At 71.9% G+C, this 55,452-nt stretch carries 51 protein-coding genes and 2 pseudogenes; 23 read left to right on the top strand and 30 right to left on the bottom strand.

All coding sequences use genetic code 11. The features are described from left to right. The first annotated feature begins 52 nt into the window (after positions 1-52). Complete coding sequence (locus LZ604_RS24565; RefSeq protein WP_234517622.1) at positions 53-853, top strand: PP2C family protein-serine/threonine phosphatase; 801 nt, start codon at positions 53-55, stop codon at positions 851-853. Positions 854-894: 41 nt separating this feature from the next. Here the strand turns inward: LZ604_RS24565 and LZ604_RS24560 are convergent, their stop codons facing one another. Then, on the bottom strand, positions 895-2,358 hold the full coding sequence (locus tag LZ604_RS24560; RefSeq protein WP_234517621.1) for a serine hydrolase domain-containing protein: 1,464 nt from the start codon (positions 2,356-2,358) through the stop codon (positions 895-897). 179 nt (positions 2,359-2,537) lie between these two features. Here LZ604_RS24560 and LZ604_RS24555 point away from each other — a divergent pair, with 179 nt between their 5' ends. From LZ604_RS24555 to LZ604_RS24545, 3 genes are all read left to right on the top strand, one after another. Beyond that, the gene (locus LZ604_RS24555) at positions 2,538-3,509 is read left to right on the top strand and encodes an LLM class F420-dependent oxidoreductase (RefSeq protein ID WP_234517620.1); all 972 of its coding nucleotides are present in this window, start codon (positions 2,538-2,540) and stop codon (positions 3,507-3,509) included. Between the two features lie 57 nt (positions 3,510-3,566). Continuing rightward, positions 3,567-4,799, top strand: coding sequence for a 4-hydroxybenzoate 3-monooxygenase (locus LZ604_RS24550; RefSeq protein WP_234517619.1), 1,233 nt, complete (start codon positions 3,567-3,569; stop codon positions 4,797-4,799). A gap of 175 nt (positions 4,800-4,974) precedes the next feature. After that, a complete protein-coding gene (locus tag LZ604_RS24545; protein ID WP_234517618.1) occupies positions 4,975-6,576 on the top strand; it encodes a serine/threonine protein kinase in 1,602 nt (533 codons plus the stop codon). 63 nt (positions 6,577-6,639) lie between these two features. Here LZ604_RS24545 and tgmB read toward each other — a convergent pair whose 3' ends face one another. After that, positions 6,640-7,596, bottom strand: a complete 957-nt coding sequence (gene tgmB / locus LZ604_RS24540) for an ATP-grasp ribosomal peptide maturase (protein WP_234517617.1) — start codon at positions 7,594-7,596, stop codon at positions 6,640-6,642. Between the two features lie 13 nt (positions 7,597-7,609). Further along, a complete protein-coding gene (tgmA, locus tag LZ604_RS24535) occupies positions 7,610-7,801 on the bottom strand; it encodes a putative ATP-grasp-modified RiPP (RefSeq protein ID WP_234517616.1) in 192 nt (63 codons plus the stop codon). A gap of 248 nt (positions 7,802-8,049) precedes the next feature. Between tgmA and LZ604_RS24530 the strand changes: the two genes are divergently transcribed. Next, positions 8,050-8,337: a hypothetical protein gene (locus LZ604_RS24530; RefSeq protein WP_234517615.1), complete on the top strand. Its 288-nt coding sequence runs from the start codon at positions 8,050-8,052 to the stop codon at positions 8,335-8,337. 88 nt (positions 8,338-8,425) lie between these two features. On the opposite strand, the gene LZ604_RS24525 is transcribed toward LZ604_RS24530, so the two are convergent. Further along, on the bottom strand, positions 8,426-9,409 hold the full coding sequence (locus LZ604_RS24525; protein ID WP_234517614.1) for an aldo/keto reductase: 984 nt from the start codon (positions 9,407-9,409) through the stop codon (positions 8,426-8,428). A gap of 95 nt (positions 9,410-9,504) precedes the next feature. On the opposite strand from LZ604_RS24525, the gene LZ604_RS24520 reads away from it, so the two are divergent. After that, positions 9,505-10,365 (top strand): ATP-grasp domain-containing protein, encoded by an 861-nt coding sequence (locus LZ604_RS24520; protein WP_234517613.1) that lies wholly within the window; start codon positions 9,505-9,507, stop codon positions 10,363-10,365. Between the two features lie 20 nt (positions 10,366-10,385). Here the strand turns inward: LZ604_RS24520 and LZ604_RS24515 are convergent, their stop codons facing one another. After that, the gene (locus LZ604_RS24515; RefSeq protein WP_234517612.1) at positions 10,386-11,399 is read right to left on the bottom strand and encodes an alpha/beta hydrolase; all 1,014 of its coding nucleotides are present in this window, start codon (positions 11,397-11,399) and stop codon (positions 10,386-10,388) included. Between the two features lie 97 nt (positions 11,400-11,496). Continuing rightward, positions 11,497-11,886: a hypothetical protein gene (locus LZ604_RS24510; protein ID WP_234517611.1), complete on the bottom strand. Its 390-nt coding sequence runs from the start codon at positions 11,884-11,886 to the stop codon at positions 11,497-11,499. 203 nt (positions 11,887-12,089) lie between these two features. Here LZ604_RS24510 and LZ604_RS24505 point away from each other — a divergent pair, with 203 nt between their 5' ends. The 5 genes and pseudogenes from LZ604_RS24505 (at position 12,090) to LZ604_RS24485 (ending at position 16,385) form a co-directional block, all read left to right on the top strand. Continuing rightward, positions 12,090-13,010, top strand: coding sequence for a MurR/RpiR family transcriptional regulator (locus tag LZ604_RS24505; RefSeq protein ID WP_234517610.1), 921 nt, complete (start codon positions 12,090-12,092; stop codon positions 13,008-13,010). A 347-nt stretch (positions 13,011-13,357) separates the two neighbouring features. Continuing rightward, positions 13,358-13,741 carry a hypothetical protein gene (locus LZ604_RS24500; RefSeq protein ID WP_234517609.1) on the top strand — a complete coding sequence of 128 codons (384 nt, stop codon included), beginning with the start codon at positions 13,358-13,360 and terminating at the stop codon, positions 13,739-13,741. A gap of 123 nt (positions 13,742-13,864) precedes the next feature. Further along, positions 13,865-14,170: a YkvA family protein gene (locus tag LZ604_RS24495; protein WP_234517608.1), complete on the top strand. Its 306-nt coding sequence runs from the start codon at positions 13,865-13,867 to the stop codon at positions 14,168-14,170. A 116-nt stretch (positions 14,171-14,286) separates the two neighbouring features. Continuing rightward, positions 14,287-14,987, top strand: a pseudogene (locus tag LZ604_RS36575) (CAP domain-containing protein); the annotation flags it as partial. A gap of 153 nt (positions 14,988-15,140) precedes the next feature. Next, entirely contained in the window at positions 15,141-16,385 is a 1,245-nt protein-coding gene (locus LZ604_RS24485; protein ID WP_234517607.1) for a serine hydrolase domain-containing protein, read from the top strand. A 120-nt stretch (positions 16,386-16,505) separates the two neighbouring features. On the opposite strand, the gene LZ604_RS24480 is transcribed toward LZ604_RS24485, so the two are convergent. Together LZ604_RS24480 and LZ604_RS24475 are read right to left on the bottom strand one after the other, a co-directional pair. Next, complete coding sequence (locus LZ604_RS24480; protein WP_234517606.1) at positions 16,506-18,863, bottom strand: glycoside hydrolase family 65 protein; 2,358 nt, start codon at positions 18,861-18,863, stop codon at positions 16,506-16,508. Beyond that, on the bottom strand, positions 18,860-19,600 hold the full coding sequence (locus LZ604_RS24475) for an HAD family hydrolase (protein ID WP_234517605.1): 741 nt from the start codon (positions 19,598-19,600) through the stop codon (positions 18,860-18,862). The genes LZ604_RS24480 and LZ604_RS24475 overlap by 4 nt, the downstream gene beginning before the upstream one ends. A 247-nt stretch (positions 19,601-19,847) precedes the next feature. On the opposite strand from LZ604_RS24475, the gene LZ604_RS24470 reads away from it, so the two are divergent. After that, positions 19,848-20,528 carry a nucleoside/nucleotide kinase family protein gene (locus LZ604_RS24470; protein WP_234517604.1) on the top strand — a complete coding sequence of 227 codons (681 nt, stop codon included), beginning with the start codon at positions 19,848-19,850 and terminating at the stop codon, positions 20,526-20,528. A 240-nt stretch (positions 20,529-20,768) separates the two neighbouring features. Here the strand turns inward: LZ604_RS24470 and LZ604_RS24465 are convergent, their stop codons facing one another. After that, the gene (locus LZ604_RS24465) at positions 20,769-21,479 is read right to left on the bottom strand and encodes a peptidoglycan-binding domain-containing protein (RefSeq protein WP_234517603.1); all 711 of its coding nucleotides are present in this window, start codon (positions 21,477-21,479) and stop codon (positions 20,769-20,771) included. Between the two features lie 206 nt (positions 21,480-21,685). On the opposite strand from LZ604_RS24465, the gene LZ604_RS24460 reads away from it, so the two are divergent. The 3 genes from LZ604_RS24460 (at position 21,686) to LZ604_RS24450 (ending at position 23,835) form a co-directional block, all read left to right on the top strand. Then, complete coding sequence (locus tag LZ604_RS24460) at positions 21,686-22,867, top strand: permease (RefSeq protein ID WP_234517602.1); 1,182 nt, start codon at positions 21,686-21,688, stop codon at positions 22,865-22,867. 20 nt (positions 22,868-22,887) lie between these two features. Then, positions 22,888-23,355 (top strand): DUF4231 domain-containing protein, encoded by a 468-nt coding sequence (locus tag LZ604_RS24455; RefSeq protein ID WP_234517601.1) that lies wholly within the window; start codon positions 22,888-22,890, stop codon positions 23,353-23,355. 132 nt (positions 23,356-23,487) lie between these two features. Next, positions 23,488-23,835 carry a VOC family protein gene (locus tag LZ604_RS24450; RefSeq protein ID WP_234517600.1) on the top strand — a complete coding sequence of 116 codons (348 nt, stop codon included), beginning with the start codon at positions 23,488-23,490 and terminating at the stop codon, positions 23,833-23,835. Here LZ604_RS24450 and LZ604_RS24445 read toward each other — a convergent pair. Together LZ604_RS24445 and LZ604_RS24440 are read right to left on the bottom strand one after the other, a co-directional pair. Beyond that, positions 23,813-24,223, bottom strand: a complete 411-nt coding sequence (locus LZ604_RS24445) for a PPOX class F420-dependent oxidoreductase (protein WP_234517599.1) — start codon at positions 24,221-24,223, stop codon at positions 23,813-23,815. The two genes, LZ604_RS24450 and LZ604_RS24445, sit on opposite strands and share 23 nt — an antisense overlap. Positions 24,224-24,304: 81 nt before the next feature. Then, positions 24,305-24,946, bottom strand: coding sequence for an HAD family acid phosphatase (locus tag LZ604_RS24440; RefSeq protein WP_234517598.1), 642 nt, complete (start codon positions 24,944-24,946; stop codon positions 24,305-24,307). A 250-nt stretch (positions 24,947-25,196) separates the two neighbouring features. Between LZ604_RS24440 and LZ604_RS24435 the strand changes: the two genes are divergently transcribed. From LZ604_RS24435 to LZ604_RS24425, 3 genes are all read left to right on the top strand, one after another. Further along, on the top strand, positions 25,197-26,156 hold the full coding sequence (locus tag LZ604_RS24435; RefSeq protein WP_234517597.1) for a helix-turn-helix domain-containing protein: 960 nt from the start codon (positions 25,197-25,199) through the stop codon (positions 26,154-26,156). A gap of 88 nt (positions 26,157-26,244) precedes the next feature. Continuing rightward, positions 26,245-27,258: a DUF3800 domain-containing protein gene (locus tag LZ604_RS24430; protein WP_234517596.1), complete on the top strand. Its 1,014-nt coding sequence runs from the start codon at positions 26,245-26,247 to the stop codon at positions 27,256-27,258. A 96-nt stretch (positions 27,259-27,354) separates the two neighbouring features. Further along, on the top strand, positions 27,355-28,755 hold the full coding sequence (locus LZ604_RS24425; RefSeq protein WP_234517595.1) for a S1 family peptidase: 1,401 nt from the start codon (positions 27,355-27,357) through the stop codon (positions 28,753-28,755). Positions 28,756-28,780: 25 nt separating this feature from the next. On the opposite strand, the gene LZ604_RS24420 is transcribed toward LZ604_RS24425, so the two are convergent. The 4 genes from LZ604_RS24420 to LZ604_RS24405 form a co-directional block, all read right to left on the bottom strand. Then, a complete protein-coding gene (locus tag LZ604_RS24420; protein WP_234517594.1) occupies positions 28,781-28,969 on the bottom strand; it encodes a hypothetical protein in 189 nt (62 codons plus the stop codon). A 74-nt stretch (positions 28,970-29,043) separates the two neighbouring features. Continuing rightward, a complete protein-coding gene (locus LZ604_RS24415) occupies positions 29,044-29,739 on the bottom strand; it encodes a L,D-transpeptidase (RefSeq protein WP_234517593.1) in 696 nt (231 codons plus the stop codon). A 186-nt stretch (positions 29,740-29,925) separates the two neighbouring features. Then, complete coding sequence (locus tag LZ604_RS24410; protein WP_234517592.1) at positions 29,926-31,302, bottom strand: sensor histidine kinase; 1,377 nt, start codon at positions 31,300-31,302, stop codon at positions 29,926-29,928. A gap of 4 nt (positions 31,303-31,306) precedes the next feature. After that, the gene (locus LZ604_RS24405) at positions 31,307-31,984 is read right to left on the bottom strand and encodes a response regulator transcription factor (RefSeq protein WP_234517591.1); all 678 of its coding nucleotides are present in this window, start codon (positions 31,982-31,984) and stop codon (positions 31,307-31,309) included. Between the two features lie 178 nt (positions 31,985-32,162). Here LZ604_RS24405 and LZ604_RS24400 point away from each other — a divergent pair, with 178 nt between their 5' ends. Further along, positions 32,163-32,396 (top strand): hypothetical protein, encoded by a 234-nt coding sequence (locus LZ604_RS24400; RefSeq protein WP_234517590.1) that lies wholly within the window; start codon positions 32,163-32,165, stop codon positions 32,394-32,396. 123 nt (positions 32,397-32,519) lie between these two features. Here LZ604_RS24400 and LZ604_RS24395 read toward each other — a convergent pair whose 3' ends face one another. The 6 genes from LZ604_RS24395 to LZ604_RS24370 all read right to left on the bottom strand — a co-directional run bounded on the left by LZ604_RS24395 (position 32,520) and on the right by LZ604_RS24370 (position 41,310). Next, on the bottom strand, positions 32,520-33,884 hold the full coding sequence (locus tag LZ604_RS24395; protein WP_234517589.1) for a GH1 family beta-glucosidase: 1,365 nt from the start codon (positions 33,882-33,884) through the stop codon (positions 32,520-32,522). Positions 33,885-33,913: 29 nt separating this feature from the next. Next, entirely contained in the window at positions 33,914-34,768 is an 855-nt protein-coding gene (locus tag LZ604_RS24390; protein WP_234517588.1) for a carbohydrate ABC transporter permease, read from the bottom strand. Then, complete coding sequence (locus LZ604_RS24385; protein ID WP_234517587.1) at positions 34,761-35,756, bottom strand: carbohydrate ABC transporter permease; 996 nt, start codon at positions 35,754-35,756, stop codon at positions 34,761-34,763. Before LZ604_RS24385 ends, LZ604_RS24390 begins: the two co-directional genes overlap by 8 nt. Before the next feature lie 14 nt (positions 35,757-35,770). Further along, positions 35,771-37,087, bottom strand: a complete 1,317-nt coding sequence (locus LZ604_RS24380) for an ABC transporter substrate-binding protein (protein WP_234517586.1) — start codon at positions 37,085-37,087, stop codon at positions 35,771-35,773. A gap of 192 nt (positions 37,088-37,279) precedes the next feature. Beyond that, positions 37,280-38,413, bottom strand: coding sequence for a glycosyltransferase family 4 protein (locus LZ604_RS24375; RefSeq protein ID WP_234517585.1), 1,134 nt, complete (start codon positions 38,411-38,413; stop codon positions 37,280-37,282). Next, entirely contained in the window at positions 38,410-41,310 is a 2,901-nt protein-coding gene (locus tag LZ604_RS24370) for a bifunctional glycosyltransferase/CDP-glycerol:glycerophosphate glycerophosphotransferase (protein WP_372482194.1), read from the bottom strand. Before LZ604_RS24370 ends, LZ604_RS24375 begins: the two co-directional genes overlap by 4 nt. A 351-nt stretch (positions 41,311-41,661) precedes the next feature. Here LZ604_RS24370 and LZ604_RS24365 point away from each other — a divergent pair, with 351 nt between their 5' ends. Beyond that, the gene (locus LZ604_RS24365) at positions 41,662-42,333 is read left to right on the top strand and encodes a maltokinase N-terminal cap-like domain-containing protein (RefSeq protein ID WP_234517583.1); all 672 of its coding nucleotides are present in this window, start codon (positions 41,662-41,664) and stop codon (positions 42,331-42,333) included. Between the two features lie 142 nt (positions 42,334-42,475). Here the strand turns inward: LZ604_RS24365 and LZ604_RS24360 are convergent, their stop codons facing one another. The 3 genes from LZ604_RS24360 to LZ604_RS24350 form a co-directional block, all read right to left on the bottom strand. Then, positions 42,476-43,720 (bottom strand): polysaccharide deacetylase family protein, encoded by a 1,245-nt coding sequence (locus tag LZ604_RS24360; protein ID WP_234517582.1) that lies wholly within the window; start codon positions 43,718-43,720, stop codon positions 42,476-42,478. A 191-nt stretch (positions 43,721-43,911) separates the two neighbouring features. Next, on the bottom strand, positions 43,912-44,634 hold the full coding sequence (locus LZ604_RS24355) for a DUF4232 domain-containing protein (protein ID WP_234517581.1): 723 nt from the start codon (positions 44,632-44,634) through the stop codon (positions 43,912-43,914). Between the two features lie 150 nt (positions 44,635-44,784). Next, the gene (locus LZ604_RS24350; protein WP_234517580.1) at positions 44,785-46,188 is read right to left on the bottom strand and encodes a serine/threonine-protein kinase; all 1,404 of its coding nucleotides are present in this window, start codon (positions 46,186-46,188) and stop codon (positions 44,785-44,787) included. A gap of 46 nt (positions 46,189-46,234) precedes the next feature. Here LZ604_RS24350 and LZ604_RS24345 point away from each other — a divergent pair, with 46 nt between their 5' ends. Further along, positions 46,235-46,786, top strand: a complete 552-nt coding sequence (locus LZ604_RS24345; protein ID WP_234517579.1) for an RNA polymerase sigma factor — start codon at positions 46,235-46,237, stop codon at positions 46,784-46,786. Positions 46,787-46,842: 56 nt separating this feature from the next. Here the strand turns inward: LZ604_RS24345 and LZ604_RS24340 are convergent, their stop codons facing one another. The 3 genes from LZ604_RS24340 to LZ604_RS24330 form a co-directional block, all read right to left on the bottom strand. After that, positions 46,843-47,811 (bottom strand): aldo/keto reductase, encoded by a 969-nt coding sequence (locus tag LZ604_RS24340; protein ID WP_234517578.1) that lies wholly within the window; start codon positions 47,809-47,811, stop codon positions 46,843-46,845. Positions 47,812-48,049: 238 nt separating this feature from the next. Beyond that, positions 48,050-48,679: an MBL fold metallo-hydrolase gene (locus LZ604_RS24335; protein WP_234517577.1), complete on the bottom strand. Its 630-nt coding sequence runs from the start codon at positions 48,677-48,679 to the stop codon at positions 48,050-48,052. Continuing rightward, on the bottom strand, positions 48,679-49,767 hold the full coding sequence (locus LZ604_RS24330; protein WP_234517576.1) for an S-(hydroxymethyl)mycothiol dehydrogenase: 1,089 nt from the start codon (positions 49,765-49,767) through the stop codon (positions 48,679-48,681). The genes LZ604_RS24335 and LZ604_RS24330 overlap by 1 nt, the downstream gene beginning before the upstream one ends. Positions 49,768-50,010: 243 nt before the next feature. Here LZ604_RS24330 and LZ604_RS24325 point away from each other — a divergent pair, with 243 nt between their 5' ends. Further along, positions 50,011-51,798, top strand: a complete 1,788-nt coding sequence (locus tag LZ604_RS24325) for an ABC transporter ATP-binding protein (RefSeq protein WP_372482196.1) — start codon at positions 50,011-50,013, stop codon at positions 51,796-51,798. A 78-nt stretch (positions 51,799-51,876) separates the two neighbouring features. On the opposite strand, the gene LZ604_RS24320 is transcribed toward LZ604_RS24325, so the two are convergent. From LZ604_RS24320 to LZ604_RS24310, 3 genes and pseudogenes are all read right to left on the bottom strand, one after another. After that, positions 51,877-52,620 (bottom strand): polysaccharide deacetylase family protein, encoded by a 744-nt coding sequence (locus LZ604_RS24320; protein WP_234517575.1) that lies wholly within the window; start codon positions 52,618-52,620, stop codon positions 51,877-51,879. 282 nt (positions 52,621-52,902) lie between these two features. Further along, positions 52,903-53,889, bottom strand: coding sequence for a CU044_5270 family protein (locus tag LZ604_RS24315; RefSeq protein ID WP_234517667.1), 987 nt, complete (start codon positions 53,887-53,889; stop codon positions 52,903-52,905). Positions 53,890-54,175: 286 nt separating this feature from the next. Next, positions 54,176-54,676 (bottom strand): annotated as a pseudogene (locus LZ604_RS24310) (RNA polymerase sigma factor); the annotation flags it as partial. Positions 54,677-54,781: 105 nt separating this feature from the next. On the opposite strand from LZ604_RS24310, the gene LZ604_RS24305 reads away from it, so the two are divergent. Continuing rightward, positions 54,782-55,452 (top strand): cytochrome c oxidase subunit I (locus LZ604_RS24305; RefSeq protein WP_372482193.1); only part of this gene is annotated, 671 nt, incomplete at its 3' end.

Below are 55,452 nucleotides of genomic sequence, written 5' to 3'. Positions count from 1 at the left end.
CGGGTCCGGGGCTGCGGCGGTACGGATGTGACGGGTTTCCCGGCTGATGACCATGAACACGGAATGTGTCCGGTGCGGCGGCACGGTGGCGCCCGACGGTGTCTGTCGGCACTGCGGCGCGCCACAGCCGGCGTTCCGCGGGCATGTGGAGATCACGGTGGGCGGCGACGCGGCGGGCGTCAGCGACCGGGGCCACCGGCGGGAGGTCAACGCGGACGCGCTGACGCTGGCCGCCACCGGGGTGTGGACGGTCGGGGTGGTCTGTGACGGGGTGTCCCCGGCACCGCGCCCGGAGCGTGCGGCCCGGGTCGCCGCCAAAGCCGGGGCGGCGGCCCTGATCGCACGGTTGCGGGAAGGGGAGGTGCCGGAGGTGGCGCTCGCCGAGGCTGCCGGACGTGCGGGCCGGGCGGTGAGCGCGCTGGCCGCCGCGCGGGACGGCGCGCCCGCCTGCACGTTCGTCGCGGGTGTCGCCGGTCCGGAGGGGATCTGGAGCGCCTGGGTGGGCGACAGCAGGGCCTACTGGCTGCCCGGCGAGGGGCCGGGCCTGCTGATGTCCGAGGACGACACGGGTGAACGCGACGCCCTCACCGCCTGGCTGGGCGCCGACGCGGGGCCGGTGAGCGCACGGGTGCGGGGGCACCGGCCCCGGGTGCCCGGCCGACTGCTGCTGTGCACGGACGGCCTGTGGCGGCATCTCCCGGACGCCGACGGGCTGCTGACGGTGCTCGGGCGGCAGAAGCCGGATGTGCTGGCCGATGCGCGCGCACTGGTGAGCCGGGCCCTGGACGCGGGCGGTGAGGACAATGTCACCGCCGCGGTCATCCGCGTGCCGCCTGCCTCTCTCGGCTGCTGACAGCCGCTGTCCGGGAGGCGGACGGGCAAGGGTGTGCGGGTTCAGCGGCGGATGCCGCGGGGCGCCCGGTTGCGGCGCAGCGGGCCGCCGTGCAGGGGTGTCGTGTGCCAGCGGACCGTGAAGGTGCCGGCGTCGGGGGTGTCCGCGTCGAGGGTGGCGGTCACGGTCAGGCGGTGCGGTGTCTCCAGGAACAGGACGTCGAGACGCAGGGTGTCCGGGCTGGTCCAGCCGCCGCTCACGGCCGTGGGGACCGGTCCGTCGTCGACGCTCCAGCCGGAGCGGGGAAGACGGAGGACCAGGCGGTCGTCGCCCTCCACGAGGGTCACCGTCCAGCCGTCGTCCGGGCGGCAGACCTCGACCGCCGTCAGGCCCGGCTGGGCGGCACAGCGCCCGCCCCGGGGGGTGAGGCGGGCCCCTGACCAGTGCCCGGATTCCGCCGGGGGCGCCGGGTCGGCGGCGACCGGGGGCAGGGCGAGCCGGTCGAGCCGGTGCTGGAGGGCCTTGTCCTCGTCGTCGCGGCCCGTCAGCGGGGCGGGCCCGAACGCGGGCAGCAGATGGCGCCACATCGCGTCCAGCAGCTTCTGCATCTGCTCGGTCGCCGCGGTGGTGGCGATCACGGCGTCGTGCCGCGGCAGGACGACGCAGAACTGGCCGTACGCCCCGTCGCCGCGGTATCCGTACCGCGACGTCCAGAACTGGAAGCCGTAGCCCTGCTGCCAGTCGGACCGGGCGCCCTCGGGCGTGCCGTCGGCGGTGGAGATGTGCGGGCGCGTCGCCTCGGCGACCCAGGAGGAGGGCAGCAGGCGCCTGCCCTCCCAGACGCCGTCCCGAAGGTACAGCAGGCCCAGCCGGGCGATGGCGTCCGTGGTGGCGTGCAGTCCGCTGAAGCCGAGGTCACGGCCGCGCGGATGCTGGAGCCAGGCGACCTCCCCGATGCCGAGTGGATCGAGGATCCTCGGGCGCAGATACTCGGTGAGCGACTGGCCCGAACGGCGCTGGACGATCGCGGCCAGCGTGTAGGTCGCGGGCTGGTTGTACGCGAAGACGGTGCCGGGATCCCGGTCCGGCGGGATCAGCAGGAAGCCGCGCACGGGTTCGGCCCGGTCGATTCCGAACGCCCTGTCGTTGGTCTCCGCGAGGTGCCCGCTCGCCATGGAGGCGAGGTGCCGGACCAGCATGGCGCGGCTGCGCGGATCGGTGATCTCGGGCGCGAACTCCGGGAAGTACGAGATCACGGGTGCGTCGAGGTCGATGAGCCCCTCGGCGAGGGCCACTCCGGCGGCCGTCGAGGTGAAGCTCTTGCTGAGCGAGTACAGCAGGTGGAGGCGGTCGGCGGCGTACGGCGCCCACCAGCCGGAGGCCACCAGGCGGCCGTGACGGAGGATCATGAGGCTGTGCGGCTCGATGTCGGGTGCCGCCTCGACCACGTCGAGGAACGCCTGGACCCCGCGGGCGTCGACTCCTTGCTCGGCGGGTGTGCTGACGGGCAACGGACGGGCGCTCATCCGGCGGGCCTCCTGGCGGTCGCGGGTGGTGGGGCACGGCTGAGGTTCGCGGTTGGCTGTATCCGCCATCCTTCCGGTCCGGGGCCGGGCATGTCCATGATCCCGTCGGAAAGGGATCCCCAGGGAAGGTGGTCCCGCTGTCCGGTTTTCGTGTGCGCCGACCGGGAACTCGCGCACATATGGTGCACATCGGATACACGATGATGACGGAACAGGCGGGCCCGCGTGAGCTGGTCGACCATGTGGTGCGGGCCGAGGAGGCCGGCTTCGACTTCTCCGTGACCTCGGACCACTACTTCCCGTGGCTGCGGGAGCAGGGGCACTCGCCGTACGCATGGTGTGTGCTGGGCGCCGCCGCGCAGGCCACCTCGAGGATCCCGCTGATGACGTATGTGACCTGCCCCAGCGTGCGCTACCACCCGGCGGTGGTGGCCCAGAAGGCCGCCACCATGCAACTGCTGTCGCAGGGCAGGTTCCGGCTGGGCCTCGGTTCCGGCGAGAACCTCAACGAGCATGTGGTCGGCCGTGGTTGGCCGTCGGCCGAGGTGCGTCACGAGATGCTGGAAGAGGCGGTCGGCATCATCCGCGACCTGTTCGGCGGCGGCCATGTAAGCCACCGCGGCAGGCACTTCGGCGTGGACTCGGCCCGGCTGTGGGACCTGCCGGACGAGCCGCCGCCGATCGGCATCGCCGTGTCCGGCGAGCGGTCCTGCGCCCTGGCAGGCCGCCTCGCCGACCTCGTCATCGCCACCGAGCCGAAGCGGGATCTGCTCGACTCCTTCGACCGGCACGGCGGCAAGGGCAAGCCCCGGGTGGGGCAGCTGCCGGTCTGCTACGACCGGGACCGGCACGCCGCCGTACGGCGGGCGCACGAGCAGTTCCGCTGGTTCGGCGGCGGCTGGAAGGTCAACTCCGAGCTGCCGCACCCGGATTCCTTCGCCTCGGCCACGCAGTACGTCCGGCCCGAGGACGTCGCCTCCTCGATCCCGTGCGGCGACGATCCGGCGGACTTCGCCGAGGCAGTACGCCCCTACGCCGAGGCCGGGTTCACGGAGATCGCGCTGGTGCAGGTCGGCGGTGACAGCCAGAGCGAGTTCATCGACTGGTCGGCCAAGGAGCTGCTGCCCGCGCTGCGGGAGGCCCTGCACTGATCCGGGCAACGGGGGCGCGCCCGGGCCGGGTTGACGGTACGCCGCCATAATGAGCGGATGATCGACTCCTCCCCCACCGCCCTGCCCTCCTCCGAGCCGCGCGCGCCCGTCGTCATCGTCGGCGCGGGCCCGGCCGGGCTGACTCTTGCGAACGTCCTGCGGGACGCCTCCGTCGGCTGTGTCGTCCTGGAGGCCGAGAGCCGGGACTTCATCGAGCAGCGGCCCCGGGCCGGCTTCCTGGAGGAGTGGGCGGTGCGGGCACTGGAGCGGCACGGGCTCGCCGAGGGCCTGCTGGAGCGGGCGCCGACACACAGCACCTGCGAGTTCCGTGTCGACGGCGAACGCCACCGGTTCCCCTACACGGAGATCTCCGGCCACCACCACTTCGTGTACCCCCAGCCGCTGCTCGTCACCGACCTGGTGCGGGAGTACGCGGACGTCAAAGGCGGTGACATCCGCTTCGAGGTGCGCGACGTGGAGCTGCACGACATCGGCACCGAGCGGCCGTCGGTGTCGTACACCGATCCGGACTCGGGCGTACGCCGCCGGATCGACTGCGATGTCGTCGCAGGCTGCGACGGCGCCCGCGGGGTGAGCCGGGCCGCGCTGCCGCCGGGGCGCACCCACCTCTCGCGGCTCGACTACGGGGTCGGCTGGCTGGCGCTGCTCGCCGAGGCGCCACCGTCGTCCGACTGCGTCGTCTTCGGGGTCCATCCCCGTGGTTTCGCCGCGCACATGGCCCGCGGTCCGCAGGTCACCCGCTACTACCTCCAGTGCCCGCCCGGCGACGACCCGCAGAACTGGCCGGACGAACGCGTCTGGTCCGAGCTGCACACGCGGCTGTCCGCGGCGGGGGCGGCGCCGCTGACCGAGGGCCGGCTGATCGAGAAGCGGGTCCTCGACATGCACAACTACGTGGTGCAGCCGATGGCGTACGGGAGGCTGTTCCTCGCGGGCGACGCCGCCCACCTCGTCGCCCCGATCGCGGCGAAGGGCATGAACCTCGCCCTGCACGACGCGCTGCTGCTCGCCGATGCACTGGTCGCCTACCACCGCACGGGCGAGACCGGCGGACTGCGCGGCTACTCGGCGGCCTGTCTGCGACGGGTATGGGAGTACCAGGAGTTCTCGGAGTGGTTCGCCGAGCTGCTGCACGGTCCCTCGTCCGGCGATCCGTTCCGCGCGGGCAACGCGTCGGCCCGGCTGCGGCGGCTGTTCCACTCGCCCGCCGCGGCGGCCGCGTTCGCGGAGTCGTACATCGGCTCGACCGCGGTTGGTAACCCTCGGTAACTTACCGACCGGTAGTCCCCGGGACGCATTTTCGCACGTGTGAGCGTATGCGCGGGCTGCGCACACACGCCGGACGAAATCCTGTGCGGAGAAATCGCCTTCCTTTGAACACCCACCGTCACGTCCGCCGTACATCCGGGAAACGGGAGAGTCCGGTGCGCAGCGAGGGATGACGATGGACCAGGGGCAGGTCTCCACCAGGGAGTTGATCGCCGGACGGTACCGGACGCTCGAGGTCGTCCACCAGGAGGAGGGACGTACCGTCGCTCTGGCCGAGGACCTGGAGTTCGGGCGGCCGGTCACGCTCGTCGGGTCGCGGCTCGCTCTGTTGCGTCCCGAGGCCGGCGCGCGCCGCACGGTGACCCGGATCCTGCGCGAGTCGGAGGCCATGCAACTGCTGTGCCCGGCCGGGGTCGCCACCGTCCTCGACGCGGTCGAGGACAACGGTGTCCTGTGGACCGTGACGGAACGGATAGAGGGCACACCGCTGGGCGAGCTGCTGGCCCGCGGCCCCCTCAACTACGTCCGGGCGGCCCGGATCGGCCTCGGCATTCTGGACGTGCTGGAGGCCGCCCACCGCAGGGGCGTGACCCACGGCGACCTCAGCCCCGGTCAGGTGTTCGTGCGGGAGGACGGCAGCGTCGTGGTGACCGGGTTCGGACTGATCGGCGCGTCCGTGACCCAGCGGATCAGCGCACCGTCGTACGCCGCCCCGGAACAGGCCCGCGGGTCCACCGCCGGTCCGGAGGCCGACCAGTGGGCGCTGGGCGCGCTTCTGTACGCGATGACGGAGGGCCGTCCGCCGTTCAAGGACCGGGGGCCCGCCGAGGCGACGCTGCGGGCGGTCGACCGGTTGCCGCTGCGCTCACCGGTGAACGCCGGCCCGCTCGCCCCGGCCGTGACGGGGCTGCTGCGCCGGGACGCCCTGGAGCGGGTTCCGGAGCCGGTGGTGCGTGCCTCCCTGATGCGCATCCTGAACGACGACGTGGAAACCCCCGCTCCCCAGACGCTGACACCACGCTTCGGCAGTGCGTGGCTGGTGGCGCACCGGGCGGGACGGGTCTGGAGCAGTCCGGCCGTGCGCCGGTCGGTACTGGCGGGGGCGGTTCTGGTGGTCGCCGCCTCGTCGGTCGCCGTCCTCGTCACGGCGGGCCGGCCCGGCGGCACGCCTTCGGCCGGTGCGCAGCCGTCCCGTTCCGGCGCGCCCTCCGCGTCGGCGGCCCCGACCGGCGACAGCGCCGACCGCGGAACCAGCCCTCCGGCGACGGGCGGGACGGCGACCCCCTCCCCGTCGGGCGCTTCCGGCGATGCGAATGGCGGCTTCAACCGCCTGGTCGCCCCCGAGGGCTTCTCCGTCGACCTGCCGCGGGGGTGGAAGCGCCTGCGCACGTACCAGGCGGCCCAGGACACCTACAGAGTGACCTTCGGTGCGAGCGGGGATCCGCGCACGCTGACGGTCACCGAAGGCGTACGTCTCGGCCAGGACCCGGTCGCGGTCTGGCGGGACCTGGAGCCGTCCCTCCGGAGCGCCTACGGCGACTACGCCCGCGTGGGCACCATCCGAGCCGTGACATACCAGGGTTACCAGGGCGCCGACATGGTGTGGCTGTCCACGGTGGACGGCGTCCGGGTGCGCACCTTCGGCCGCGGCTTCCTCACCGGAGGCGGCCGCGGCTTCTCCCTGCGCTGGACGACTCCGGCCGCCGACGCGGACAGCGCCGCCGACCGGCAGGCCCTGGACGTGATCCTGCGATCCTTCCGCCCGACGGAGCGGTGACGGCGCGCCCGGTCCGTCGTCCCGGGGCTTGGTGTGCCCACTCCTGCGCCCCGGCGGCGCGGATCACCGGCGGCTCTCCGGAAGGCGGCGGTCCGGCGTCCGCCGAGCCAGCCACAGGGCGACCGCCTCGGCGATCGGCTGCCCCGTCTCCAGTTCGATGAAGCCGAACTGCCCGCCCTGGTTGCACTCCAGGAACCACCACAGCCCCTCCTCGTCCTCGGCGAAGTCGAAGGCCGCGTAGGCGAGTCCGGACAGCGTGAGGTACTCGTGCACCGACTTCACGACGCGCTCCGGCACCGCCGTGGCCTCCCAGTGGTACCCGGTGTCGCCGTACCGGCCGTCGATCTGTCCCGGCGCGGCCCTCTTGCGCGCGCCGAACAGCCGGGTGCCGACACAGGTCAGCCGGATGTCGGCGCGCTTGGGGACATAGCGCTGGAGCAGGGCGGGACCCGCCGCCACGGCCGAGAAGTCGGTGTCGGGTCCGATGAGCGTGGTGGGCAGCGCGAGCCCGGGATCGTCCGGCGGCGGCCCAGAGGCCGACTTCACGACCACGTCCCGGTACTCCTCGGCGAACTGCTGGGCGACGCGCGGGGCGGTGGTGATGACGGTGGGCGGCACGGCGAAGCCGCTGAGATGGGCGATCCGCAACTGCCACGGCTTGTAGCGGGCCTGGTCGGCGTTGCGGGGGTGGTTCATCCAACGGGTCGAGGCCGAGTAGAGCATGCCGTACAGGGCCTGCCGGGTCTCGGCGGTCAGCCACGCGGAGGCCTCCGCGGCGTGCGCCGCGGGCTCACCCGGCCTGCGCACCCACACCGAGCGCAGACCGGCCATGCTCAGGACGTGCCCGTTGACCGAGAGATGGCCGTCGAAGTCGCCGTGGGCGTAGTCGGCGGACAGCACCGCCTTGCCGGGGAGATCGGCGGGATCCAGGCGCATCACGGGAACGCCCCGCTCCTGTAGCTGGGCCACCACCATGTCGGCGGTCACGTCCTGCTCGGACGTGAGGATGAGGACCGTCATCCGGGTAGGGCCGTCAGTCGTCGAAGTGCGTCTGGGAGCCGGCGGTGGACGTCGTCGTACCGGCCGCGTGGAGCAGCGCCCGGTCACTCACGGCGAGACGGCCGTCGGGCAGCACGTTCAACTGCCGGGACGCGTCGTAGTGGTAAGGCGTCACCACAGCCGGAACCCGTTGGGGGACGGCGTAGTTGAGGGTGAACGGTCGCACGGAAAACCTCCACGGTACAAAGTTGCCTCTTCACAACTTTTAACGTCCCTCGCCCGTAAGGAATTCATCACTTTCCGCCACATCAGGGTGAAGGTCATCACATTGTCGGGACCGGGACGTTGACTCCAGGGGCAGTCCCCGGCACGCCGGATGCGCGCTGTCAGTGCACTCGGCAACAATGCGGGTAAAGATCATCGCGACCGGGGCGGGAGGACCGCCCGCCCGTGCCCCCGAAAGGCTGACCCACCATGACGCGCCCTCGGCTCAGTGTCCGTGCTGCCGAAGTGCTGCGCCTGATCATGGACCAGCGCCTGCCGGTCTTCCTCACCGTGCATGCCGACGGGCGCCGCCGGTACGGCTGTTGGCAGTCCGGCGGCCGTCATACGGCACTGCCCACCGACGAGTGCGACGCGCTGCTCGTGGCCGGGCGGATCGTGCTCGGCGATCCCGTGGTGGACCGGGCCAAGACCACCTACCGGGTACGGGCCGCGGCGCGGGGCACGATCCGCGCCGGCCGCTCCGCCTTGACCGCCTGACGACCGCCCGGCGAGGACGGCCCGGCGGCTGCTCCGGCCTCGAGGGCCCGGCCGCTCGCCGGCTGACGACCGGTCCGCCGGGCGGCCCCTACCAGCGGTGCTCCACCTGAGCCTTGATCCGCCGGTCGTACAGGTCCCCGATCGCGTCGAGTGTCTCCCGGGACAGCGGGGGCAGCTTGGCGACCGCCGCGTTGGCGCGGGCCTGATCCACCGAACGGGCGCCGGGGATCACCGTGGTCACGCCGGGCTGCTGAATGATCCAGGCGAGCGCCGTCTGGGCCGGGGTGAAGCCCTCGGGGGCGAGCGCGGCGAACTCCGCCGCCGCCTCCACGCCCGTGTCGTAGTCCACGCCGGAGAAGGTCTCGCCCTGGTCGAAGGCCTCCCCGTGGCGGTTGAAGGAGCGGTGGTCGTTCGCGGCGAAGACCGTGTCCTTGGTGTACTTCCCCGACAGCAGGCCGGAGGCGAGCGGCACCCGGGCGATGATGCCGACACCCGCCTCCAGCGCGGCCGGGAGCACCTCGCCCAGCGGCTTCATCCGGAACGGGTTGAGGATGATCTGCACGCTCGCCACATTCGGGCGGGCGATCGCGGTGAGCGCCTCGGCGCACGTCTCGACGCTCACGCCGTACGCGGCGACCCGGCCCTCCTCGACCAGCGTGTCGAGGGCGTCGTACACCTCGTCGGAGGAGTAGACGGGTGTCGGCGGGCAGTGAAGCTGCACCAGGTCGATACAGTCGACGCCCAGGTTGCGCCGGGAACGGTCGTTCCAGACACGGAAGTTGTCCAGGACGTAGTTCTGCGGGATCTGCTCGACGCGGCGCCCCATCTTGGTCGCCACCAGCACGTGCAGGTCGGGCCTGCCCAGCAGGCAGGCGGCGATGGCCTGCTCGCTGCGCCCGTCGCCGTACACGTCGGCGGTGTCGAAGAACGTCACGCCCGACTCGGCGGCCGCCTCCAGCACGTCGTGGGCGTCCTTGTCGTCGACGTCGCCCCAGTCCGCTCCCAGTTGCCAGGTGCCGAGGCCGATGACCGACGCATGCTGCCCCGACCTGCGGAATTCTCGCTCTTCCATGCGGCCAGTGTGTCATCCGGGCCCGCCGGAGCACGGCACGCCCGTCCTGCGCGCCGCGCACACTAGATTGTGGGGCGACGACCGAGGAGACGCCCATGCCCGCACGCCCCCGCCTGCTGTACGTGACCGACCTGGCCTACCCGGCGCGGGGGCGGCGCTACTGCGACGAGGACATCGAGCTGTCGTCCCGGTTGCGCGCGGACTTCGACATCGCCCTGTGCCATCCGCTGGACGCGGCCGCGCTCATGGACGGCTTCGACGCCGTCGTCGTGCGCAACAGCGGACCGGTGCTCCACTACCAGGAGGCCTACGACGCCTTCCGCGCCCGGGCCGCCGCGCACGGCACCCGGGTGTACAACCCGCTGACCGGGCGGGCCGACATGGCCGGCAAGCGGTATCTGCTCGAGCTGACCGCGGCCGGATTCCCGGTGATCCCCACCGTGGACCGCCCCGAGGACCTCGGCCGGCTGCCAGAGGCGGCCCGGTACGCCGTCAAGCCGAAGGCGGGGGCTGACTCCATAGGCCTGGACTTCGTGCCCCGCCCCCGGCTGGCGGAGGTCACCTGGGGCGACCTCCTGGTCCAGCCGCGCATCGACTTCCGCTACGAGGTCTCGTTCTACTACGTCGACGACGCCTTCCAGTACGCGCTGCACGCCCCGGACCCCGAGCGGCGCTGGGTCCTCGAACCCTACGAGCCCACGGACGCCGATCTGGCCTTCGCCCGGCGCTTCATCGACTGGAACACCCTCGACCACGGCATCCAGCGCGTGGACGCCTGCCGCACCCGGGACGGGGACCTGCTGCTGGTCGAGCTGGAGGACCTCAACCCCTATCTGTCCCTCGACCTGGTACCCGGCCGGACCCGCGACGCCTTCGTCGCCGCGCTGAAGGCCTCCCTCCACCGGTACCTGGAGAGCGCGGGAGCGGTGCGTCCCGGCGCGGCTTCCCTGCGCTGAGCACGGCTCGCCCTCCCGGCTCAGCAGCCCAGCAGCCGCCGGAGCCAGCGGATCCGGGCCGCCCGGGCCTCCCGGGAGAGCGCGGCCTGCGGCGCGAGCCCGTCGAACCCGTGGAACCCTCCCGGCCAGACATGGAGTTCGGCGCGGCCGCCCGCCTGCCAGATCCGGGTGGCGTAGGCGACGTCCTCGTCCCGGAAGGTCTCCGCGGAGCCGACGTCGATGAAGGCGGGCGGGAGCCCGGACAGTTCGGTGGCCCGCGCCGGTGCGGCATACGGCGGCACGTCCGGACCGCCGCGCGCGTCGCCGAGCAGCGCGCCCCAGCCGGTCTCGTTCGCGGTACGGTCCCACATGCCGCGTCCGGCCATCTGCCGGGCGGAGACCGAGTCGTTGCGGTCGTCCAGCATCGGGCACAGCAGCATCTGCCCGAACAGGGCCGGGCCGCCGCGGTCCCTGGCGAGCAGGGCGAGTGCCGCGGTCAGGCCCCCGCCGGCGCTGCTGCCGGCGATGACGATCCGCTGCGGGTCGATACCGAGTTCCTCCGCGTTCCCGGCGATCCACCTCAGGCCCGCGTAGCAGTCCTCGACCGGGGCCGGGTGCGGGTGCTCGGGGGCCAGCCGGTAGTCCACCGAGACCACCGCCAGCCCCAGTTCCCCGGCCCAGTCGAGTGCTTCGTCCACGCCCGCCCGGTTGTTGCCGAGGATCATCCCGCCGCCGTGGATGCAGTAGACGGCCGGCAGCGGGCGGCTCGCGCCCGTCGGCCGGCAGACGAGCAGGGACACGTCCGGGGCTCCGGCCGGCCCCGGTACCGCGCGCTCCTCGACCTCGAAGGTGCCGTCACGGCTCAGGTCCTCGTCCGAGGGCGGTTCCACGAGGGCGCCCGCCCGCATCTCCGGGATCGCCTCGGGCAGGAACCCCGGCGACAGCCGCCCGGCGATCGGTTCCAGAGCGGCCGCCAGCTCCGGGTCGAAGGGCGGCGGCGGGGGGACCGTCCCGTCGTCCTCGGTTGCCGGGGAGGTCGTGGGCTCGGTGCTCATGGCTGCTCCTCGGTCACAAGAACGAGAGGGCGCGCAGGGCCGCGCCCTCTCCGTGTCGTCGGTGCGACGGTTCCGCAAACGCCGGTCAGGCGGTGACTCAGGCCGGCCTGCGGCTCTCCAGCTGGAGCTCGACCTCCACCTCCTGGTCGCCGGCCACCGTGCCCAGCTGCTGCACGACGAACGTTTCGTCCAGGGCGCGGCGCAGGCGTTCCACCGCCCGGGGTTCGCCCTGGACCTCGGCCTTCACCGGGCCGGACAGGGACGGTGGCGACGGCGTCGCCGGGGACTCGGCGGGAGACGCCGAGGTGTCGAACCGGCCGGTCCACATCGTGGGCCGGGACCCGGAGGTCTCGTGCGGTATGTCCTCGGCGCAGCGGTCGGATCCGAAATGCCGGCACAGTTCGGCGAACAGGCTCCCGGCGTCCCTCGCCGAGCAGTCGCTGACCACCACCTCGACCTCGGGTGTGTGCGCTTGGGGCGAGTTCACTGCCGCTCCTCTCCTTGGTGGGCCGACGCGTCCTTCGTGGCCGGACGCGGGTACCCCCTCCCCCGGCTCCCCATGCACGACGGTACGGCCGAAGCGACGCGTGCGCCTGTCGGGAGCCGGCCCTGATTGTGCGCCGTAAGGGCCCTGGTCAGCGCCGTCGGTGAGCTATGTTGAAGGCCTACGGACATGAAGGAGGCGGTCCGGTGTCATCGCCGCAGCAGACACGCGCACAGGCGTCTGCGATCACTGCGGGCAAGACGGCCCCGGAAGTGGGAGCCAGCCCGACGTCCCAGCTCAGAGAGTTGTTCGACGGTCCGCGACTGTCCCCTGGACATCGCCGGATCGCCCAGTACCTGATCGAGCACATCACCGAGGCCGCGTTCCTGTCCATCACGGACCTGGCCGAGCGGGTGGGCGTCAGCCAGCCCTCGGTGACGCGTTTCGCCGCGGCCGTCGGTTTCAGCGGCTATCCGGCACTGCGGGAGAAGCTGCAGGCCATCGCGCTGAGCAGCCTGGGCAGTCCGGGCACCCTGGCGGAGCAGCGCAGCAACGAGCTGCAGGCCGCCGTGGACGCGGAGATCGAGAACCTGGAGAACCTGCGCCGGGACTTCGCGGACCCGGACCAGGTCATCCGCGTGGGGCGGGCACTGTCGGAGTCGACGCCGCTGACCGTGATGGGCCTGCGCATCTCCGGTTCCCTCGCCGAGTACTTCGCGTACGGGGCGCGCCGGGTCCACCCCGATGTACGGCTGGTGACCCGGGGCGGCACCGTCGCCTATGACGCGCTGCTCCAGTCACGGGAGGCCGGCGGTACCTGGGTGCTGGCGTTCGGGATGCCCCGGCACGCCCAGGAGAGCCTGACCGCGGTACGGGTGGCGCGCAGTGCGGGGCTCAAGGTCGCCCTGATCACCGATCTGGTCCTGGGACCGCTGGCCGACGAGGCCGATGTCGTATTCGCCACCGGCACCGGCTCGCGCCTGGTCTTCGACTCGTACGCCGCCCCCGGCCTGATGGCCGCCGCCCTTCTACAGGCCATGACCGACGCCGATCCGGAGCGGACGCAGGCCCGCCTCGAGGAGTACGAGCAGATCGCCGACCAGCATCAGTTCTTCCTCAAGGACTGAGGCGACGGCGCCGCCGGTCCCGGTACGTTGCAAGTCGGTCGTACGGAAACCGTCCCTCCACCCGTACAAGATGGGACTTTTCGCATCAAACCGCGAATGAATTTTTCCATGTCCTTGCGTACCTGCCGGTATATATAAATACTGCTCGCGGATCGTGCCCCGGGCTTCCCCTCCCGGGCACGCCGTACGGACAACCAGTGCCGTCCGCTCCTACCCACGGGCGCCGGATGTCCGGCCGGGACCCGCTTGCGCGGGCGTCCATGGTGGCGGCTCCGGCCCTCCCCTAGACCGGAGCCGCCCCCAAGTTGCCGCACACCCTGAGCCGACGTGACCCGGAAGCGAAGACCATGGCCTTGACGACGTACTCGCCGATCAGCTCGGACTGGCCGTGCCAGGTCAAAACACCCGGCAGCTACGACTGGGAGCGATCGGCCGTCAAATGGCTGCGCGAACTGGTCCCTGCCCGCTATGCCAGCTACCCGGCCCTGATCCGCCACCCGGTCCTGCTCGCCCGGCATGCGCAGATCCAGGTGCAGCAGGAGGTGCGGGTAGCCCGGACCGCGCTGCAGACGGCCCGGTCCGAGCTGCCGCGGCTGGGCCTGCCCGAGTCGGTCATCGAGCACACCATCAGGCTGTACGCCGCCGAGGTGATGCAGCTCCAGCACATCGCGCGCAGTGTGCGCGCGGTCACCCAGGCCCTGGTCGGGAACAGCGCCTCGCGCACCCACTGACCGCGGCGCACACGCCCCGCCCGCCGCGGCCGTCCGGGTCAGGCGGCCCGCCACGGGCACTGTGCGCCGCGAAGCCGGGCATCCGTAGGAGAGGACGACTCCTACGGATGCCAGGAGCTGTGCATGGACTCCACGAGCTGGACCGTGATCGCCGTCGTCGCGGTTCTCGCGGCGGCGCTGCTCGGCGTGGCGCTCGCGCTGCTGCTGCGGCTGGTCCGCGCGCGCCGCGACCTGCGCCGTGCCGGGCTTCCGACGGGACCACGCTGGGTGTTCTGGGGCGCGGTCCTGTATCTGGTGCTGCCGACCGACCTGCTCCCCGATCCCGTCTATCTCGACGACATCGCCGTCCTGCTGCTGGCCCTGAGGTCGGTGCGGGCCGCCGTGCCGGTGCGGGAACCCCAGCGCGGTGACAGCGCGTTGTCCGACTGACGGGCGGCGGTCCACTCGACCGCCCGCGGCGGCGGCAGCGGCAGCGGCACGGGCGCACGGGCGGGATGAGCGAGCTGGTTCCCGGGCAATCCGCCTCTGCCGGACGGCACCCTGTCCGGGACTTCGGGGTGGAGGTGACCCGGGAAGCACCCTCGACGCCTCCACCGGAGCCGGAGCCGGAGCCTGCCCACGCCCCCGCCTCCGACGGTTTCCTCGCCTTCCTCAACGCCGTCCGTACCGAGGCCGGTTGCCCGGCCGTGACGCTCGGCCCACGCCTCTCCGCGGCGGCGCGGGCCCACTCCTCCGGTATGGCCGCCCGGGACGCGCCGGCTTCGGCGGGCGCGGACGGCACCTCCGTGCACCAGCGGATCACCGCATGCGGGTACGCGTTGAACCGGCGTTCACCGAGGCCGGATGGGCCTGCGTCGCGGACCGGCGCTCGGGCGACCCGTACCGGACGGCGCTGTGGGCCCGGCCCTTCACCCCGGCCGGGCCGGCGCGGACGGTGACGGAGGTGCTCGCCCTGACCAACGCCGAGCGGGCCGGGGCCGGTCTGCCCGCGCTCGCCGCCGACCCTCCGCTCGCGGCGGCGGCCCAGGCGCACAGCGCCGGCATGGTGGCGCGCGCCCTCCACCCCCACACCTCGCCCGACGGTCGTGAGCCCTGGGACCGTGTGGCGGCCGCGGGCTCCCGCCGCCGGGGGCGGGAGAGAACATCGCCTGCGGACAGCTGGGGCCCGCCTTCTCCCACCTGGGGGTCGGTTTCGCGGGCGGCGGCCGGGCCCGGCTCCTACTGGACACACTTGTTCGGCGGCTGACGCCCCGAGTTCCTCACACTCCCCGGCGACTTTTCCCGCGTGGGTGCAACCCGCCCGCCGGTACGGCGCGTAGAGATGGTGCCGGCGCCTTTTCCGGGCGCGGTCCGTGCCGCAAACCGGCACCGGGAGAAGAAAACTGGGAGAGAAGAGCTGATGGTCTCAGCAACGGTGGGCAAGGGCACGGCGCTCGGCGCGGTCCTGCTGTCCCTCCTGGCGGTCCCCGCGCAGGCCGCCACCACGACGGCCACCCCCGGCCACACCACCAGGGCGGCCACGGCCGGGAAACTGCCGGCGCCCGACATGGCCCGGCTGGACAGCGTGTTGCGCACGGCGCTGGCACAGGGCGCCCCGGGCGCGATGGCGCGCGTCGACGACAACGGCACGGTGCGCACGGCGGCCGAGGGTGTCGCCGACCGGTCCACGGGCCGAGGCATCAGCACCGTCGACCGCTTCCGGATCGGCAGCGTCACCAAGAGCTTCTCCACGGTCGTCCTGCTGCAACTCGTCGACCAGGGCAAGCTGAACCTCGACGCCTCGGTGAACTCGTACCTGCCGGGGCTGCTGCCCGACGACCGGATCACGGTGCGTCATGTGCTCAGCCACCGGAGCGGCCTGTACGACTACACCAACGACATGTTCGCGCAGACCGTGCCGGGCTTCGAGGCGGTGCGCAACAAGGTGTTCTCCTACCGGGAACTGGTGAAGCTGTCGCTGGCGAAGCCGCTCACCAATGCGCCGGGGGCGGCGTACTCGTACTCGAACACCAACTTCGTCGTCGCCGGCATGCTCATCGAGAAGCTGACGGGGCACTCCGTGCGGACGGAGTACCTCGCGCGGATCATCAAGCCGCTGGGGCTGCTGGACACGTTCTACGTCCACCCGGACACCGCGATCCCAGGGCGGCACACGAACGGCTACCTCACGCCCGACCAGGCCGGTGCGGCTCTCGTGGACTCCACCGAGCAGACCGTGTCCTGGGCGCAGAGCGCGGGGGCGATGATCTCCAGCACCCGCGATCTGAACACCTTCTTCTCGGCGCTGATGCGGGGCAAGCTGCTCTCCCCGGCGCGGTTGGCGCAGATGAAGCAGTGGCAGCCGGTCAACAGCACCCAGGGCTACGGTCTCGGGCTGCGCCGCAGAGACCTGTCGTGCGGCATCTCGGTGGTGGGTCACACCGGCACCGTCCAGGGGTACTACACCTACGCGTTCACCTCGCAGGACGGCAGGCGCAGCGTCACGGCGCTCGCGAACACCTCGAACAACGCATCGGTCCTCGGCACGATGGCCCGCACGCTGGAAGCCGCCTTCTGCGGCGCGCAGTCGACCACGCCCGGCACCCGTGGGCCGGCTCCGGCCGAGCGGCACGAGGACATCGCCCCGTCCGTCACCCGCGACTGAAGCACTCCGGCGCGGCCGGGGTCCGTCCCCGGCCGCGTCCTTGGGACGGCGCCCGGCCGGGCGGGGGCCCCGGACGTGCACCGGCGACAGCTGTCATCCCCGGTGACCCCGGTGCCGCCGTCATCCGTCCTTTCCGGGTCGGTGGTTCGGCCGCCGGTGCAAGGGCTGGTCCGGGGCCGGGCGGGGCTTGACGGGCGGGATGTCGCGGGTGTGCGCCTTCTCCGCGTCGAGGGTCAGCGGTTCACCGTGGTGATGGATCGTCAGCGGCCCGCCTCCCAGCAGGGTGTACGTGGCCGCCGTACGGCCGATCTCCACCCGCAGTCGGCAGCCCCGCAGTTCGAGGGTGAAGGCCAGCCGGCCGAACTGCTCCGGCAGGCGTGGCGCGAACGCGATCCGCTCCCCGTGGTGGCGCATGCCGCCGAAGCCCGCCACCAGCGCCATCCAGGTTCCGGCCAGGGACGCGATGTGCAGGCCGTCGCGGGTGTTGTGCTCCAGGTCCTGCAGATCCATCAGCGCGGCCTCGTGCAGATAGTCGTAGGCGAGGCGCAGATGGCCCGTCTCCGCCGCGATGACCGCCTGGCAGCACGCGGACAGGGACGAGTCCCGCACGGTGAGCGGCTCGTAGTAGGCGAAGTTGCGCGCCTTGTGCTCCGCATCGAAGTGGGGGCTGCACGTGTACATCGCAAGGACCAGGTCCGCCTGCTTGACCACCTGCTTGCGGTACAGGTCGAAGTACGGGAAGTGCAGCAGCAGCGGATACTGGTCGGGGCGCGTCGAGGCGAAGTCCCAGCGCTGGTAGCGGGTGAACCCGGCGTGCTGCTCGTGGACGCCCAGTTCGTCGTTGTACGGGAGGTGCATCGCCTCCGCGGCGTCCCGCCAGGCCGCGCTCTCCTCCTCGTCGACGCCCAGCTCGGCGGCCCGGCGCGGATGACGCTCGACGGCGTCGACCGCTGCCAGCAGGTTCGCACGGGCCATCAGGTTGGTGTAGGTGTTGTCGTCGGCGACCGCGCTGTACTCGTCCGGGCCGGTCACCCCGTCGATGTGGAACGTGCCGTGGTGATCGTGGTGACCGAGCGACCTCCACAACCGGGCCGTCTCCACCAGCAGTTCCACGCCGGTGTCGCGTTCGAAGTGCTCGTCGCCGGTGGCGGAGGTGTACCGGACCACCGCATCGGCGATGTCGGCGTTCACATGGAACGCGGCGGTGCCCGCCGGCCAGTACGCCGAGCCCTCCGACCCGTCGATGGTCCGCCAGGGGAACGCGGCGCCGCGCAGGCCGAGTTGCACGGCCCGCTCCCTGGCCGCGGGCAGGGTGTTCTGCCGCCACCGCAGCGCTTCGGCGACCGCGCCGGGCGAGGTGTAGGTGAGCAGGGGCAGAACGAACATCTCGGTGTCCCAGAAGGCGTGACCGTCGTACCCGGAGCCGGTCAGCCCCTTGGCGGGGATCGCCCGCTGTTCGGCGCGGGCACCGGCCTGGAGCACGTGGAAGAGCGCGAAGCGGACGGCCTGCTGGATCTGCTCGTCGCCGTCGATCTCGACGTCGGAACGCGCCCAGAAATCATCCAGGTGGCCGCGCTGTTCGGCGAGGAGTCCGGACCAGCCCACGCTGGTGGCGGCGGCCAGCGCCGCGTCCACCTGGTCGCTGATCGCGGGCAGCGAGCGGGTGCCCGACCAGCCGTACGAGACGAACTTCTCCACGCGCAGCCGTTCCCCCGGCTCCAGCGCGGAGGCGATGGTGAGACGGGCGAGGTGCTCGGTCGCCTCGCTCTCGGTGGTGGTCGGGTCGGGTCCGCTGACGAGGTGGTCGGCGGCGGCGCCGACCCTGAGGCCGCTCCTGCGGGTTCGGTGCACCAGTCGCAGCCGGCCGTCCTTCGCGAACTGCTCCTCCGCCTCCAGCGGCGACTCCAGGACCACGGCGGCCCGCGGATCGCCGTTGCGGCCCGGCAGTTGCTCGTTGGCGACCAGCTCCGACTGCACCACGACCCGGGCCGGTCCGTCGACGGCCTCCACCTCGTAGGCGACCGCGGCGATCGCGCGCTGGGTGAAGGAGACGAGCCGTGTGGAGCGCACCCGGACCGTGATGCCGGCGGGCGATGTCCACTCGCAGGTCCGGGTGAGCGTGCCGGCCCGGAGGTCGAGGACGCGTTCGTGGGAGCGCAGCCGGCCGTAGCGCAGGTCGAAGGGCTCGTCGTCCACGAGCAGACGGATGATCTTTCCGTTGGTGATGTTGATAACGGTCTGCCCCGATTCCGGGTAGCCGTACCCCGCCTCCGCGTAGGGCAGCGGGTGCAGTTCGTGGACGCCGTTGAGGTAGGAGCCCGGCAGTCCGTGCGGCTCCCCCTCGTCGAGGTTGCCGCGCCAGCCGATGTGCCCGTTGGACAGTGCGAACACCGATTCGCTCTGTGGCAGGACGTCCGGATGGAGCCCGCGCTCGCGCAGCACCCAGGGTTCGACGGTGTACGACGTCTGCGTGATCACGAGCGCTCTCCCAGTTCCGCGAGATCCCGTACGACGACATCGGCGCCGTGGGCCCGTAGCGCGTCCGCCTGGCCGACGCGGTCCACTCCGACGACGAACCCGAAGTGCCCCGAACGCCCGGCGTCCATGCCCGCCAGCGCGTCCTCGAAGACGGCCGCGGCCTTCGCCTCGACGCCGAGGTCCCGGGCGGCGGCGAGGAAGGTGTCGGGGTGCGGCTTGCCCGGCAGATGCCGCTCGGCGGCCACGATCCCGTCGATACGCACGTCGAAGAGGTCCTCGGCGCCGATCGAGCGCAGCACATCGCGGCAGTTGGCGCTGGAGGAGACGACGGCCGTGCGCAGCCCGGCGGCGCGCGCGGCCTCGATGTAGCGGATGGTGCCGTCGTACGCCTCGACCCCACGGGTGCGGATCAGTTCCAGCAGCAGTTCGTTCTTGCGGTTGCCCAGGCCGTGGACGGTATCGCGGCCGGCCGGGTCGTCGGGGGCGCCCTCGGGCAGTCGGATGCCACGGGAGGCGAGGAAGGTGCGGACGCCGTCGGCGCGGGGGCGCCCGTCGACGTACTCGTCGTAGTCGGCGACCTCGTCGAACGGGCGGAAGGACTCCCCGTCCCGTCGGCGCAGAAAATCGTCGAACGTCTGTTTCCACGCGGCCGCGTGGACGACGGCGGTCTTGGTGATGACCCCGTCGAGGTCGAAGAGGCAGGCCTGGATGCCGTCCGGAAGACCGAGCTCTGTCATAGGAGCCACCTTCCCCCATGAGCGCTGCCCAAGGGGTGGCGAAAGCCACATTCCGCCGGGCACACACCCGCGGTCGGCGCACCGGAGCGGCCCGCTCCGGCCACGAGCAGGCCGCTTCCCCGGCGCCGGGGGCTTGCCGGTCTCCCCCTCTCGCGCCGCCGTGCGCACCGGTGGTCCAATGGCGTGACCCGGCCCGCCGCACGAGCGGGCTCCCCACCACCCGGCAGCGAGCGCGGACACCAGACCCATGACTTTCGACGACCTCCTGAAGCGGGCCGCCTCCCTGGGACGTCCCGGTCGCCGTGCGATCCTCGGCATCACGGGAAGCCCCGGGGCGGGCAAGACCACGCTCGCCGAGCGTCTGGTCCGCGAACTGAACGGCGACGGGCCGCCGTGGGTGGCGCACGTCCCGATGGACGGCTTCCACCTGGCGGACGTCGAGCTGGAACGCCTGGGCCGCCGCGAGCGCAAGGGCGCCCCGGACACGTTCGACCCGGCCGGCTACGCCGCGCTGCTGCGGCGGCTGCGCGAGGAGGCGGACGGCGAGACCGTGTATGCGCCGGGCTTCGAAAGGGTGTTGGAACAGCCGGTCGCGGGAGCGATCCCGGTGCCGCCGTCGGCGCGCCTCGTGGTGACGGAGGGCAACTACCTGCTGCTGGAGTCGGGCGCCTGGGCGCGGGTCCGGCCGCTGCTGGACGATGTCTGGTTCTGCGAGATCGCCGAGCGGGAACGCGTGCGGCGGCTGGTGGCGCGCCACGAGGAGTTCGGCAAGGACCACGCGAGCGCGGTGGCGTGGGTGGGGGGCACGGACCAGCGCAACGCGGACCTGGTGGCGGCGACCCGGGACCGCGCGGACCTGGTGGTGCCGGATGACGCGCTGCCGGCACCGTACGCGCCGCGGGCCGGGATGCCCGCGGCCCGGCCGTGAGTCGCCGTCATGGCCTGGGCGTCACCTTGTCGTCGGCTCGCATGCCTCCCGGGCGACCCCGGCGGGGACGGCGCCCTGTGGCCTCCGAGGCGTCCGGCGGATCGTGCGGCGGCCCACGCCGGTGACGGGCGTGTCGTGCGAGGGGGGCACGACACGCCCGTACCTCCGGAGCGGACACGGGAGCGTACGGCTCAGGGTGAGCGGCCGCCGTACGTCTGCCCGTGCCCGCCGCCGCACCCGCTACAGCGTGGTGCGGGACTCGAGGCTGCGGCGGGTGTCGTTGCCGTAGACGCCGGTCTCGTCGCCGCTGACGCCGTACCAGAGCTGGAAGCGGGCGACCGCCGCGGCGAGCGTGGCGTCGTAGCGGCCGTCGGTGGATCCGTTCTTGTAGATGTCGGGGATGCGCAGCAGGCGTTCCTGCAACTGGGCCACCTCGGGCCCTTTGTCGCCCTCGCGCAGGGTCCCGGGCCCGTCGGGGTCGGTGTTCTGCTGCCGGGCGGAGGCGCCGGCGGCCGGGGCGGCGGGGGCACCGGTGGCGGGCGGCCGGGCCGGCGGGGGCACCGGACCGCCCAGGGCGCTGTCGTCTCCCGGGCCCGGCAGGAGGAGCGCGGCGCCGAAGCCGATGAGGGCGGCCGCGGTCACCCCGACGGTGAGGGCCGCGCGGCGCAGGGTGAGTCCGTCGTCGACGGGCCGTTGCCGGTCCCGTGTTGCCCGGGGTGTGTGGCGGGGGGACGCCGGCACCGGGGGCAGTTCCTCCGTGGCGTCCGCGGCGGGCGTCGGCTCCACATGGACGACGATGGGTTCGTAGGCGGGCTCCGGTGGGCGCGTGTCCTCCTCGCGAAGCTGTCTGACGAGTTCGGCCAGCGCCTCGGTGCGGCGGCGGCGCGTCACATACGTGGGTTCCAGCACCGGGCGCCGCACCGGCTGGACCTGCTCGGGCGGTGTCGACACACTGCTCTCCTTCCGTCACCGCGGCGTTGGCCCATCCCCGGTGAGTGATACGTGGACGCATGCCGACCGGTTCAACGCTGCACCACACTCCCCACAGGCGACGGACACGGCCCGGACCCGGCCCGGGGCGGGCGCGCCCCCTCGCCACTCATACCCCCTAGGGGTATAGTTCGCCCGTTCCGTCACCTCCAGGGAGAGGCCGCCGCATGTGGCATGCGATCGGGCACGCGCTGTCCATCACCGGGGCGATGTCCTGGGAGATCACCTGGGCACTGATCCTCGGTTTCACTCTGTCCGCGGTGGTGCAGGCGGTGGTGCGCCGTTCGACGGTCGTACGACTGCTCGGTGACGACCGGCCTCGTACGCTCGCCCTCGCCTCGGGGCTGGGCGCGGCCTCGTCCTCGTGCTCGTACGCGGCGGTCGCCCTGGCGCGGTCCCTGTTCCGCAAGGGCGCCGACTTCACGGCGGCGATGGCCTTCGAGATCGCCTCCACCAATCTCGTGGTCGAACTGGGCGTCATTCTCGCCCTGTTGATGGGCTGGCAGTTCACGCTCGCGGAGTTCGTCGGCGGACCCGTGATGATCGTCGTCCTCGCGCTGCTCTTCCGCATCCTGCTGCGCGAACGGCTGTTGCGCCGGGCCCGTGAGCAGGCCGAGCGGGGTCTGGCGGGGTCGATGGAGGGACATGCGGCGATGGACATGTCGGTGGGCGGCGAGGAGGGCTTCCTGCGCCGGCTGCTCTCCCGCCAGGGTTTCACCTCCGTGTCGCACATCTTCGTCATGGAGTGGGCGGCGATCCTCCGGGACCTGGTCGCCGGTCTGCTCATCGCGGGCGCGATCGCCGCCTGGGTGCCGGAAGACTTCTGGCGCTCGTTCTTCCTGACCGGTCATCCGCTCACGGCCAGGCTGATCGGACCGCTCGTCGGGCCGCTCGTGGCGATCGTGAGCTTCGTGTGCTCGATCGGCAACGTGCCGCTCGCGGTGGTGCTGTGGAAGGGCGGCATCAGCTTCGGCGGGGTGATCGCCTTCATCTACGCGGACCTGCTGATCCTGCCCATCCTGAACATCTACCGGAAGTACTACGGGGCACGCATGGCCGCGTTCCTCCTGGCCACCTTCTACGCGGCGACGGTGGTCGCCGGGTACGCGGTGGAGTTCCTCTTCGGAGGGCTCGGGCTGATTCCCGACCAGGCCGGCGCCGGAATCCCCGAGGAAGGCGTCACCTGGAACTACACCACCTGGCTCAACATCGCGTTCCTGCTGCTGACCGCCGCCCTGCTCGTACGCTTTCTGCGCACCGGCGGCCTCGCGATGCTGCGCATGATGGGCGGCGCGCCCGACCACGACGGGCATACCGAGCACGCCGGGGCGCATGAAGGCCACCATTGAGCAGGGAGGGTGACGGGGCGATGAGACGACAGGCGTCCACCGAAGAGGACTGGACCTCGCAGGCGGATCCCGTTCTGGCGCTGGCGCAGAAGGACTTGGTGTTCTACGGGCGGCAGCGGGACCGGGCCAGGCGGGAGCACTACATCACGGAGATCGGCGCCCTGGTCGCCACGTCCTCCACGGTCGTGGCGGCGGGACTGCACGCGCCGGCGTGGCTGACGGCGCTCATCGCCGGCACCGCCGTCTTCTTCACGGGGATGCGCCAGTTGTTCAACCCCGCCCCGCGCTGGGTGCTCGCGTCCCAGTCGCGGGAGACCCTGCGCCGGTCCATCGACCGCTATCTGCTGCTCCCTCCGGCCGAACGTGACACCGCGGCACGGGCGGCACTGCACGCGGCGATCGAGGATGTCGGAGCGAACGAACTCCGCGAGTGGTCGGAGGCACAGCACCAGCGCGCGGCACCGCCCGTGCCGGGAGCGCAGGGCTGACGAGCCGTCGTCCCACGCGGTACGGTCCCAAGGTCACCGACGTGAACGTCACGATCGACGACGCGCACGTCTTCGGCTCCACGACGTGGAGCACGCCCGGCCCCTTCCACGCCCGAGTTCCAGGAGTCGTCGATGGCCGTTCGCCGTGTCGTGCCGAATCTGCGGCCGCGATCCCTGCCGGAGAGCCGGGAGTTCTACGGTCTGCTGGGCTTCGAGGAGGTGATGAACCACGGTTGGATCACCACGCTCGCCTCCCCGTCCAGCCCGATGGCACAGGTCAGCCTGACGACCGGCGACAGGACGGCACCGGTCACGCCCGACCTGAGCGTCGAGGTCGACGATGTGGACGCGGTCTACGCGGTCGTACGGGACAGCGGCGCGGAGATCGTGCATCCCCTGCAGGACGAGGAGTGGGGGGTGCGCCGCTTCTTCGTCCGGGATCCCGACGGCAGGGTGGTCAATGTGCTGAGCCATCGCTGACGCCCGACACCGGCGTCACCCGGATGCCGACCGTGCCCTCCTCACCCCGGCGCAGCCGGCTGCCGAGGAGGGTGAGGCGGCCCAGGATGCCGTACTTGCGGGCGATGAGCCGCCGGTACCGGGCGGTGGTGGCCCGGTCGCAGATCTCGGCGGTGGCGGGGACCTGGTCGCCGGTCGGATTGCCGCGCAGGTCGCAGGGGCCGACCAGGACGTCGGAGCGGGCCCGGATCCGCTTCACCTTCCAGGAGTCCGCGGCCGTCCAGACGCCGAGGCCGTCGCCGTCCGGCACCACCCATACCGGAGTGGCGACCGGGGTGCCGTTCTTGCGGTGGCTGGTGACCAACAGGTACTTGCCCGTGCCGAGCCGGTCCAGTGAGATCGCGTCCATGGGCGCAGTCTAGGCATGGACGCGCCGGGCGCCGGTACGGACGTACGCCCGTACCGGCGCCCGGGTGTGCGGGAGCGAGCGTCAGGACAACTGACCGTTGTAGTCGGGCAGCTTGAAGGTGCGCTCGGCGTGGCCGCCGACCAGGTCGGAGGTGTTGTTGCCGACGTTCGCGATGATCGTGTAGCCCTGGGCCTCGATCGCCGCGCGCTTGCTCGTCTTGTAGGCGCTGACCTCGTCGAAGAGGTCCGGCAGATCCCGCACGTACAGACCGTCGACCGGGTACCCCACGGCCTTGAGGTTCCACTGGGTCTCGGCCTCGATGATGCCGGGGCGCGCGGTGACGAAGAAGACGGAAACCCCACGGGACTTCGCGTACTTCGCCAGCTGCAGGGAGGGCTGGACCGCCGGGGTCGGCAGCTGGTACCAGTGGTGGAAGTCGGTCTCCAGCGTGGTGTTGTCGATGTCGAACACGATCGCGAGCTTCTGCCCGGCCGTGTTCGCGGTGCGCTGCGCGACATACGGCAGCGCCTGGTCGATGACCGCCTTCACATCCGCCTGCCAGGTGGCGTAGTCGACGCCCGAAGCCTGTGCGGCGGCCACGCTCGCGGTGGTCTCGGCCGGAGCCGCGGCCGCGGTCTGCGCTGCGGTGACCGTGCCGCCGATGCCCAGCGCCACGACCGCCGAGACCGCGCCGATCCGGCGCCCAACACCCCGTCTTGTCATGCCCGTCCCTTCCCTTGTCCACTCACATCGGTGCGGCGACGGCGTGCCTCGACCGTCGCCGCGTTGGACATGCTCACGTCCAAGCATGGACGTAAGGCGGCCGAAAAGTTACCTGTCGGTATACAGTTACTCGCGAGTAGCTCCGGATGGCACAGCGGAACGATCGCGTCCGGCTTTCGTCCGGCGCCGGGCCGGCATGGCGGAATCCCCCCGTTGCGTGGTGCGCCGCAGCCGCACCACCATGACGTTCATGGGGGACGTGGGGGACGTGTCGCCGTACGAAGCCGAAGACGCCGCCGGCTTCGTGGAGTCGTTGCGGCGGCTCAAGGAGCGTTCGGGGCTCACGTATCGCGAACTGGAGGACCGGGCGGCCCGTAACGGCGAGATGCTGGCGCGCAGCACGCTGGCCGACCTGCTCCGACGGGCTAGCCTGCCGCGCCCCGACCTGCTGGCCGCATTCGTCCGGGCGTGCGGGGACGGGGAGCGGGTCGGCGCCTGGCTGGACGCGAGGGACCGCATCGCCACGGACGTCACCGTCATGCCCGCGGCGGACCCGGGCCCGGGATCCGCCACGGCGCCGCCGGCTCCACCGCGAGCGGAAGGATCCGCGACCTCGCGCCCGCGCCGCACCGGGCGCCGTGCGAAGAGGCTCGCGGCCTTGCACGTGGTCCCGCTGCTCGCCCTGGCGGCCTGGGGGCTGCTTCCGGGCGGCTCCGGCGGTTCCGGCGCACCGGCTGCTTCGGCGACCGCCTCCCGGCCCGTGGTGGACGGCTGGGTCACCATCCGGCCCACCCGAACGCCCACCCTCTGCCTGACCGACGGTCGTGACCGCGACGGCGCCTACGCGAACGCCGTCGCCGTGCAACTCCCCTGCGCCCGGACAACGGTGCCGCGCACCTATCTGGAACCCGCCGGAGAAGGCCTGTACCGCATCCAGTGGCATCACCCCCGGGAGGGCAGAGGGTGTCTGACGGTGATGAGTGCGGGACCGGTGAAGGGCATGCTCGAGCCCCGCGACGACTGCGCCCGGGCAACCCTGTTCCGTCTCGAGCCGGCCGCCGCCGACAGCAGCGCGGGCTACCGGCTTCGCGTGGCCCGCGGTGGCCGCTGCATCGGCATCGTCCACGACGACACGACACAAGGGGCCGAGGCGGCCGAGGAACCGTGCACCGGCGGGGACGACCAGCGGTTTCTCGTCCGGACGGACTGATCGTCCCGGACTGCCCACGGGCGGGGCGGTTGGCCGGGCCCCGTGTGCGGGATGATCCTCCTGGCGGTACGAGGCAGGGGGCGAGACAGTGACCCGGGATCGTGACAGTGGTGTCCGCACCGAGGCGGCCATAGCGCCGCGGGAAGTGGCCTGCGACGAGTCCGGCTCGGACGGCGAGAACCTCACGAGCGGCAACACCGACGTCTTCGCGCACGCCAGCGTGCATCTCCCCCTCGCCGCGGCCGCAGGTCACGTCCAGGAGATCCGCGACCGGATCCGTTCCCCCGCGGAGGAGTACAAGGCGACCCATCTGCTCCGGGACAAGCACCGGTCGGTGCTCGAGTGGCTGCTCGGCGCCTCCGGGCCGCTGTACGGGCACGCCCATGTGCTGCTTGTGGAGAAGTCGTTCTTCGTGGTGGAACGGGTGGTGGACCTGCTGCTGGGCGACCCGGCGCCCGCGCTCCCGCTCTTCCGCGCGGGTGGTGACCGGTTCGGGGACGAACAGTGGCGGCGCTTTTTGGCAGCCTCCAACGACCTGGTGCGCGCGAGGAGCAACGGGGAGCCCGACGCGCCCGTCGAGGCGTTCTTCCGCACGGTCGACGCGATGCGCCGGGCACGCCCCCACGACGACCTGGGCGAGGTCCTGGCACTGCTGGGACGCTCCCGTGAGCGGGCGCTGGCCCACCGGGCCCGGATCACCCGCAGCCCCTCGGTCGTGCCCGTGCTCAACCCCCTGGTGCCGGCGATCGTGCGGACCGCGGCGTACTGGGGCGGGGGCGGGCACCCCGTCTCGCTCGTGCACGACGAGCAGAATGTGCTCACCGCCCCGCGCATCGCCTGGCTCACGGAGACGACCAGGATCGTCGGGTTCCGGCTGGTCGACTCGCGGCGCGACGCGCGCGTACAGCTCGCCGACTTCCTCGCCGGGACCGCACGGAAGATCGCCTCGGACGAGCTGAACGGACGGGGCGACCCGGTGCTCACGTCGCTGCTGCGGCCCTATGTGGGCGGAGACTCCCTGTGGGGCGACGAACGCAGTGGCGCGCTGCTGATGAAGACCCTCGACCGCGCCAACGCCGTGATCACCGGCTTCGGTTGGTGAACGCGGCGGGGCGGGCGCACGTATGGAGTGAGGGCGCTCGACGAGATGAGCGCCCAGCGGTGGTGACGCCGTGCCGTTCGGGGTTCGGAGCCAGGGATGAGGCATGCACGACGACGGATCGTCCGGCGTGGGGCGCGCGCAGCGGCCCTCGGCGGGGTGCTCCTGGGAGGTCTGATGGTCACCCAGGCCCTGGCGAGCGAACCGTCCGGCGCACAGGCCCCCGGCGGAACGTCCGCGCGGGCCGCCTCCCGGCCGGGTCCCGATCTCGTGTCACGACTCGGCTCCTCGCGCACGGCGGGCAGCTGGGTCGCCGACGACGGCACATCCGTCGTCGCCGTGACCGACAGCGCCGCGGCCGCCGAGGTGAAGGCGGCCGGGGCACGGCCCAAGATGGTGCGGCACAGCATGGACCAGCTCAAGTCGGCCACGCGCAGCCTGCGTTCCGCCCCGAAGGTTCCGGGCACCGCATGGGTCGTGGACTACCGCACCAACGAGGTGGTGGTCGAAGGGGACAGAACCGTCTCCGCGTCCGACTGGTCGCGGATGACGAAACTGGCCGCGGGTATCGGGGACTTCGTGCGGATGGAACGCACCCAGGGGAGGTTCACCACCCGGGTGAACGGCGCCCAGCCCGTCTTCTCGACCGGTGGCCGCTGTTCGGCGGGCTACAACGTGACGAACGGGCAGAGCGAGTTCATCCTCACCGCCGGTCACTGCGGGCCCGGCGGCACGCTCTGGTTCTCGGACAACACTGGGCGGACACAGCTGGGCCGGACGGTGTCGTCGGAGTTCCCCGGAAACGGCGACTTCTCGCTCATCCGGTACGAGAACGGCCAGCAGACGCCCGGTGACAACGTCGTGGCGATCGGCGGCGGGCGCGGGGTGCGCATCACGGCGGCCGGGGACCCGGTCGTCGGCGAGAAGGTCTTCCGCAGCGGCAGCACGAGCGGACTGCACGACGGCGAGGTCACCGCGCTGGGCGCGACGGTGAACTACCCGGAGGGCACGGTCACCGGCCTCATCCAGACCACGGTCTGTGCGGAACCGGGTGACAGCGGCGGTCCGTTGTTCTCCGAGGGCATCGCGCTCGGGGTGACGTCGGGCGGCAGCGGGGACTGCCAGTCGGGCGGTACGACGTTCTTCCAGCCGCTGACGAACGCGATGGCCGCGCTAGGAGTCCGGCTGACCGGGCAGCCGCGGGGGTCGGCCGGTGCGGCCTCGGGCACCTCCGCCGCCCCGTCCGCCTCGGCCTCCGCCGGCGCGGCGATCGCGCCCGGATCGTCTGCGCCGGGGGCCGCGGCACCCGGCGCGGTCCAGCAGATGGGAGGCGCGGACGCCACCGGCGGCTTCCTCTCCCGGCTGACCGACCCGCGGAACATCGGGCCCGGCCTGCTGGTCATCGCGGGCAGCCTGGTGGCCCTGGTGGCCACGCGCTACATCCGCACGGAACAGGAGCGCAACGCCTATCGCCGGGCCTACTCGGGCACCTGGGGCTGACGGTGCCGGGGGCCGGGCGGGGCGGTCACGCCGCTGTCGTGGAGGACGGGGAGGAAGCCACCGCCCATTCCATGACGAGCCGCTGGTACTCCCGCCGCTGCTCCAGGCTCAGCGTCCCGCCGCTCCGGAACCACAGTGCCCGGATCTCCTCGTTGACCTCGTCGGCGGAGCGTTCCGCTGCGGGTTCGGGAGTGGTGGACATGCCGTGAAGCATACGAGGCCAGACGTGAAGGCGCCGTGAGTAATCCGGCGCCTTCGGGCATTTCGGACCGTGAAGCTGCTCACTTCTCAGGTGCCCGGCTTGCGGCCGTACACGAACACGTCGTCACCGGTCTTCAGCAGCGACCAGTACTTCTTGGCGTCGGTCGTGGTCATGTTGACGCAGCCGTGCGATCCCGGCGGGTTCCACATGCTCAGACCCACCGAGTGGAAGGCCTGCCCGCCGTCGAAGAACTGACTGTAGGGCATGGGCACGTGATAGACGCTCGAGACGTGGTCGATGTGCCGCCAGTAGATCTTCTTCAGGCCGGTGCGGGTCTCGTAACCGTCGCGGCCGGTGCGGACCGGCACCGGGCCGTAGACGAGGCGGCCGCCGTCCTGGATCCAGCTGAGCTGGAGCGTGAGATTGACGCAGGCGATGCGGCCCTTGTTGACGGGGCACTTACCGTCCCTGTCGGGCTTGTTGCCGACGGCCTTCTGCTTGTTCATGAGGTCCATCACGCCCCATGTGACGGGACCCGCGAAGCCGATGGCGGGGGTGATGCCGTGCCTGTTCTGGAAGGCCTGGATCACCTTGCAGTCGGCGGCCGACTGCCTGCCGTCGACGGGCCGGCCGAGGAACTTCTCGACCTGCTTCTGGTACGGCCCTGTCTGCGTGGTGCAGCTCGCGGCCTGCGCGGGCGCGGTGCCGAGCGCCAGTGTGAGCGGCGCCACCAGCCCGGTGATGCCCAGCGCCACGGCTCCCCGTCTGCGTATCTCCCTCATGACCGGCCTCCCCTATCGCGTGTCGTGCGGCCTCTGTCAACTAGACCGGCGCACGGTCGTGTCGGTTGTGAGGATGGCCACTCTGTGACGAAACGGTGAACTTGCCCGGTCGGCCCGACGTGGTCGCTGCCGCACTCCGGCCCTTCATGCTAAACGGACGGCACCGGTGCAGAGCTGTCGGTCGGGTCACAGATCGGTGGCCGGCACGTGCACCACGATGCGGGCCCCGGGGGCGTTGTCCTCGATGTCGACGCGGCCGTTATGGGCGGCGACGATGTCGTGCACGATCGCCAGGCCGAGGCCGCTTCCCCCGGTGTCCCGGGCGCGGGCCCCGTCCAGGCGCGTGAAGCGGTCGAAGACACGGCGGCGGTCGGCGGCCGGGATACCCGGCCCGTCGTCCGCGACGACCAGACAGGCGGTGCCGTCACGGACGCGCAGGCTGACGTCGATCCGGTCGACGGCGTACCGGATGGAGTTGTCGAGCAGATTGCGCACGACACGGGCGAGGGCGTCCTCGTCGCCGTACACGCGGGCCGCACCGACGGCGTGCCGGTCGATGAGGAGGGGGGTGTGCAGCCGGGCGTGGCAGACCTCGTCGAAGACGATCTCGTCCAGGTCGACGGGGCGTTTGCGCAGCTTGGGCCGGGCGTCGAGGCGGGCCAGCCGCAGCAGGTCGTCGACGAGCCGGGACAGCCTCTCGCTTTCCTCGATCAGGGCGGGGCCGCGGGTCTCCCAGGCCGCCGAACCGGGGTGCCTCACCGCCACTTCCAGCTGGGTGTGCAGGCTGCTCAGGGGGCTGCGCAGCTCGTGCGCGGCGTCCGCGACGAACTGCCGCTGCTGCCGGGTGGCGACGTCGAGCCGGGCAAGCAGGTCGTTGAGGGTGCGGGCCAGCCTGCCGAGGGCGTCCTCGGCAGGGGGCACGTCCAGGCGGCGGCCGAGGTCACAGGTGGTGATCTCGGCGGTCTGGCCGCGCAGCGCGTCCACGGGGCGCAGCGCCCGGCCGGTCAGCAGCCAGACGACGGCGGTGAGCAGGGCGACGGCCGGCGGCACGGCGATGGCCAGGCCCGCGGTGAGCGCCGCCAGGTTGCGGTCCACGGGGGCGGTCGGGACGGCGACGTACACGGTCCGCGGCTGCCCGTCGGTCCGGGCGGGCATGGCCACCGCACGCCAGGTTTCGGCCCCGTCCAGGGGCACGTCGTGCACGGTGTGGACCTGCGGGGCGGCGGAGGTGGAAGGGGCGAAGGTGAACAACCGGCGCTCGTCCGCCACATTCGCCGAGCTGGACCGGACCGCGCCCGCGCCGTCGACGACCTGGACCGCGGTGTCGCCTTCGCCGGACAGCGGCAGGATGCGGGGCAGGTCGCCGTCCTCCTGGTTCGCGGCGATGACCTGGGCCTGCTGGAACGCGGTCTGGTCGAGTCCGCTGACGAGGCTGGCGCGCAGCCAGACGACCAGCAGTGACGCCGCGCCGACGAGAGCGGCCGCGATCATCAGGGCCGCCGCGGCGGTCAGCTTCAGACGCAGCGAGCGGCGGGCCCACCACTCGGGGACGGGGACGCGCACGCGGTCATCTCCCGGCGCCGTGGAGCCGGTACCCCGCCCCACGGACCGTCTCGATCGTCCGGCGGCCGAACGGCGCGTCGATCTTGCGGCGCAGATAGCCGACGTAGACCTCGACGACGTTGGTGTCGCCGTCGAAGTTCTCCTCCCACACGTGGTCGAGGATGTCGGTCTTGCTGACCACTTCGTCGGGGTGCCGGAGCAGGAATTCCAGCAGGGTGAACTCACGCGCTGTCAGCGGGATTTCGCGGCCCGCGCGGTGGCAGCGCCGCCGTGCGGGGTCCAGGGCGAGGTCCCCGGCCGCGAGCACCGCGGGCCGGGCGGGGGCACCACGGCGCAACAGCGCCCGCAGATGGGCGACCAGCACCACATAGGAGAAGGGCTTGCTCAGGTAGTCGTCCGCGCCGAGGTCGAGGGCGTCCGCCTCGTCGTACTCGCCGTCCTTCGCGGTGAGGATGAGCACAGGCGCCCACACACGGGCCGCGCGCAGCCGCTTGAGGACCTCGTACCCGGACAGGCCGGGCAGCATGAGATCCAGGACGATCGCGTCGTACGGCTCGTGCACGGCCCGCCAGAGGCCGTCCACGCCGTCGTACGAGGCATCGGTGACGAAGCCCTCCTCGGCGAGCCCATCAGCAATCGCCGCGGCGAGTCCTCTTTCGTCCTCGATCACCAGCACTCGCATCTCCGACCTCGTCTCCACCCTACGAAGGCATCGCCGCCTCTGCGCGTCGAAACGGGCCCTGCGCCGGTGCGGGGCACCTTCGGCCGCCGTCCTCTCAGCGTCCTCTCAGCGGCTTCGGCGCAGGCTGGGGTGGTTGGGAGAAAAGGGCATCCTTGCCCCTCAGACGAAGGAGAAGACGATGACGATCGTCCGACGCAGGGTCGCAATGGTCGCCGGAACGATGCTGTTGGCCGGTGTGGCGGGCAGCGGAGTCGCAATGGCGAGCACCCCGGCTGCGGCGCCGCCCTCCGTCCAGACCCCCACCCACCAGAGCGGCTGGGTGCACGATGACGACGACGACTGGGGTGACTACTACGCCTACCACAGCGGTCTCGTCAACGACGACGATGACGACTGGGGTGACTACTACTAGGGGTAGTGAACGTAGCTACCACGGTAGTGACCGCAGCCGGTCAGGCCGCCTGGTGCCGGTCCGTGCCCTCCGGGGCCGGGCCGGCTCTGACGTGCCGGCCCGGCCCCGGGCGCAAGGCGTGGCTCAGGCGGCCCTGCGCGCCCGCCCCCGATGGGCGCGCACGATCTCCGCGTAGCGGTGTCCGCTGCCCTTGATGGTGCGGACCTGGGTGCGGTAGTCCACGTGGACGAGGCCGAAGCGCTTGGCGTAGCCGTAGGCCCACTCGAAGTTGTCGAGCAGCGACCAGGCGAAGTAGCCGGCGAGGGGGGCACCCTTGCGTGCCGCCGAGGCGCAGGCGGCGAGGTGCCGCACGAGGTATTCCTGGCGCTCGGGGTCGTCGACGGTGCCGTCGGGGCGTACCACATCGGGGAAGGCGGAGCCGTTCTCGGTGATGTACAGCCGGCGTGCGCCGTAGTCGTCGGTGAGGCGCAGCAGCAGCGTCTCGATGCCGGTCGGGTCGACCTCCCAGTCCATGCCGGTGCGCGGTACGCCCGGGCGGCGCACGGAACGGGCGCGGGGGGCCGGGCCGTCCGGGTCGTCGGCAACGGTGGCCGGGAAGTAGTAGTTCAGGCCGAGCCAGTCCAAGTCCGCGGCGATCGTCTCCAGGTCTCCCGGGCGCTCGGGGAGTTCGACTCCGTAGACGTCCCGCATGTCGGCCGGGAAGCCCCGGCCGTGGACCGGGTCCAGCCACCAGCGGTTGACGTGGCCGTCGTGGCGGCGGGCCGCCGCCACGTCCTCGGGACGGTCGGTCGCGGCGAAGACGGTGGAGAGGTTGTTGACGATGCCGACCTTGGCGTTCGGCGCCGCGGCGCGGATCGCACGGGTGGCGAGGCCATGGCCGAGCAGCAGGTGGTAGGAGGCGCGGACCGCGGCGGTCAGGTCGGTGGCACCGGGGGCCATCTTCCCCTCGAGGTGGCCGATCCAGGCCGAGCACGAGGGCTCGTTGAGGGTGGCCCAGTGGGTGACGCGGTCGCCCAGGCGTTCGGCGACGTCCGACGCGTACGCGGCGAAGTGCTCGGCCGTGTCCCGCTCGGGCCAGCCGCCGCGGTCCTGGAGCACCTGCGGCAGATCCCAGTGGTAGAGGGTGACCGACGGGGTGATGCCCGCCTCCAGCAGACCGTCGACCAGCGCGTCGTAGAACGCCAGGCCCTTGGGGTTCACCGGTCCGTCGCCGCCGGGAACCACCCGGGGCCAGGCGATGGACAGTCGATAGGCGTTGGTGCCCAGCTGCTTCATCAGCGCGATGTCCTCCCGCCAGCGGTGGTAGTGGTCGCAGGCGACATCGCCGTGGTCGTCGTTGTCGATCTTTCCGGGGGTGTGGGAGAAGGTGTCCCAGATCGACGGCGAGCGGCCGTCCTCGTCGACGGCTCCCTCGATCTGGTACGCCGATGTGGCCGTACCCCACAGGAAGTCGTGCGGGAGCGCGGCGAGGTCGATGCGTTCGGACACGGAAGCCCTCTCGTGAATAGGGGGGTTGGTCACTTCACGGCTCCGGCGGTGAGCCCGGTGACGAGATAGCGCTGCAGCAGAAGGAAGCCCGCGACCACGGGAACACTGACGACCAGCGAGGCGGCCATGATCTGGTTCCAGTACACGTCGTAGAGCGTGGAGTAGCCCTGGAGCCCGACGGCGAGGGTGCGGGTGGTGTCGCTGGTCATCACGGAGGCGAAGAGCACCTCGCCCCACGCGGTCATGAAGGCGTAGACGGCCACCGCGACGATGCCGGGCACGGCCGCGGGCACCACGATCCGAAGCAGCGCACCGAGCGGTCCGCAGCCGTCCACCAGCGCCGCCTCGTCCAGATCCCGCGGCACCGAGTCGAAGTACCCGATGAGCATCCAGATCGAGAACGGCAGCGAGAAGGTGAGGTAGGTCAGGATCAGCCCGCCGCGGGACCCGAACAGGGCGATGCCGGTGGCGTTGCCGATGTTGACGTAGAGCAGGAACAGCGGGAGCAGGAAGAGGATGCCGGGGAACATCTGCGTGGACAGCACGGTGACGGTGAACACGCGCTTGCCGCGAAAGTCGTGGCGGCTCACCGCGTAGGCCGCGAAGATCGCGATCAGCACCGAGCAGATCGTCGCCGCGCCCGCCACGATGAGCGAGTTCACGAAGTACCGCGCGAGCGGGACCGTCGACCAGATGTCGATGTAGGGGCGGATCGTCAGTCCGCTCGGCAGCCAGCGGAACTTCCCCGAGACGTCGGCGAGCGGCTTCAGGGAGCTGGAGGCCATGACGTAGACCGGCACCAGTACGAACCCGGTCAGCAGGGTCAGGAAGACGCGCCGGGACCACAGGAAGGAACGCGGCGGGGCCATCGGGGATCTAGGCATCGGCGGCCCTCCGTCCGCGCGAGGTGGCGGCGAGGTACACGCCCGTCACGACCAGCAGGAAGAGCAGCATCAGTACGGACATGGCGGAGCCGGTGCCGAAGTTCCAGGTGACGAACGACGCCTGGTAGATGTGGACCGAGATGAGGTCCGCGGCCTGCGGGGCCGCCCTGCCGAAGAGCACGTACGGCGTGTTGAAGTCGTTGAACGTCCACAGGAACAGCACCAGGATCAGCACCTGGTTGACGGACCGCAGCGACGGCAGGGTGATGCGGCGGATCTGCTGCCACATGCCGGCGCCGTCGAGTGCGGCCGCCTCGTACAGTTCGCGGGGGATGTGCTGCAGTCCGGCCATGACGATGAGGAAGGCGAACGGCCAGCCCTTCCAGACCGACACGGTGAGCAGGGCGACGAAGCTGTTGTCGCCGATCAGCCAGAAGGACGGCTTGCCGGTGAGGTGCAGCTGGTCGTGCAGGACATGGTTCACCAGGCCGTTGTCGTGCTGGAACATGAACACCCAGGTGATGACGGCCGCGTAGACGGGCAGCGCGTACGGCACCAGGAACAGCGCGCGCAGCAGGCCCCGGCCGCGGAACGTGTCCTGCATGTAGACGGCGGCGGTGGTGCCGATGAGCCAGCACAGCGCGACCGACAGCAGGGTGAAGCCGACGGTGACGAGGAAGGAGTGCAGCAGTGCGTCGCCGACAGGGGCGTCGAAGTCCACGGAGACGCGGTAGTTGCCGAGACCGGTCCAGGGGGCGGTGCCCCAGTCCCGGATGTAGAACTGTGTGAGCTCCTTGAAGCTCATCACGATGCCGATCACCATCGGCACCAGATGGACCAGGAGTTCGAGGAGCAGGGCGGGCAGGAGCAGCAGATACGGCAGTCCGATGCGCTGGATCCGCCCGGTGCGGCGCGGGCCGCGCGCCGCACCGGGGGAGCTCTTGGACACGGTCCGTCCGTCGGCCGCCGCGGTGACAGTGGTCGTCATGACGGTGTCCGTGCTCACTTCGTCGGCATCTGCTGCTGGGCCTTCTGCAGCTTCGCCTTCACCGACTCGGTGGTGACCGCGCGTCCCGCGGCGGCGTCGGCGAACAGCTCCTTCACGGCGGTGCCGACCGTGGTCTCGAACTGGGACTCGTCCGCGACCTGCGGCAGCGCGGTGGCGCTCCGGGCGAGGGTTTCCTTCAGGACCGCGTTCGCCGGGGTGTTGAAGGCGGGGTCCGCCTGTGCGGAGCCGACCGGCGGGATGGAGGTGTACGCCTTGTTGAGGATCTTCTGCTCCTCGTCGCCGGTCATGAACTTCACGAACTTGGTGGCGCCGTCCGGGTTGTGGGTGTTCTTGAAGACGGCCAGGTTGATACCGGCGACCATGGAGTCGACCTGGGTGCCGGCTCCGGGGGTGCCGGACTGTACGGGCACCGGCGCGATGCCGTACTGGTCCTCGCTCATGCCCTGCGACTTCAGGTTGGCGGAGGCGGACTGCCACAGCAGCATCGCCGTCTTGCCCTTGGCGAAGTCGCTCACGGACTGGTTCTGCGCGTACTCGGCGTTGCCGGCCGGGATCGCCTTGTCCTTGGCCATCAGGTCGACGTACTGCTTGACCGCGGCGACCACACCGTCGTTCGTGAAGTCGGGCTTGCCGTCGGCGGTGAAGAAGTCGGCGCCGTGCTGCTTGCCGAAGACGAAGACGTGGTGGATGTTCTCCGAGACGTTGGAGCCCTCGGCGCCGAGGACCTGCTTGCCCTTCTGCTGGATCCTCCTGCCGTCGGCGACCAGCTCCTCCCAGGTGGCGGGCGGCTTGGAGATGCCCGCGTCGGCGAAGATCCTCTTGTTGTAGTAGAGCGCGTAGGCCATCGAGTAGAGCGGCACGGCGGCGGGGTCCTCGCCCTGGACACCGGTCGAGCCGAGCGCGGAGTCGACGAACCGGTCCTTGCCGCCGATCTTGTCGAAGTTCTTGGCGTCCCAGGGCAGCAGAGCACCGGTGGCCTGAAGTGAGGCGCTCCAGGTGTTGCCGATGTTCAGGACGTCGGGGCCCTGACCGGAGGTGGTGGCGGTGAGGATCCGGTTCAGCAGGTCCGACCAGGGCACGACCTCCAGCTTCACCTTGATGCCGGTCTGCTTCTCGAACTTGTCGAGTTCGGGCTGGAGGACCTTCTTGTCGACCTCGATGCTGGCGCCCTGGTTGGAAGCCCAGTATGTGAGCGTCTTCGGGGAGTCGCCGGCTGCTCCGCCCGTCTGCGAACCGCCGCCGCAGGCCGAGGCCGCAAGGGCGAGTGACATGGTGACGGCGCCTATGGCCGCGGCTCGGATGCTGCGCATGGCTCCTGATGTCCCTTTCAGGAAGTCGAGAACGCCCGGGAGGGCTCCGCCAGCGGCACCGCTTTCGGCTCCCGAAGATCCTCACGGCTTAATTTAGGACGTGAGTTAAACCTCAAGAGCGCGATGCGTCAAGGGGTTTGACGACGACCCGCACAACGGCCCGCGCCCCGGCGCGCCCGCAGGCGCCGCCTCTCAGCGCTCCAGGAGGTCGAAGAGTTCCTCCCAGCGGCGGGTGACCACCTCCGGGGCGAAGCGCCGCACGTTCTGCCGTGCCCGCTCCCCTATCGTGTCGCGCAGATTCTCATCGGCCATCAGCCGTACGAGCTGACGTGCGAGTTCGCCGGTGTTGCCGTGCCGGGCCAGCAGGCCGTCCTCTCCGTTCCGGATGATCTCGCGCACCCCCGGGGAGCAGTCGAACGCGGCACAAGGCACGCCGCAGGCCATCGCCTCCAGGAGCGCCAGCGGAAAGCCCTCGCCCCGGGAGGACTGCACGAACACCGACGACCGTGCGAGCGCCCCGGTCACGTCGTCGGTCTGTCCCGCCCACTCGACCGAGTCGTCCAGTGCGAGTTCCGTGCACTGCCGGCGCAGCGCGGCCTCCTGGTCGCCCGCACCGTAGATGCGCAGGATCCAGCCGGGTTGCCGTGGCGCCGCCTCGGCCCATGCGTCGAGCAGCAGGTCGACGCCCTTCTCATGGCTGAGCCGGCCGATGCAGGCCACCGCCTTCTCCGTGCGCGGCGAGGGGGCGGCCGGCATCACCGGCAGCGGGTTCGGCAGGAAACCGACGTTGTTGAGGCCCTGCCCCACCCAGAGGTCGGCGTCCTCCTGGGTGAGGACCAGCAGCCGGTCCACGTCCTTGTAGTACCTCCGCACGCGCTCGAAGCGCGAGGAGCGCCTGGACGCCTCGAAGGATTCGTGGCTCATGCCGACGACCGGATGTCCCGCGGTGTCCGCGAGCGCCACCCACTCCATCGCCCACACCTGGGTCACGATGATCACGGCACCCGGCCGCGCGGCGCGGAACAAGCGCGACAGGCGCTCCGCGGCGGCCCGTCTGTCCGCTTCGCGCCTTCGTACCGCCGGGGCGATGCCGCCGAGCGGAAGGTGCGGCTCCCGGCGGCCCCGCGGTCGGCGGTCGTAGAGGGTCAGCGTCTCGAACGGCGGATGCGTGCCGAGGTCCATCGGCACCTCGGGCGGGGCGATCCCGATGATCCGGACCCGGTGGCCGCGCTCCGCGAACAGCCGGGCCATATGGGCCTGCCAGCGGCCCACGCCGCCCAGTTCGTTGACCTCGTTGGCCACGAAGAAGATCTCACGCTGCGTCATCGGGCCTCTCCCGTGGGTCCGAAGAAACGGTCCACGATGCGAGCCGCCGCGTCCCCGCGGTCGTACTCGCCGTACTTGTCCACGAACTCCTTGAGCTGCGCCTCGTAGTGGGCGCCCACGGCCGGAAGGTCGGACAGCGCGGCCAGGAGTTCGTCCTCCGTGCGGGCGACCGGGCCGGGGGCCTCCTTTAGGAGGTCGACATAGGTGCCGCGTGCGTCCCGGGAGTACTCCTCCCAGTCGTAGACGTAGAAGACGAGCGGCCTGCGCAGCAGGGCATAGTCGAACATCACCGACGAGTAGTCGGTGACGAGGGCGTCGGCGAGCAGCAGGAGCGGGGTGATGTCCCCCTCGCCCGTCACGTCGATCACACGGCCCGCTACCGACGGGGGAAGGGTGACCCGGTTCAGGTAGTGGGAGCGGACCAGGAGCGTGTACCGGTCCCCGAAGCGGTCGGCGAACCGCTGCACGTCGAAGGGGAGGCGGAAGGCCTGTACGCCGCCTCCGGCACCGGCCCGGAACGTGGGCGCGTACAGCACCACGCGGCGGTCCGGGCCGATGCCCAGGCGCTCGGCGAGCCGGCGTGCGGAGGGGTCGGGCACCCGGGGGTCGCGGGCCGCCCGTACCAGGGCGTCGTTGCGTGGATAGCCGGTGCGCAGCAGCTTCTCCTCGGGGATGCGATAGGCCCGGGCGAGCGTGCGCACGTCGTGCTCACTGCGGACCACGAAGTGGTCGAAGCGGTCCAGCGCCTCCTGGTAGGCGCGCTGTTCCTGCTCGGACATCACCCGGTAGCCCGGCTCGTCGAAACCCATCTTCTTCAGGGCCGAGCCGTGCCAGGTCTGGATGTAGGTGGTCTCCGGACGTTTGGCCAGCCGGAGCGGGAACCCCTGGTTGTCGATCCAGAACTCGGCCTGGGCCAGCGCCCTGAGGTAGCGCCAGGACCAGCGGCGGACGAGTTCGGCGTCGTCGGGGAATCCGTCGGGCCGCTCCCCCGCGTAGGACCAGATGGCGGTGACGGGCAGCCGGCGACGGCGCAGCTCCTCGTAGAGAGCCCTCGGGCTGTCGCTGTACTGCTTGCCGAGGTGGCTCTCGAAGACGACGGTGCCCCGGCGGACCGGGAGCAGCCGCAGCATGCGGTGGTAGACCTGGACCTTGCGCGTCCCGGAGGCCAGGTCCCGCTTGACGGCCCGGAGCGTGCGGTAGGCGCCCTTGACGGTCCTGGCGGTGGAGCCGTGCAGATGACGGTCCACCAGGGCGCGGCCGTGCCGGGCCGCCGCGCCGTGCTGGGCCAGCCGGAAGGCCAGGTGGCCCTTGGCGGAGACCTCTGGCGCGAGGCGGTCGGCCATGAGCCGGCTGAGCCGGGGGCGCACACGGACGGCGGCGGCGCTCTCCAGGTCGACGTTGCCGGCCGTGATCCGGCTGGTGGTGCGTCTGCCGTCCGCCCTCAGATGCAGCCGGACGTCCCACACCTCGTCGACGACGCCCAGCGGCCGGAAGCGGCCGGACAGCGGGACCGACGCCTGCCAGACGAGGGTGTCGCCCTCGTGCCGGAGCGTCCGCACCGGGAAGCGGAATGTCTGCAGGCTGCGGCGGCGGGCGCGGAACTCCAGCTCGGCGGTGAGCCGTGCGTCCGCGGGGACGGCGTGCAGCGGATTGACCACCGCGCCCTCGAGGAGCACCAGGTCGCCGCGTACGGCGTACCCGGTCAGCACATTGCGCAGGAACATCCTCTCCAGCGGCCGGCCGTGATGGCCGAGGGCGGTGACGTCCATGACCTCGCGGGCCCCGGGGTCGTCCAGGTACCGGTCGCACCAGTAGACGCGGCCGTCGCGCTCGGCGAGCGGCGCGGAGATCTTGTCGTGGTTGATCAGGGTGTCGACGGCCGGCATCAGGTTGTCCCAGTCCTCCCGCATCAGCAGGTAGGCGCAGATGGCCTGCACCCGGTCCAGCCGGGCGTACGCGGCCTGAGGGAAGTCCTGGAGGTAGCCGCGGGCCAGTTCCGCGAAGCGGTGCCGGTAGGCGTCGTCGAGGAACGGCAGTTCGCGCAGGTAGAGGACGAGGTCGTGCTTGAGGAACTTGATGTCCTTGTGCAGTTTCAGCTCGTCCAGGCCACGCCGGTTGAGCAGGGCGTCGATACGGCGGTGGATCTCCAGCCGGTCGGTGAAGTTGTTGATCTCGTGGCGCCGGTTGCTGATGGACTTGGTCGTGGACTTCTGTTCCACGTGCCAGTGGTACACCGTGTGGGGGATCAGGGTGATCCGCCCGGCCGCGAGGTAGGCCTGCGCCGAGAACAGCAGGTCCTCGTAGTGGATGCCGCGCGGAAAGGCGAGCCCGTTCTCGACGAGGAAGGCGCGCCGGTAGCACTTGTTGGTCGACAGGGTGTCGAAGACGAAGAGGTCGGGCAGTTCGGCGATGGACTCGACGGTGCGCGTGCACCGGTAGAGCCAGGGGTACCAGGGCACCCGTTTGCCGTGCCTGCTGTCGGTGTACACCCGGACGCAGCGTCCCGAGACCAGATCGGCGCCGGTGCGTTCGGCCGCCTCCAGCAGGTTGCGGCAGGCATTGCGCTCGAGCGTGTCGTCGCTGTCCAGGAACATGACATAGCGTCCGCGCGCCTCGGCCAGGCCCTGGTTGCGGGGCTCTCCGCAGCCGCCGCTGTTCTCGGGCAGCCGCAGTGCCCTTACCCGGCCGGGGTGGCCGGCGGCGAGTGACCGCGCCACCTCGTACGACCCGTCGGTGGAGCAGTCGTCGGCGATGACGACCTCCACGTTGCGCAGCGTCTGGTCGAGCACCGAGCGTACGGCGGTCGTCAGGCGCGGGGCGTCGTTGTAGACGATGACGACGACGCTGATGTCCGGGTCCGCCCCGCCCGGCTCGGGTCTGTCGATCGACACGGCCACCTCTCGTCTCGGCTTGCGGCTCTCCGGACGGCCGACCCGTCACCGCCAAACGGCTCGGCGGCGCCCGTGGAGTCGTCCCGCGGACAGGGTGGGCCCGGGGCCGGCACTGGGTCCGCGACCCCACGAGCTGTGGGGTCGCGGCGCGCGACTGATGGCGACGGGGGCCGGTGCCCCTGCGCTCTTCCCACGCTACGTGACGGCCCGCCGGGAGGGCGGCGACCGCCGTCCGCCGGGCGTGTGGCGGACGGCTGTCACGCACGGTGCGGCCCTGCGTCGCGGGTCCATGTCCGGCAGGGGCCGGGCGGGAAGTGGGAACGGGAACCGTCGCCGGTCCGCGCGCGTTCACCGGGCATGGCGATCATCCACCACACCACCATGGTGCCCACCAAGCTGGAGCTCCTCACGTCCTGGCTGCCCGCTCAGCCCTGGTATCGCGGTGCGGACCGTGAGCCGGCGCTGTCCAGGACCGGAGGGTTCCGGCTGGACGACCCGCGGGGCGAGGTCGGGATCGAGTTCATGGTGGTCACCGACCGGTCCGGCGACCGGCCCGTCGCGTACCACGTGCCACTCAGTTACCGGGGCGCTCCCCTGAAGGGAGCGGACCAGGCCCTCATCGGGACCTCCGAACACGGGGTGCTGGGGCAGCGGTGGATCTACGACGGCACTCACGACCCGGTGCTGGTCGCCCAGTTGCTGGCCCTTCTGCAAGGCCACGCCGAACCGCAGGCGCAGAGCCGCAGCGACACGCCCGACCAGTCCGTCACCGTCCGGTTCGACGGCACCGCGATCGCCACCGCAGTCGCCTCGACGACCGTGACCAGCGGTTCCCACGACACCCGCCTCACCGTGGAAACCACCGGGTCCGGATCCGCCCGGAAGCTGGCCATCCAGGTCATGCGCGTTCTGGAGCCGGACGGCGCCTCCCCGGCGGAGGCGACGGGACATGTCAGCGCGGGCTGGCGTTCCCCCGAGGGCGGCGAACAACGCGCCGTGTTCGCCGCGCTGCGGGAAACCTCTGCCTAGGCCCCTGCCGAGCGGCTTCCCACGGAGGGCCCTGGGCGCTGTCGGCGACGGGGCGCGCACACGGCTCCCCCTTCGTGGTCGCCGGTCCGGTCCCCGCGCCGTGGGGACCGGACCTTGCGGCAGGGCCGGCCGGCGTCGCCGGTCAGTTCCCGGTGGTCGCCGAGGACGCGGGTGCGCCGAGGAACTCCTCCCAGCCGCCGAGCGGCGACTGTCCCGGTGCCAGGGCGCGCAGCTTCCTGAGCACCGCCGGGTCCTGGGCCTCGAGCCATTCCACCAGTTGCCGGAAGGACACCATGCGCACCTCGTCGTACTTGGCGATCCGCTCGATCGCCTCCTCCACGGCGTCCATGTAGATACCGCCGTTCCAGCGCTCGAAGTGGTTGCCTATGAAGAAGGGGGCACGGTTGGTCTCGTAGGCGCGCCGGAAGCCCGCCAGGTAGGTGTCCCGTGCCTGGGCGCGCCAGGTGTCGTACCGGGTGCGGTCGCCGAGGGGGCTGCCGCCGGACTGATTGGCCATCATGTTGTAGTCCATCGACAGCACCTGGAAGGAGTGCCCGGAGAACGGGATGGACTGGAGGGGGAAGTCCCAGATCCGTCCGCCCTGCACCTTTGCGGGCCAGATCTGCAGTCCCCCGGATGAGCTGGCGTCGTACTTCCAGCCGAGTGCGGCCGCGGTGGGCAGCAGGCTCGCCTGGCCCTCCAGGCAGGGGGTGCGGCCGCCGATCAGTTCTTTGCGGTAGTCGAAGGGCAGCGGGTCGAGGTCCGTGAAGCCGGTGTTCGTCTTCCACTCGGTGACGAAGTGGACGGCCTGCTCGATCTCGCTCCTCCACTCGGCGGACGACCAGCGGCGCACCCCGTCGGCGCCGCAGAAGTGGCCGTTGAAGTGGGTGCCTATCTCATGGCCCTCCAGCCATGCGGCGCGCACCTGCTGGAGCGTGGCGTGGATGTGCCGGTCGGCCAGGTAGCCGATCGCGGAGGCCCCGACCGGGTGCTGCGGCGGACGGTAGAGGTGCTTCTTGGACTCGGGCAGCGTGTAGATGCCGCTGAGGAAGAAGGTCATCGACGCGCCGTGGTCGGCCGCGACCTTCCGGAAGCGGGAGAACAGCCCGTTGCTGAGTTCGCCCGCGCCGTCCCAGGAGAACACCACGAACTGCGGCGGACGGCTGCCGGTTTTCAGCCGCTCGGCCTTGGGCTGGTGCGGCTGGGCCCCGGTGTCGGCGGTGGAGCCGTCGCCTATGAGCTTCAGGGGCCGGGCCTGTTCCGTGGCCGAGCCGTGCGCGGGACCCTCGCCGCCCGCGCCCCAGCCGCCCGAGCAGGCGGACAGCGCGCCGAGTGCGCCCGCCGTCGCACCCGCGGTCAGCACACGCCTGCGTGAGATGCCGTTCATCTTCGTCCCCGGTTTCCTCGTCGCGGCTCCCTGAAGGAGCCTTGGTGCGGTGTCGGTCGAACGGGTTCGATGGAGGGGAACGGCGGAAAGATCGGGGCGCCCGCCACGTGTTGCCGCTCTGTGACAAACGCGACGGTGACATGACGAACCCCGCTGTCCGGCGGGCGGGCAGCGGGGCCGGGGGACGGGGCTCAGGCGCCGGTGCCGGCCTGGAAGACCGTCAGGAACGAGGCGGAGGAGTTGCCGGACACGGGCACCGGGCCGCCCCGCCATGTCACCTTCAGGGAGGCGCGCTCGTCCGGCGGGGTGATGAGGATCGCCGCGGGTGTGGCCGATTTGGCGCCGCTGACCTGGGGGTTGGAGAACGACAGGCCCGCCCAGGCGCTCCTGCCCGGCGCGAGCGTGACCTTGGAGGGGTGGCCGGAGCTGCGCTTGGGGTCGGGACCCAGCTGCTTGCCGGAGGCGTCGACGAAGGCGGCGCCCGGGTAGCCGTCGATCGTGCAGGTCCGGCCCGAACGGTTGGTGAGGACGAGCGGGAAGTTCTCCTGCCCGGCGCCGGGGTTGTTGGGGCCGACGGACGCGCGGAGTTCAGAGGTGTGGCAGCGGCTGCCGCTCGTGGTGCCGCCTCCGGTGGAGGCCGCGGAGGTGGTGGAGCCGGAACCACTCGATCCGGTGGCGGCGGTGCTGTCCGTCCCCGTCGCCTCCGAGGCCTCGCTCGCGTGGTCGCCGGAGGCCGGCTGGGCCGTCCCGGGCAGCTTCTGCGGAGTGCCGGAGGTGGCGTGGTCGTTGCCGCAGGCGGTGAGCAGGCTCAGCGCGGCGACCGCGCCCAGCACGGACACCACGCGTCGCGCCGTCGGAAAGGGGGCAGTGCCGTCGTGGTCCGGGCCCGTTGTGCCGCGCCGGAAGGTCACCATGTCCATGCTCCTCGAAACTGACCGCCCGGGCCGGGCGGGTGCGGACGGTGCCGTGTGCCCCGTCACTCCTGTGCGATGCGCGCTCGCGGGGAAAGGTTCGCGCTGTTTTCGCGGGTTGTGCGGTGGCTGACGGCCGTGCCGTGACGGCGGTCAGCCGGTGACCCGCACCGAGTCCAGTATCCGGTCCGTGCGGTCGCTTCCACCGACCTGACGCAGCTGTACGTACACCCGGGTGGCGCCGGTGCCGTCGGCCGGGGTGAGGGCCGCCTCCGTGACGGAGCCCTCGCCGCCGTCGCAGTCGTTCCAGGTACGTATGCGTCCCTGCCAGGCCGCGCCGTGGTAGTCGCGACTGCCCTCGTAGCGGCATCCGTTGTGGGCGAGCGCGCGCACCCTGGCGGCGAGGTCACCGTGTTCGCTCAGGCCGATGAAGGCGCCGTTCACTTCGGTGCCGAGGTCCTGCCAGTGCGAGAGGTCGTCGGCGACGGCGAGGGCGGGCTCCTGACCGGTCGGCAGACCCAGCGCCTTCGGGTCCCAGCCGGCGTCGCGCAGCTGGCGGGCCCAGGCCGCGGGCACGGCGGCCTCGATCCGCCCGGTGGTGTCCTGGACCGTCACATCCCCCGCAGCGGTCCGGCCGAGCAGCACAATGGTGGTGAGCGCGGCGCCGCCGGCGACGGCCGCGGCGGCCAGCGCGAGGAGCGCCGTGCCGTGTCGGCGGCGGGTCCGTCCGGGGTCCCGGGCCGGGGATGTGCCGGTGGGCCGCCCGGGGTCGTCGGCGAGCCGGTCGAGGGCGTCGGCGAAGACGTCCGCGGTCGGCCAGCGACGCTCCCGGTCGGGCTCCATGGCCCGCAGCAGCGCCCGCCGCACCTCGGACGGCAGGTCGGGGCGGAGCCGGTCCGGGGGCCGCACCTTGCCGGGCGGTGCGGGAACCGTGCCGGTGAGGAGGTGGTAGCCGAGGGCACCGAGGCTGTAGACGTCCGCGCGGGCGTCGATGCCCGTTCCGGGTTCGGTCTGCTCGGGCGGAGCGTACCCGGCGGAGCCCGCGGCCATGGTCAGTCCGGAGGCCTGCGCCAGGCTCTTGGCCAGGCCGAGGTCCGCGAGCAGCAGCCGGATGGAGCCGTCGGGCGCGGTCCGCAGCAGGACGTTGGAGGGCTTGATGTCCCGGTGCACGATGCCGGCCTCGTGCAGGGCGGCCGCGGCCCGGGCGGCGGACGCGGTCAGGCGCAGGGCCTCGGCGACCGGGAGCGGACCGTCGGTGAGCCGGTCGGCGAGGGTGCCCCCGTCGGCGTACTCCATGACGAAGTAGGGCCTGCCGTCGGGGAGCTCACCGATGTCGTAGACCTGGACGACCCGGCTGGAACCGGCCCGGCGCAGCAGGCGTGCCTCCGACAGGAAGCGCTCCCGGACATCGAGCCGGTGGGCCCAGTTCTCGGCGAGCACCTTCACCGCGACGGGCGCCTCGAGGGCGTCGTCGTGGGCGAGCCAGACGGTGCCGAACGCGCCGCCGCCCAGGCGGCGTTCGAGGCGGTAGCGATCGATCCGCTCCAGGGAGTGCATGGGACTATCATGCCTGGTCGGACATCGACATCGAGGGGAGCTCCCAGTGGGGGATGCCGCGGACACCGAGGAGCTCGCTCGGCGCGCGGCGGCGGGTGACGCAGCCGCCCTGGACGCGCTGCTCCAGCACCTGAGGCCGGAGGTCGTGCGGCGCTGTGGACGGTTCCTGCCGTGCCGGGAGGACGCCGAGGAAGCGGCGCAGGACGTGCTGTTGCAGGTGGCGCGGAAGATCTCCACGTTCGAGGGCCGCAGTCGCTTCAGCACATGGCTGTACACCGTGGTCGCCAACTGCGCCCGGCAGAAGTACCGGGAGCTGAAGCGCCGGGCCGTCGAGCAGCCCGGGACCATCGACGCGGCCGAGCATGTGGATCCGCGGACGACCAGTGTCATCGCCGGGTCCCGCGTCGACCTGCTGGAGGCCCTGGAGCGGCTGGAACGCGAGCATCCGCATCTGGTGGCGCCGCTGGTCTACCGGGACATCTGCCAGCTGGAGTACGCGGAGGTCGCCGAACGTGTCGGGGTCCCGCTGGGCACGCTGAAGTCCCGTCTGCACGAGGCACGCAGGCAGGTCAGGCCCTGGCTGGCCGGCGGTCCGTGAGGGCCCCGGGGGCGGTACGGAGGACCCGTGCCGCCCCTCCCCTGTCATCGTCCTTGTCAGTGACCGCTGATGGGGTGCGGCCGGTACGGCTCCTGAAGCGCCTCGATCTCCTTGTCGGTGAGGTGGACGTCGAGCGCGGCCACCGCGTCGTCGATGTGGTGCGGTTTGGTCACGCCGACGACGGGCGCGGCGACCGTGCTCCGGTGCAGCAGCCAGGCGAGGGCGACGCGGGCGCGCGCGGTGCCCCGCTCGGCAGCGACCGCGGCCACCGCCTCGACGACGGCCCGGTCGCCCTCCTGGTAGAGCCGCTTGCCGAACTCGTCGGTGCGGCTGCGCTCGCTGCTGTCGTCCCAGTCGCGGGTCAGGCGCCCGCGGGCCAGCGGGCTCCAGGGCAGGACCCCGACGCCCTGGTCCGCGCACAGGGGCAGCATCTCGCGTTCCTCTTCGCGGTAGAGGAGGTTGTAGTGGTTCTGCATCGACACGAACCGCGTCCAGCCGCCGAGCCGGGCCGTGTACTGGGCCTTGGAGAACTGCCAGGCGTACATCGAACTGGCACCGATGTAACGGGCCTTGCCGGCCTTGACCACGTCGTGCAGGGCCTCCATCGTCTCCTCGACGGGAGTGGCGGGGTCCCAGCGGTGGATCTGGTAGAGGTCGACGTAGTCGGTGCCGAGACGGCGCAGGCTGTGATCGATCTCCGTCATGATCGCCTTGCGGGACAGGCCGCCGCCGTTGGGCCCGGACCGCATCCGGCCGTGCACCTTCGTCGCCAGCACGATCTCGTCGCGGCGGGCGTACTCGGCGAGCGCACGGCCGACGATCTCCTCGCTGGTGCCGTCCGAGTAGACGTTCGCGGTGTCGAAGAAGTTGATGCCGGCGTCGAGCGCACGGCGGATCAGGGGGCGGGACGCCTCCTCGTCGAGGCTCCATGTGTGGGTGCCACGGTCGGGAAGGCCGAAACTCATACAGCCCAGGCAGATCCGGGACACGTCAAGACCGGTCGAACCGAGCTTCACGTACTCCATGCCACTCCTGCTTTCCCTCGGGGGCGGGGCCGGGCGCCGCGGACCACCGGACACGACCGCACGCGGCCGGCCCTTCCGCGGCGCCTCCGGCCCCGACGACGGTGATCTCTGCCCACCCTAAGTGCCGTGCGGCGAGGACGGGGTGGTCCCGGCGGCCCGCACCCGCCCCGCGCCCGAGGATGTGGGACCGGGCGCCGGTGCGGCCGCCGCGGTGGTGGTGGTCCGGCGCGCCGTCGTGTCAGTGGCCGCGCGCGATCCACTCGTCGAGGTGGGGGGCCTCGGCCCCGATGGTCGTCGTCTCCCCGTGTCCCGTGCGGACCACCGTGTCGGGCGGGAGGGTAAGCAGCCGGTCGCGGATCGACTCGATGATCGTCGGAAAGTGGGAGTACGAGCGTCCGGTGGCCCCTGGGCCGCCCCGGAAGAGGGTGTCGCCGGTGAAGACCGTGCCGAGGCCCGCGTCGTAGAGGCAGACCGCGCCGGGCGCGTGGCCCGGGGTGTGCAGCACCGTCAGATCGGTGCCGGCCGTCTCGATCACCAGGCCGTCGTCCAGCCAGCGGTCGGGCAGGCGGTCCGGGTGGGTCGTCTTCCACATCGGCAGGTCGTCCGGGTGGAGCCAGATCACGGCGCCGGTGCGCTCGGCGAGGGCGGGGGCGGCGTCGATGTGGTCGTTGTGGGCGTGTGTGCACACGATCGCACGCAGCCGGCGGTCGCCGACCGCTTCGGCGATCGCGTCGGCGTCGTGGGCGGCGTCGATGACGATGGCCTCTCGGTCGTCGCCGACGATCCACACGTTGTTGTCGACCTCCCATGTTCCGCCGTCGAGGGAGAAGGTGCCGGAGGTGACCAGGTGGTCGATGCGGGCGGCCATCACAGCACCACCACCGAGCGCAGCACGTCGCCGTAGAGCATCCGTTCGAAGGCCTTGTCGATCTCGTCGAGAGCGATGGTCTCGGTCACGAACTTGTCCAGCGGGAGGCGTCCCTGCAGGTGCAGGTCGATGAGCATGGGGAAGTCCCGGGAGGGCAGGCAGTCCCCGTACCAGGACGACTTGAGCGCCCCGCCGCGCGCGAAGACGTCGAGGAACGGCAGTTCCAGCTTCATCTCGGGGGTGGGGACCCCGACGAGCACGACGGTGCCGGCGAGGTCGCGGGCGTAGAACGCCTGCTTGTACGTCTCCGGGCGGCCGACCGCCTCGATGACGACGTCGCTGCCGAAGCCGCCGGTCAGCTCGCGGATCGCCTCGACCGGGTCGCTCTCACGGGAGTTGACGGTGTGGGTTGCGCCCAGTTCCTTCGCGGTGGCGAGCTTGCGGTCGTCGATGTCCACCGCGATGATCTTCTCCGCGCCCGCGAGATGTGATCCGGCGATGGCCGCGCCGCCGACGCCGCCGCAGCCGATCACCGCCACGGAGTCGCCGCGGCCGACGTTCCCGGTGTTGATGGCGGCGCCGAGCCCGGCCATCACCCCGCAGCCCAGCAGCCCCGCCACGGCCGGGGAGACGGACGGGTCCACCTTGGTGCACTGTCCGGACGCCACCAGCGTCTTCTCCGCGAAGGCGCCGATGCCGAGGGCCGGGGAGAGTTCCCGGCCGGTCGCGGCGAGGGTCATCCTCTGCCGGGCGTTGTGCGTGTCGAAGCAGTACCAGGGCCGTCCGCGCCGGCAGGCACGGCACGTGCCGCACACCGCCCGCCAGTTGAGGATCACGAAGTCGCCGGGCGCGACGTCCGTGACGCCCTCGCCGACCGACTCGACGACGCCCGCCGCCTCGTGGCCGAGCAGGAACGGGAAGTCGTCGCTGATGCCGCCCTGCCCGTAGTGCAGATCGGTGTGGCAGACCCCACACGCCTGGATGCATACGACCGCCTCCCCAGGCCCCGGATCCGGTACGACGATCGTCTCGACCCGCACCGGCTCGTCCTTGCCCGGGGCGATCACGCCGCTTACTTCCTGCGCCATGGTGCTGCTGCCTTCCGTCGGTGGTGCGGGCGCCGTACGCCCGGCGTGGGCCACCGCGGCCCACACCCGTGATCCTTGCGCGGCGGGCACACCATCTGCACGTATCCGCGCGGCGGAAGTGGGATCGGCTGGGCCCGCGGCCCGCGTGCACGTGTGCGGGGATGACCGTCGCACGGCGGACGTAGGCTGAACGCCCGCACTGCGCAAGGGACACCTTCACACTCCGCGAGGAGCGCTGTGAGCATCACCGATTCGGACCCTACGGAACGTTCGGAAGGAACGGCACCGGACCCGGCCCCCGTGCCTCCCGCCTGGCGGCTGCTCCTCGGATACGTGCGACCGCACCGGTGGGCGTTGTGCGCGGGTGCGCTGCTCGCGCTCGTCACCGGGGCCACCGGTCTGCTGTTGCCGCTCGTGGCGCGCGGGCTGATCGACGACCTGGCGCACGACCGGCCGGTCACCGGGGCGCTGCTCGGCATGTCCGGGCTCGTGCTCGCCAACGCGGCGGTGGGCGGGCTGGGTTCCTACGTGCTGCGGCGCACCGCCGAGTCGGTGGTTCTCGGTGCGCGGCGCGCCCTGTCGTCGTATCTGCTGCGCCTGCGGATATCCGCCGTGGACCGCACCGAGCCCGGCGATCTGATGGCCCGGATCACCTCCGACACCACGCTGCTGCGGGAGGTGACCACGGACTCCCTGGTCGGTCTGGGCACGGGAGGGCTGACGCTGATCGCGACGGTGGTGATGATGGGCCTGGTCGATGCGGTGCTGCTGGGCGTCACACTCGCCGTGGTCCTGGGCGCGGGCACCGTGCTCGGGGTCATCGTGCCGCGCATCAACCGGGCCAGCCGGCAGGCCCAGGACGCGGTGGGCGCGATGGGCGCGTCGCTGGAGCGGATCCTCGGCGCACTGCGCACGGTCAAGGCGTCGGGTGCGGAGCGCCGCGAGGAGGAGGCCGTCCACGCGGCGGCCGAGGAGTCGTGGAGGCAGAGCGTGCGGGCCGCCAAGTGGACGGCGGCCGCGGGGAACACGGCGGGCCTCGCGATGCAGATCGCCTTCATCACGGTGCTGGCGGTGGGCGGGGCGCGGGTGGCGACCGGGGCGATCGACGTGGGCACCCTGGTCGCGTTCCTGCTGTACGTCTTCTATCTGATGTCGCCGATCCAGGAGGTCGTCGGCGCCGTCACCCAGTACCAGACGGGCTCCGCCGCGCTCGCCCGGATCCAGGAGGCGCTGCGGCTGCCCGCCGAACCGCCCGCGCGGCCCGCGCCGTTGCCGTCGCCCGGTGCGCGGCCGGCCGCGATCGCCTTCGAGGATGTGCGCTTCCGGTACGCCGACGACCTGCCGTATGTGCACCACGGTGTGACCTTCGCGGTGCCGGCTCGGGGGATGACCGCCTTCGTCGGCCCCTCGGGCGCGGGCAAGACGACCGTGTTCTCGCTGATCGAGCGGTTCTACGACCCGGAGTCCGGCACCATCACGCTCGACGGCCGTGACGTGGCCGAGTGGGAGTTGTCCGAACTGCGGTCCGCCATCGGCTATGTGGAGCAGGACGCGCCGGTGCTCTCCGGGTCGATGCGGGACAACCTGCTGCTCGGCAATCCGGAGGCGCAGGACGCCGAGGTGGCGCGTGTGCTGAAGACGACGCGGCTGGACGCTCTGGTGGAGCGGCTCCCCCGGGGGCTCGACACGCTGGTCGGGCATCGCGGGACCAAGTTGTCCGGCGGGGAGCGTCAGCGTGTCGCGATCGCCCGCGCGTTGTTGCGCCGCCCGCGTCTGCTGCTCCTGGACGAGGCGACCTCACAGCTCGACGCGGTCAACGAGGCGGCGCTGCGGGACACGGTCGCGGATGTGGCGCGGTCGACGACGGTCCTTGTGGTCGCTCACCGGCTGTCCACCGTGACGACGGCCGACCGGATCGTCGTCATGGACGCGGGCCGGGTGCGGGCGGTCGGCACTCATCGTGACCTGGTGACCGGGGACCCCCTGTATGCCGAACTGGCCGCGACCCAGTTCCTCGCGGCGGCCGGCTGAGGGCGCCGGGTCGGGCCTCACGGCGTGCGCGGCGAGGATCGCTTCGGCAGCCGGCCGTAAAAGGGGCGTGCCGTCGTCTCACGCCGCCGCCGGGTGGGGCCAGCCGTGGTCGGCCAGCCTTCCGACCTGGTATCCCCGTTGCTCACAGGTGTCGAGAACGAGCGGTAGCGCGCCCAGCGCCGATCGCCAGGCGCCCGGGGCGGAGGTGCAGTCGGAGTCGTGCAGCAGGATCGTCCCGCCGCCGTCGAGGTCGGCTGTGACCGTGCGGTGGACGGACTCGGGTGTGGCCCGGGCGGTCCAGTCCTCGCCCCAGCAGGTCCACAGCACCGGGGTGAGTCCGAGGCGGCGGGCGGCCAGGTGGGCGGCGGCCGACATGATGCCGTAGGGAGGCCGGAACAGCAGCGGCTGCCGCCCCGTGATCCCGGCGACGGTGTCCCGGGCGCGGGCGAAGTCGTCGTAGGTCGCGCGTGGTCCGCGCAGCAGCAGGGGACGGTGCAGCCAGCCGTGGACGCCGATCTCGTGGCCCGCCGCGGCGATCTCCCGGACCAGCCCCGGAGAGCGGTCCGCCTGGCTGCCGAGCAGGAAGAAGGTGGCGTGCACGCCGCGGTGGGCGAGCAGCCGCAGGAACAGCGGGGTGGACACGGGGTCGGGGCCGTCGTCGAACGTGAGGGCGACATGGCAGACCCGTCCGCGGCCGCACAGGCGGGGCATGACGCGGTTGCGGAGCGGTCCGAAGGTGGAGACGACGGGCGCGACATGGGCGGCGGCGAGGGCGGGCAGCGCGGCACGGGCGGCCGCGCGGATCAGGCGTGCGGCCGTCATGAGGGGCGTCCTTGCTGATGGGGCCTTGTGGTGATCACGAATGGTGTCCCTCCGGTCGGGGGCCGTGGCCCGGTGCGAGGTCGTCCGGGTCCAGGCCCTGCCCGATGCCCCACGCAGCACACACCACGGCAGTGGTCCGGTGATGGCGGCGAGCCGGCGGACCGGTGTCCAGGATGGCAGCCCCGGGCCGTGGATCCGCGCAGTCCCGGCCGCGGAGCCGCCGTCCGGGTCGGCGGCTTCGGCCGGGAGGCCGCCGGGGACCTTCGCCCGGGAGAGCTGGGGTCACCGCATCCAGGCGCTGTACGACAGCACGTCACCGGCCTTGAGACCGTACTGGGGGTCGGCTTTCGTGGCGGTGCTCTCCAGGCCGAGTACCGCGCCGCTGGCGGGATCCAGGACCAGCATCCCCTGGCCGGCGTGCGCGCTGTCGTCGTACACGTACGCCTGTCCCCGACGGCCCAGCCGGTCGGTGACCGCGCCCACCGGGCGCAGGCCCTTGGCGTCGGCGAGGACACGCACGAGGGCGGCGTTCTCCCGTGATCCGAGCGTCCAATTGTCGAGCAACCGGGAGACCGCGTCGACCAGTCCGGGTGTGCTCATCGTGGTGGTGGTGTCGATCTCCTCCAGATAGGCGCGCAGGGCCGCGGCCGTGTGCGGGGGCCGCGCCTGGGGCGGGGCGTCGCTCCAGCTCGGCCAGTACGTCTTCCGGCTGAGGACATGGCCGTCCTCGACCGTGCGCGGCGTTCCGTCGGCGTCGGCGATGACGGGCTTGCCCGGCTGCCGCGGGTCGGTGGCCACGACGAGTTCGGTGTGGCTGCCGTCGGCCTGCCAGCGGACGACCCGCTCCTCGGGCAGTGTGATCGGCGGACGGGATCCGGGCCCGCTGCTCAGGCCGAGGCTCCAGGTCTGCGCATGGGTGCCCCGGCGCAGCGGCAGCGAGCCGTGGGCCGCGACGGCCCGTTCGGCGAGTTCCGTCAGGGGGACGGGAGCGGAGCCGGCCCGCACGGTCAGAGGACGGGGCGCGGCCACGGCGGGAGCGGTGGTGGGACCGGACAGCAGCAGCGCGGCGGCGACGGCGGCGACGGCGGTGGCCGCGGTGAGGGACCAGGCCCAGCGCCGTACGTGCCGGGCAGGGCGCGCGGGTGTGCCGCTGTGCAGCAGGCGGCGCAGCCGGCGCTCGGCCTCGTGGCCCAGGGGGCCGTCCTGGTAACGGAGGTCCGAGGCGGGCACGGGATCGGCGAGACGCAGCAGCGTGAGGTCGTCGGGCACGGCCGGATCCGTCCGTGTGTCGTGTCCGTCAGCCATGGTCGTGCTCCTTCGGAGTGCCGCGCCGGGGTGCCACGGCGCGGGCCGGTGGGGTCGGGATACCACGCGGGGGTGCGGGGGCACCGGGCGGTGCGGTCGGGGTACCGCGGGGAGGCGCTACGGCGCCGGGCGACGCGGCCGGGGCATCGGGCGGGGGCGCTTGGGGGCCGGACGCCGCCGTCGAGGTGCCGCGACCGGTGGGGGCGGCGTCCGGGGCACCGTCGTCGGGGACGCCGCCGGGTATCGCGGTGACCCGCATCCGGTCGATCTGCGCTCTCAGGCGTCTCCGCGCACGGTGCAGGCGCATCGCCGCCGCGCGACTGCCGCAGCCGAGCGCGACGGCGACCTCGTCGATCGCGAGTTCCTCCCAGGCCGTCAGCCGCAGGACCTCCCGGTCGGCCGGGGACAGCCGGGCCAGTGCCTCGTGCACCCAGCCGCCGGGGGTGTCCGCGTCGGGGCTCGCCACGATCTGCCGTCCGTGCGCGCTCTCGTCGTTGCCGAGCCGGTCGAGGAGCCGCCGGCGGCGGCCGTGGCCGCGTACGGTGTTGGCCAGGCAGTTGCGCGCCACCCCGTACAGCCAGGGCAGCGGGGAGGCGGGCAGGTCGGACCGGCGCCGCCAGGCCACGGTGAACACATCGGCCACCACTTCCTCGACGTCGCCGGTGCCGCCGTCGAGCCGTCGCGCGACATAGCGGCTGACCGCCCAGTAGTGCTCGCGATAGGCAGCGGCGAAGATCTCGTCGTCGCTCATGTTCCGTTGGTGTCCGGCAGTTCCGGGAACGTCACACCCTCCCGTGTGACGCTCGTCGCGTTTTCCGGGTGTGAGCGCCCGAGCGGAGGCGGACACAGGCGGGGCATGGAGAGCAACACTGTCATGCCGCGTCCGGCACCTCCCACCGCGGCCGCACGCCGTCCGGGGGCCGCCGCGGTCAGGTGGCTGACCACCACCGACCACAAGACCATCGGCACTCTGTATCTGGTCACGTCGTTCGCGTTCTTCTGCATCGGCGGGGTGATGGCCCTGCTGATGCGGGCGGAACTCGCCCGGCCGGGCCTGCAGATCATGTCGAACGAGCAGTTCAACCAGGCGTTCACGATGCACGGCACGATCATGCTGCTGATGTTCGCGACGCCGCTGTTCGCCGGTTTCGCGAACTGGATCATGCCGCTGCAGATCGGCGCGCCCGACGTGGCGTTCCCGCGGCTGAACATGTTCGCCTACTGGCTCTACCTGCTGGGTTCACTGATCGCCGTGGGCGGATTCCTCACCCCGCAAGGGGCCGCCGACTTCGGCTGGTTCGCGTATGCGCCGCTGTCGGACGCGGTCCGCTCGCCGGGCGCCGGCGCGGATATGTGGATCATGGGTCTGGCACTCTCGGGGTTCGGCACGATCCTCGGCTCGGTCAACTTCATCACCACCATCGTCTGCATGCGCGCGCCCGGCATGACTATGTTCCGTATGCCGATCTTCGTGTGGAACGTGCTGCTGACCGGTGTGCTCGTCCTGCTGGCCTTCCCGGTCCTCGC

Origin of the sequence: Streptomyces glomeratus, assembly GCF_021462825.1 — a bacterium.
In the GTDB taxonomy this organism is placed as follows: Bacteria; Actinomycetota; Actinomycetes; order Streptomycetales; family Streptomycetaceae; genus Streptomyces; species Streptomyces glomeratus.
This window is presented reverse-complemented; position numbering and strand designations above follow the sequence as displayed.

Excerpts from the sequence above, each read along its gene's own strand:
- LZ604_RS24565 (WP_234517622.1), top strand. The coding sequence starts at position 53 with ATGAACACGGAATGTGTCCGGTGCGGCGGCACGGTGGCGCCCGACGGT.
- LZ604_RS24560 (WP_234517621.1), bottom strand. The coding sequence starts at position 2,358 with ATGAGCGCCCGTCCGTTGCCCGTCAGCACACCCGCCGAGCAAGGAGTC.
- LZ604_RS24555 (WP_234517620.1), top strand. The coding sequence starts at position 2,538 with ATGGTGCACATCGGATACACGATGATGACGGAACAGGCGGGCCCGCGT.
- LZ604_RS24550 (WP_234517619.1), top strand. The coding sequence starts at position 3,567 with ATGATCGACTCCTCCCCCACCGCCCTGCCCTCCTCCGAGCCGCGCGCG.
- LZ604_RS24545 (WP_234517618.1), top strand. The coding sequence starts at position 4,975 with ATGGACCAGGGGCAGGTCTCCACCAGGGAGTTGATCGCCGGACGGTAC.
- tgmB (WP_234517617.1), bottom strand. The coding sequence starts at position 7,596 with ATGACGGTCCTCATCCTCACGTCCGAGCAGGACGTGACCGCCGACATG.
- LZ604_RS24530 (WP_234517615.1), top strand. The coding sequence starts at position 8,050 with ATGACGCGCCCTCGGCTCAGTGTCCGTGCTGCCGAAGTGCTGCGCCTG.
- LZ604_RS24525 (WP_234517614.1), bottom strand. The coding sequence starts at position 9,409 with ATGGAAGAGCGAGAATTCCGCAGGTCGGGGCAGCATGCGTCGGTCATC.
- LZ604_RS24520 (WP_234517613.1), top strand. The coding sequence starts at position 9,505 with ATGCCCGCACGCCCCCGCCTGCTGTACGTGACCGACCTGGCCTACCCG.
- LZ604_RS24515 (WP_234517612.1), bottom strand. The coding sequence starts at position 11,399 with ATGAGCACCGAGCCCACGACCTCCCCGGCAACCGAGGACGACGGGACG.
- LZ604_RS24500 (WP_234517609.1), top strand. The coding sequence starts at position 13,358 with ATGGCCTTGACGACGTACTCGCCGATCAGCTCGGACTGGCCGTGCCAG.
- LZ604_RS24495 (WP_234517608.1), top strand. The coding sequence starts at position 13,865 with ATGGACTCCACGAGCTGGACCGTGATCGCCGTCGTCGCGGTTCTCGCG.
- LZ604_RS24485 (WP_234517607.1), top strand. The coding sequence starts at position 15,141 with ATGGTCTCAGCAACGGTGGGCAAGGGCACGGCGCTCGGCGCGGTCCTG.
- LZ604_RS24475 (WP_234517605.1), bottom strand. The coding sequence starts at position 19,600 with ATGACAGAGCTCGGTCTTCCGGACGGCATCCAGGCCTGCCTCTTCGAC.
- LZ604_RS24470 (WP_234517604.1), top strand. The coding sequence starts at position 19,848 with ATGACTTTCGACGACCTCCTGAAGCGGGCCGCCTCCCTGGGACGTCCC.
- LZ604_RS24460 (WP_234517602.1), top strand. The coding sequence starts at position 21,686 with ATGTGGCATGCGATCGGGCACGCGCTGTCCATCACCGGGGCGATGTCC.
- LZ604_RS24455 (WP_234517601.1), top strand. The coding sequence starts at position 22,888 with ATGAGACGACAGGCGTCCACCGAAGAGGACTGGACCTCGCAGGCGGAT.
- LZ604_RS24450 (WP_234517600.1), top strand. The coding sequence starts at position 23,488 with ATGGCCGTTCGCCGTGTCGTGCCGAATCTGCGGCCGCGATCCCTGCCG.
- LZ604_RS24445 (WP_234517599.1), bottom strand. The coding sequence starts at position 24,223 with ATGGACGCGATCTCACTGGACCGGCTCGGCACGGGCAAGTACCTGTTG.
- LZ604_RS24440 (WP_234517598.1), bottom strand. The coding sequence starts at position 24,946 with ATGACAAGACGGGGTGTTGGGCGCCGGATCGGCGCGGTCTCGGCGGTC.
- LZ604_RS24435 (WP_234517597.1), top strand. The coding sequence starts at position 25,197 with ATGGGGGACGTGGGGGACGTGTCGCCGTACGAAGCCGAAGACGCCGCC.
- LZ604_RS24425 (WP_234517595.1), top strand. The coding sequence starts at position 27,355 with ATGAGGCATGCACGACGACGGATCGTCCGGCGTGGGGCGCGCGCAGCG.
- LZ604_RS24420 (WP_234517594.1), bottom strand. The coding sequence starts at position 28,969 with ATGCTTCACGGCATGTCCACCACTCCCGAACCCGCAGCGGAACGCTCC.
- LZ604_RS24415 (WP_234517593.1), bottom strand. The coding sequence starts at position 29,739 with ATGAGGGAGATACGCAGACGGGGAGCCGTGGCGCTGGGCATCACCGGG.
- LZ604_RS24405 (WP_234517591.1), bottom strand. The coding sequence starts at position 31,984 with ATGCGAGTGCTGGTGATCGAGGACGAAAGAGGACTCGCCGCGGCGATT.
- LZ604_RS24400 (WP_234517590.1), top strand. The coding sequence starts at position 32,163 with ATGACGATCGTCCGACGCAGGGTCGCAATGGTCGCCGGAACGATGCTG.
- LZ604_RS24390 (WP_234517588.1), bottom strand. The coding sequence starts at position 34,768 with ATGCCTAGATCCCCGATGGCCCCGCCGCGTTCCTTCCTGTGGTCCCGG.
- LZ604_RS24385 (WP_234517587.1), bottom strand. The coding sequence starts at position 35,756 with ATGACGACCACTGTCACCGCGGCGGCCGACGGACGGACCGTGTCCAAG.
- LZ604_RS24380 (WP_234517586.1), bottom strand. The coding sequence starts at position 37,087 with ATGCGCAGCATCCGAGCCGCGGCCATAGGCGCCGTCACCATGTCACTC.
- LZ604_RS24375 (WP_234517585.1), bottom strand. The coding sequence starts at position 38,413 with ATGACGCAGCGTGAGATCTTCTTCGTGGCCAACGAGGTCAACGAACTG.
- LZ604_RS24365 (WP_234517583.1), top strand. The coding sequence starts at position 41,662 with ATGGCGATCATCCACCACACCACCATGGTGCCCACCAAGCTGGAGCTC.
- LZ604_RS24360 (WP_234517582.1), bottom strand. The coding sequence starts at position 43,720 with ATGAACGGCATCTCACGCAGGCGTGTGCTGACCGCGGGTGCGACGGCG.
- LZ604_RS24355 (WP_234517581.1), bottom strand. The coding sequence starts at position 44,634 with ATGGTGACCTTCCGGCGCGGCACAACGGGCCCGGACCACGACGGCACT.
- LZ604_RS24350 (WP_234517580.1), bottom strand. The coding sequence starts at position 46,188 with ATGCACTCCCTGGAGCGGATCGATCGCTACCGCCTCGAACGCCGCCTG.
- LZ604_RS24340 (WP_234517578.1), bottom strand. The coding sequence starts at position 47,811 with ATGGAGTACGTGAAGCTCGGTTCGACCGGTCTTGACGTGTCCCGGATC.
- LZ604_RS24335 (WP_234517577.1), bottom strand. The coding sequence starts at position 48,679 with ATGGCCGCCCGCATCGACCACCTGGTCACCTCCGGCACCTTCTCCCTC.
- LZ604_RS24330 (WP_234517576.1), bottom strand. The coding sequence starts at position 49,767 with ATGGCGCAGGAAGTAAGCGGCGTGATCGCCCCGGGCAAGGACGAGCCG.
- LZ604_RS24320 (WP_234517575.1), bottom strand. The coding sequence starts at position 52,620 with ATGACGGCCGCACGCCTGATCCGCGCGGCCGCCCGTGCCGCGCTGCCC.